General features: G+C 73.6%; 48 protein-coding genes and 2 pseudogenes (1 of these 50 only partly in view). 23 read left to right on the top strand and 27 right to left on the bottom strand.

Annotated features, from left to right (window positions below; all coding sequences use genetic code 11):
• Positions 1-356: the 3' portion of an NUDIX domain-containing protein gene (locus ACFC02_RS03415; protein WP_376351476.1), read on the top strand. 136 nt of this gene lie to the left of the window's left edge; only the last 356 of its 492 coding nucleotides appear in the window; its start codon lies off the left edge, out of view; its stop codon occupies positions 354-356.
• Between the two features lie 284 nt (positions 357-640).
• On the opposite strand, the gene crcB (ACFC02_RS03410) is transcribed toward ACFC02_RS03415, so the two are convergent.
• The 4 genes and pseudogenes from crcB (ACFC02_RS03410) to ACFC02_RS03395 all read right to left on the bottom strand — a co-directional run bounded on the left by crcB (ACFC02_RS03410) (position 641) and on the right by ACFC02_RS03395 (position 2,645).
• A complete protein-coding gene (gene crcB / locus ACFC02_RS03410; RefSeq protein WP_360974135.1) occupies positions 641-1,015 on the bottom strand; it encodes a fluoride efflux transporter CrcB in 375 nt (124 codons plus the stop codon).
• Entirely contained in the window at positions 1,012-1,407 is a 396-nt protein-coding gene (locus ACFC02_RS03405; protein WP_376351473.1) for a DUF190 domain-containing protein, read from the bottom strand. The genes crcB (ACFC02_RS03410) and ACFC02_RS03405 overlap by 4 nt, the downstream gene beginning before the upstream one ends.
• Positions 1,404-1,889, bottom strand: coding sequence for a fluoride efflux transporter CrcB (gene crcB / locus ACFC02_RS03400; protein ID WP_376351471.1), 486 nt, complete (start codon positions 1,887-1,889; stop codon positions 1,404-1,406). Before crcB (ACFC02_RS03400) ends, ACFC02_RS03405 begins: the two co-directional genes overlap by 4 nt.
• A gap of 202 nt (positions 1,890-2,091) precedes the next feature.
• Positions 2,092-2,645 (bottom strand): annotated as a pseudogene (locus ACFC02_RS03395) (GNAT family N-acetyltransferase).
• A gap of 135 nt (positions 2,646-2,780) precedes the next feature.
• Between ACFC02_RS03395 and ACFC02_RS03390 the strand changes: the two are divergent.
• A complete protein-coding gene (locus ACFC02_RS03390; RefSeq protein WP_376351468.1) occupies positions 2,781-3,359 on the top strand; it encodes a TetR/AcrR family transcriptional regulator in 579 nt (192 codons plus the stop codon).
• A 283-nt stretch (positions 3,360-3,642) separates the two neighbouring features.
• Here ACFC02_RS03390 and ACFC02_RS03385 read toward each other — a convergent pair whose 3' ends face one another.
• The 3 genes from ACFC02_RS03385 to ACFC02_RS03375 form a co-directional block, all read right to left on the bottom strand.
• Positions 3,643-4,866, bottom strand: coding sequence for an acyl-CoA dehydrogenase family protein (locus ACFC02_RS03385; RefSeq protein WP_376351466.1), 1,224 nt, complete (start codon positions 4,864-4,866; stop codon positions 3,643-3,645).
• 5 nt (positions 4,867-4,871) lie between these two features.
• Complete coding sequence (locus ACFC02_RS03380) at positions 4,872-5,906, bottom strand: phosphotransferase family protein (protein ID WP_376351463.1); 1,035 nt, start codon at positions 5,904-5,906, stop codon at positions 4,872-4,874.
• Positions 5,907-6,259: 353 nt separating this feature from the next.
• The gene (locus ACFC02_RS03375) at positions 6,260-8,518 is read right to left on the bottom strand and encodes an MMPL family transporter (protein WP_376351460.1); all 2,259 of its coding nucleotides are present in this window, start codon (positions 8,516-8,518) and stop codon (positions 6,260-6,262) included.
• Between the two features lie 266 nt (positions 8,519-8,784).
• On the opposite strand from ACFC02_RS03375, the gene ACFC02_RS03370 reads away from it, so the two are divergent.
• Both ACFC02_RS03370 and ACFC02_RS03365 read left to right on the top strand, forming a co-directional pair.
• Positions 8,785-10,203, top strand: a complete 1,419-nt coding sequence (locus ACFC02_RS03370) for a sensor histidine kinase (protein WP_376351457.1) — start codon at positions 8,785-8,787, stop codon at positions 10,201-10,203.
• The gene (locus tag ACFC02_RS03365) at positions 10,175-10,891 is read left to right on the top strand and encodes a response regulator (protein ID WP_376351454.1); all 717 of its coding nucleotides are present in this window, start codon (positions 10,175-10,177) and stop codon (positions 10,889-10,891) included. The genes ACFC02_RS03370 and ACFC02_RS03365 overlap by 29 nt, the downstream gene beginning before the upstream one ends.
• A 220-nt stretch (positions 10,892-11,111) precedes the next feature.
• On the opposite strand, the gene sbnA is transcribed toward ACFC02_RS03365, so the two are convergent.
• Genes sbnA through ACFC02_RS03340 form a run of 5 tightly spaced genes read right to left on the bottom strand, consistent with a single transcriptional unit; the run spans position 11,112 to position 20,120 of the window.
• Positions 11,112-12,137 (bottom strand): 2,3-diaminopropionate biosynthesis protein SbnA, encoded by a 1,026-nt coding sequence (gene sbnA, locus ACFC02_RS03360; RefSeq protein WP_376351452.1) that lies wholly within the window; start codon positions 12,135-12,137, stop codon positions 11,112-11,114.
• Positions 12,138-12,181: 44 nt separating this feature from the next.
• On the bottom strand, positions 12,182-13,267 hold the full coding sequence (gene sbnB, locus ACFC02_RS03355) for a 2,3-diaminopropionate biosynthesis protein SbnB (protein WP_376351449.1): 1,086 nt from the start codon (positions 13,265-13,267) through the stop codon (positions 12,182-12,184).
• Positions 13,264-14,268 (bottom strand): TauD/TfdA family dioxygenase, encoded by a 1,005-nt coding sequence (locus ACFC02_RS03350; RefSeq protein ID WP_376351447.1) that lies wholly within the window; start codon positions 14,266-14,268, stop codon positions 13,264-13,266. Before ACFC02_RS03350 ends, sbnB begins: the two co-directional genes overlap by 4 nt.
• A 45-nt stretch (positions 14,269-14,313) precedes the next feature.
• A complete protein-coding gene (locus tag ACFC02_RS03345; RefSeq protein WP_376351444.1) occupies positions 14,314-17,586 on the bottom strand; it encodes an amino acid adenylation domain-containing protein in 3,273 nt (1,090 codons plus the stop codon).
• A 14-nt stretch (positions 17,587-17,600) separates the two neighbouring features.
• A complete protein-coding gene (locus ACFC02_RS03340) occupies positions 17,601-20,120 on the bottom strand; it encodes a Pls/PosA family non-ribosomal peptide synthetase (protein WP_376351442.1) in 2,520 nt (839 codons plus the stop codon).
• Positions 20,121-20,530: 410 nt separating this feature from the next.
• Here ACFC02_RS03340 and ACFC02_RS03335 point away from each other — a divergent pair, with 410 nt between their 5' ends.
• The gene (locus ACFC02_RS03335) at positions 20,531-21,475 is read left to right on the top strand and encodes an MIP/aquaporin family protein (protein WP_376351438.1); all 945 of its coding nucleotides are present in this window, start codon (positions 20,531-20,533) and stop codon (positions 21,473-21,475) included.
• A 76-nt stretch (positions 21,476-21,551) separates the two neighbouring features.
• Here ACFC02_RS03335 and ACFC02_RS03330 read toward each other — a convergent pair whose 3' ends face one another.
• Positions 21,552-22,046 (bottom strand): lamin tail domain-containing protein, encoded by a 495-nt coding sequence (locus ACFC02_RS03330; protein WP_376351435.1) that lies wholly within the window; start codon positions 22,044-22,046, stop codon positions 21,552-21,554.
• 357 nt (positions 22,047-22,403) lie between these two features.
• Here ACFC02_RS03330 and ACFC02_RS03325 point away from each other — a divergent pair, with 357 nt between their 5' ends.
• On the top strand, positions 22,404-23,066 hold the full coding sequence (locus ACFC02_RS03325; protein ID WP_376351432.1) for a class I SAM-dependent methyltransferase: 663 nt from the start codon (positions 22,404-22,406) through the stop codon (positions 23,064-23,066).
• Between the two features lie 149 nt (positions 23,067-23,215).
• Here the strand turns inward: ACFC02_RS03325 and ACFC02_RS03320 are convergent, their stop codons facing one another.
• A complete protein-coding gene (locus tag ACFC02_RS03320) occupies positions 23,216-24,211 on the bottom strand; it encodes an epimerase (protein ID WP_376351429.1) in 996 nt (331 codons plus the stop codon).
• A gap of 182 nt (positions 24,212-24,393) precedes the next feature.
• Here ACFC02_RS03320 and ACFC02_RS03315 point away from each other — a divergent pair, with 182 nt between their 5' ends.
• The 4 genes from ACFC02_RS03315 (at position 24,394) to ACFC02_RS03300 (ending at position 29,615) form a co-directional block, all read left to right on the top strand.
• On the top strand, positions 24,394-25,446 hold the full coding sequence (locus ACFC02_RS03315) for a permease (RefSeq protein ID WP_376351426.1): 1,053 nt from the start codon (positions 24,394-24,396) through the stop codon (positions 25,444-25,446).
• Positions 25,443-26,327, top strand: coding sequence for a TIGR03943 family putative permease subunit (locus ACFC02_RS03310; protein ID WP_376351423.1), 885 nt, complete (start codon positions 25,443-25,445; stop codon positions 26,325-26,327). The genes ACFC02_RS03315 and ACFC02_RS03310 overlap by 4 nt, the downstream gene beginning before the upstream one ends.
• Positions 26,328-26,820: 493 nt before the next feature.
• Positions 26,821-28,167 carry a magnesium transporter MgtE N-terminal domain-containing protein gene (locus ACFC02_RS03305; protein WP_376351421.1) on the top strand — a complete coding sequence of 449 codons (1,347 nt, stop codon included), beginning with the start codon at positions 26,821-26,823 and terminating at the stop codon, positions 28,165-28,167.
• Entirely contained in the window at positions 28,164-29,615 is a 1,452-nt protein-coding gene (locus ACFC02_RS03300; RefSeq protein WP_376351418.1) for an NRAMP family divalent metal transporter, read from the top strand. Before ACFC02_RS03305 ends, ACFC02_RS03300 begins: the two co-directional genes overlap by 4 nt.
• 15 nt (positions 29,616-29,630) lie before the next feature.
• Here the strand turns inward: ACFC02_RS03300 and ACFC02_RS03295 are convergent, their stop codons facing one another.
• Positions 29,631-30,437: a thioesterase family protein gene (locus tag ACFC02_RS03295; protein ID WP_376351416.1), complete on the bottom strand. Its 807-nt coding sequence runs from the start codon at positions 30,435-30,437 to the stop codon at positions 29,631-29,633.
• Positions 30,438-30,560: 123 nt separating this feature from the next.
• Between ACFC02_RS03295 and ACFC02_RS03290 the strand changes: the two are divergent.
• Positions 30,561-30,855 (top strand): annotated as a pseudogene (locus ACFC02_RS03290) (N-acetyltransferase); the annotation flags it as partial.
• Here the strand turns inward: ACFC02_RS03290 and ACFC02_RS03285 are convergent.
• The 3 genes from ACFC02_RS03285 to ACFC02_RS03275 form a co-directional block, all read right to left on the bottom strand.
• On the bottom strand, positions 30,824-32,008 hold the full coding sequence (locus tag ACFC02_RS03285) for a Gfo/Idh/MocA family protein (protein ID WP_376351414.1): 1,185 nt from the start codon (positions 32,006-32,008) through the stop codon (positions 30,824-30,826). The pseudogene ACFC02_RS03290 and the gene ACFC02_RS03285 overlap by 32 nt on opposite strands.
• A gap of 178 nt (positions 32,009-32,186) precedes the next feature.
• Entirely contained in the window at positions 32,187-33,638 is a 1,452-nt protein-coding gene (locus ACFC02_RS03280) for a purine-cytosine permease family protein (RefSeq protein ID WP_376351412.1), read from the bottom strand.
• A gap of 197 nt (positions 33,639-33,835) precedes the next feature.
• The gene (locus ACFC02_RS03275) at positions 33,836-34,261 is read right to left on the bottom strand and encodes an ATP-binding protein (protein WP_376351410.1); all 426 of its coding nucleotides are present in this window, start codon (positions 34,259-34,261) and stop codon (positions 33,836-33,838) included.
• A 147-nt stretch (positions 34,262-34,408) separates the two neighbouring features.
• Here ACFC02_RS03275 and ACFC02_RS03270 point away from each other — a divergent pair, with 147 nt between their 5' ends.
• From ACFC02_RS03270 to ACFC02_RS03260, 3 genes are all read left to right on the top strand, one after another.
• Positions 34,409-35,176: an IclR family transcriptional regulator gene (locus tag ACFC02_RS03270; RefSeq protein WP_360974048.1), complete on the top strand. Its 768-nt coding sequence runs from the start codon at positions 34,409-34,411 to the stop codon at positions 35,174-35,176.
• An 89-nt stretch (positions 35,177-35,265) separates the two neighbouring features.
• A complete protein-coding gene (glpK, locus tag ACFC02_RS03265; protein ID WP_376351407.1) occupies positions 35,266-36,783 on the top strand; it encodes a glycerol kinase GlpK in 1,518 nt (505 codons plus the stop codon).
• A gap of 351 nt (positions 36,784-37,134) precedes the next feature.
• Positions 37,135-37,542 carry an SseB family protein gene (locus ACFC02_RS03260; RefSeq protein ID WP_360974042.1) on the top strand — a complete coding sequence of 136 codons (408 nt, stop codon included), beginning with the start codon at positions 37,135-37,137 and terminating at the stop codon, positions 37,540-37,542.
• A 23-nt stretch (positions 37,543-37,565) separates the two neighbouring features.
• Here ACFC02_RS03260 and ACFC02_RS03255 read toward each other — a convergent pair whose 3' ends face one another.
• Positions 37,566-37,910 (bottom strand): VOC family protein, encoded by a 345-nt coding sequence (locus tag ACFC02_RS03255; RefSeq protein WP_376351404.1) that lies wholly within the window; start codon positions 37,908-37,910, stop codon positions 37,566-37,568.
• A 254-nt stretch (positions 37,911-38,164) separates the two neighbouring features.
• On the opposite strand from ACFC02_RS03255, the gene ACFC02_RS03250 reads away from it, so the two are divergent.
• The 4 genes from ACFC02_RS03250 (at position 38,165) to ACFC02_RS03235 (ending at position 41,314) form a co-directional block, all read left to right on the top strand.
• Complete coding sequence (locus tag ACFC02_RS03250; protein ID WP_376351401.1) at positions 38,165-38,467, top strand: ArsR/SmtB family transcription factor; 303 nt, start codon at positions 38,165-38,167, stop codon at positions 38,465-38,467.
• A 124-nt stretch (positions 38,468-38,591) separates the two neighbouring features.
• Positions 38,592-39,428, top strand: coding sequence for an undecaprenyl-diphosphate phosphatase (locus ACFC02_RS03245; protein WP_376351398.1), 837 nt, complete (start codon positions 38,592-38,594; stop codon positions 39,426-39,428).
• Between the two features lie 73 nt (positions 39,429-39,501).
• The gene (locus ACFC02_RS03240; RefSeq protein ID WP_376351395.1) at positions 39,502-40,221 is read left to right on the top strand and encodes a FadR/GntR family transcriptional regulator; all 720 of its coding nucleotides are present in this window, start codon (positions 39,502-39,504) and stop codon (positions 40,219-40,221) included.
• Positions 40,222-40,267: 46 nt separating this feature from the next.
• Positions 40,268-41,314: an asparaginase gene (locus ACFC02_RS03235; RefSeq protein ID WP_376351393.1), complete on the top strand. Its 1,047-nt coding sequence runs from the start codon at positions 40,268-40,270 to the stop codon at positions 41,312-41,314.
• Between the two features lie 229 nt (positions 41,315-41,543).
• Here the strand turns inward: ACFC02_RS03235 and ACFC02_RS03230 are convergent, their stop codons facing one another.
• The gene (locus ACFC02_RS03230) at positions 41,544-42,722 is read right to left on the bottom strand and encodes a D-alanyl-D-alanine carboxypeptidase family protein (RefSeq protein WP_376351390.1); all 1,179 of its coding nucleotides are present in this window, start codon (positions 42,720-42,722) and stop codon (positions 41,544-41,546) included.
• Between the two features lie 137 nt (positions 42,723-42,859).
• On the bottom strand, positions 42,860-44,017 hold the full coding sequence (gene rho / locus ACFC02_RS03225; RefSeq protein ID WP_376351387.1) for a transcription termination factor Rho: 1,158 nt from the start codon (positions 44,015-44,017) through the stop codon (positions 42,860-42,862).
• 429 nt (positions 44,018-44,446) lie between these two features.
• Here rho and ACFC02_RS03220 point away from each other — a divergent pair, with 429 nt between their 5' ends.
• On the top strand, positions 44,447-45,205 hold the full coding sequence (locus tag ACFC02_RS03220; RefSeq protein ID WP_376351384.1) for a class I SAM-dependent methyltransferase: 759 nt from the start codon (positions 44,447-44,449) through the stop codon (positions 45,203-45,205).
• A gap of 64 nt (positions 45,206-45,269) precedes the next feature.
• Here ACFC02_RS03220 and ACFC02_RS03215 read toward each other — a convergent pair whose 3' ends face one another.
• The 4 genes from ACFC02_RS03215 to ACFC02_RS03200 form a co-directional block, all read right to left on the bottom strand.
• On the bottom strand, positions 45,270-46,025 hold the full coding sequence (locus ACFC02_RS03215) for a GntR family transcriptional regulator (protein ID WP_376351381.1): 756 nt from the start codon (positions 46,023-46,025) through the stop codon (positions 45,270-45,272).
• A 171-nt stretch (positions 46,026-46,196) separates the two neighbouring features.
• Positions 46,197-47,165, bottom strand: a complete 969-nt coding sequence (locus tag ACFC02_RS03210; RefSeq protein WP_376351378.1) for an acetylxylan esterase — start codon at positions 47,163-47,165, stop codon at positions 46,197-46,199.
• 404 nt (positions 47,166-47,569) lie between these two features.
• Positions 47,570-48,325, bottom strand: a complete 756-nt coding sequence (locus tag ACFC02_RS03205; RefSeq protein WP_376351507.1) for a ferredoxin reductase — start codon at positions 48,323-48,325, stop codon at positions 47,570-47,572.
• 67 nt (positions 48,326-48,392) lie between these two features.
• Positions 48,393-48,998, bottom strand: coding sequence for a sulfite oxidase-like oxidoreductase (locus tag ACFC02_RS03200; RefSeq protein WP_376351375.1), 606 nt, complete (start codon positions 48,996-48,998; stop codon positions 48,393-48,395).
• Between the two features lie 280 nt (positions 48,999-49,278).
• On the opposite strand from ACFC02_RS03200, the gene ACFC02_RS03195 reads away from it, so the two are divergent.
• Complete coding sequence (locus ACFC02_RS03195; protein WP_376351373.1) at positions 49,279-50,205, top strand: NADP-dependent oxidoreductase; 927 nt, start codon at positions 49,279-49,281, stop codon at positions 50,203-50,205.
• Positions 50,202-50,957, top strand: a complete 756-nt coding sequence (locus tag ACFC02_RS03190) for a GNAT family N-acetyltransferase (RefSeq protein WP_376351370.1) — start codon at positions 50,202-50,204, stop codon at positions 50,955-50,957. Before ACFC02_RS03195 ends, ACFC02_RS03190 begins: the two co-directional genes overlap by 4 nt.
• Before the next feature lie 23 nt (positions 50,958-50,980).
• On the opposite strand, the gene ACFC02_RS03185 is transcribed toward ACFC02_RS03190, so the two are convergent.
• On the bottom strand, positions 50,981-51,475 hold the full coding sequence (locus ACFC02_RS03185) for a MarR family winged helix-turn-helix transcriptional regulator (RefSeq protein ID WP_376351368.1): 495 nt from the start codon (positions 51,473-51,475) through the stop codon (positions 50,981-50,983).
• 82 nt (positions 51,476-51,557) lie between these two features.
• Between ACFC02_RS03185 and ACFC02_RS03180 the strand changes: the two genes are divergently transcribed.
• Both ACFC02_RS03180 and ACFC02_RS03175 read left to right on the top strand, forming a co-directional pair.
• Positions 51,558-52,724 (top strand): hypothetical protein, encoded by a 1,167-nt coding sequence (locus ACFC02_RS03180; RefSeq protein WP_376351365.1) that lies wholly within the window; start codon positions 51,558-51,560, stop codon positions 52,722-52,724.
• 172 nt (positions 52,725-52,896) lie between these two features.
• Positions 52,897-53,730 (top strand): putative protein N(5)-glutamine methyltransferase, encoded by an 834-nt coding sequence (locus tag ACFC02_RS03175; protein WP_376351362.1) that lies wholly within the window; start codon positions 52,897-52,899, stop codon positions 53,728-53,730.
• A gap of 121 nt (positions 53,731-53,851) precedes the next feature.
• Here the strand turns inward: ACFC02_RS03175 and ACFC02_RS03170 are convergent, their stop codons facing one another.
• Positions 53,852-55,930 carry a SpoIIE family protein phosphatase gene (locus ACFC02_RS03170; RefSeq protein WP_360973992.1) on the bottom strand — a complete coding sequence of 693 codons (2,079 nt, stop codon included), beginning with the start codon at positions 55,928-55,930 and terminating at the stop codon, positions 53,852-53,854.
• Positions 55,931-56,078 lie beyond the last annotated feature (148 nt).

Raw genomic sequence — 56,078 nt, 5'->3', positions numbered from 1 at the left:
GGTCGGTCATCGGGGGGATCCCCGAGCCCGGGGAACAGCCGGCCGCCTGCGCGGTGCGGGAGGTGTACGAGGAGACCGCGGTGCACTGCGTCACCGAGCGAGTGGTCCTGGTCCAGGCGCTGGAGCCCGTCACCTACACCAACGGCGACGTCTGCCAGTACATGGACATCACCTTCCGCTGCCGCGCCGTGGGCGGCGAGGCACGGGTCAACGACGACGAGTCGCTCGAAGTGGGATGGTTCGCGGTCGACGCGCTGCCCGCCCTGAACGAGTTCGCGCTGTTCCGGATCAAGCAGGCCCTGTCCGACGCCCCCACCTGGTTCGACCCTGCCGAGCCTGACGTAAGCATGGGTTGAGCCCAGGTGTGGCGGGGCGGGGGCGCTGCCTGAGGTCGAGTCATGATTTCGTCCGGTCCGCCCCCGCCCCCGAAAGCCCCCCGCTCGACCTCGGCGGCCGCACCGCGCTCGTCACGGCCGCCGCAGGCGCGGCCAGAGCCGTGGACCGGGACGATCGTCCGCCACGCGGCGGCTTCCCGGCCGGGGATGCCATGACCGTAGGACGGGCGGCACCACGTTCGGCGGCCTCCGGCAGGGACGATGGCGGGGGCGGGGCAGGCGGGTGGTTGTGGCAGGTCCGGCCGTCAGGCCCAGATCGACTGCGCGAGGGCAGCCCCGGTGAAGGCCGCGCCTAGACCGCCGACGATGCTGGCGACCGCGTTGGCCGCCGCGAAGAAGCGGGCGCCTTCCTCCGCCAGTCGCAGGGTCTCGTACGACAGCGTCGAGTAGGTGGTGAGCGCCCCGCACAGTCCGGTGCCGAGCAGCAGCTGGACGTCGGAGGAGGCGCCGCCCGCGAGGACCGCGCCGGTGATCAGACCGAGGGTGAGACAGCCGGCCATGTTGACGGTGAAGGTGCCCCAGGGGAAGACGGTGTCGTGCCTGGCCTGGACCGTGCGGTCGGTGAGGTAGCGCAGCGGGGCACCGATCATGGCACCGACGACGACGAGCAGCCAGTTCACGCCGTTCCTCCGTCCGATCCCCCGGCGGGGGCGCCCCCGGACCCGGCCGGTCCGGCAGGTGCGGGGCGGTGCAGGACGACCTCGCAGTCGTCGAGGACCACCAGGCCGTCGGTGACGAGCTCGTCGAGCTGGGGGAGGAAGGCGCGGACGCGCTCCTCGGTGTCCACGATCACGACGGCCACCGGCAGGTCCTCGCTCAGCGACAGCAGCCGCGTGGTGTGGATGAGCGAGGACGCGCCGAAGCCCTCGATGCCGCGGAAGACGGAGGCACCGGCGAGGCCGGCCCGGTGGGCCCGGTGCACGATCTCGGAGTAGAGGGGCCTGCGGTGCCAGGTGTCGTTCTCGCCGATGAGGATCGTCAGCCGCAGGGCGCTGCCGGTGAGCCGGGTCATCGCTTCCTCCGCCGGATCACGCGGCGGGTCAGGCCGGCCGTGGTCCACACGGCCGCGAGCGCCGCGAGCATGGTGGTGGCGAGGTAGGACAGCCCCGTGGCGGCGCGGCCCTGGTCGAGGAGGCGCTGGATGTCCACGGCGTAGGTGGAGAACGTGGTGAAGCCGCCCAGCACGCCGGTGCCGAAGAACGGGCGGACGAGCCGGTGGGCGGCCCACACGTCCGTGATGACCACCATGAAGACACCGATGACGCCGCAACCGATCACGTTCACGAGGAACGTCGTCAGGGGGAACGTGCCGGTGGCGGTGGGCCACAGCAGCGAGGCCCCGTAGCGGGCCGTCGCTCCGACGGCGCCGCCCGCCGAGACGGCAGCCACGACCGGCCACTGCCCGGCCGACGGCTCACGCCGCCGCGCGGGCCCGCGCAGCTCGACGTCGGGGTCGACGGGTTCGCCCAGCACCCGGGGTCGCGCCTCTTCCATACGGCAGTACTCCTACTCGGACGGCGCCCGGTACGTCTTCGGGCGCACGCGCGTCGCAAGCAGGGACCGTTGGCGGCGTCGTCGCCGCGGTTGGGTGCGGCGGGCCCCACCGCCGCGCGGCGCAACAGGACGTCGCCGCCCGGCCAGCCTACCGTGCGCGCGGGCCCCTTTCACGGCCCGGGACCCCGGCGCGCGGGGCGGGTCACGAGCGCGCCGCCGTCACCGAATGCCCCGGGGGCACCGGCCGGCGGGCGAGATCGAGAGTCCAGTTCTGGCCCACCAGGTCGTGACCGAAGCTGTGGTGCGGTTCCTCGTCGGTGAGGCGAAGCCGAACGCGCGGTAGATCCGGCGCGCGGAGACCAGTACGTCGTTGGTCCACAGCGTCACCTGCTCGTAGTCGGCCCCGCGGGCGAAGTCCAGGCAGGTCTCGACGAGGCGGCTGCCGACGCCCAGCCCCCGGGCGGCCGGGGTGACGAGCAGGATGCGCAGCCGGGCCACCGCGGGGGTGTCGCCGGACACGAGGAAGACGCAGCCGACGCGTTCGCCGTCGGCCTCGGCGATCCAGCCGGCCTCACGGGCCGGGTCGTGTTCCGCCGCGTACTGCGCGACGATCGCGGCGACCAGGGCCTCGAAGTCGGTGTTCCAGCCGAACTGCCGGTCGTACACCTCGCCGTGCGCCATCACCACCCAGCCGAGGTCGCCGGGGCGGCCCGCGCGGCGCACGGTGACCTGCGGCCGGTGTTCCCGCTGTGCCATGGCTCGTCCTCCTCCCGGTGACCGGGCTGCCGGTCCGTCCGGTGACCGGGTTGCCCGTCCGTCCGGTGACCGGGCTGCCGGTCCGTCCGACGGCTCGTACTGACACGACTGTTTCAGTAACGCTAGGCTAGCCGCATGTCCCCGCGAGTGGCAGCCCCCTCCGCACGGCAGACCGAGCTACTCGAAGCCGCCTACCGGTACGTGCTCGCCCACGGCCTGGCCGGTCTGTCCCTGCGTCCGCTGGCCACGGCCGTCGGCTCCAGCCCCCGCGTCCTGCTGTTCCTCTTCGGCACCAAGGACGGGCTGGTGCGGGCGCTGCTGGCCCGGGCCCGCGCCGATGAGCTGGCGCTCCTGGACGACCTCAGGCGGGCCGGCCGGCCCGTCGGACTGGCTCCGGCCGTCGAGCGGGTCTGGACCTGGCTGGCCGCCGCCGAGCACCGACCGCTGCTGCGGCTGTGGGGTGAGGCGTACGGCCGTTCCCTCGTCGAGCCCGGCGGAGCGTGGGCCGGGTTCGCCCGGGCCACCGTGGACGACTGGCTCGACGTGCTGGCGGCCTGCCAGCCCCGGCCGGAGCGTGACGGCGAGGACGGCGCCGCCCGCCGCACCCTGGCACTCGCGGTGCTCCGGGGGGCGTTGCTCGACCTCCTCGCCACCGACGACGAGCAGCGGGTCACCGCGGCCGTCCGGCATCAGCTGGTCCTGCTGGGCGGCTGAGGCCCGGGCGGCCGTCGCGCCGTCGCGTCGTAGCGCCGACGCGACGGCCGGATGCGGGCCCCGCCTCACCTCGACGCCCGCGTGCCGTACGGCCTGCGGGCGGTCACCGGCGGCCTGCGCCTGCGCTTGCGGCTGCGCCCGTGGTGGCGGTCCGCGCCGACCACCTGCGCCTGCTGCTGTCGGGTGTCGTCCCAGCGCTGCCCCGGGTCAGGACCGATACGGGCCGGTAGGGCAGCAAGGGCCTCGGCGGGGCGAGGCCGCCCCCGCCCCGCCGCCCCGGCACTCACGAGTACTTCTTCAACTCCCGCCGTGCCAGCGACCGCTGGTGCACCTCGTCCGGGCCGTCCGCGAGCATCAGCGTGCGCGCGCCGGCGTACAGCTCGGCCAGTGGGAAGTCCTGGCTGACACCGCCGGCGCCGTAGAGCTGGATCGCCCGGTCCAGGATGCCGACCACCGCGCGCGGAGTGGCGATCTTGATGGCCTGGATCTCGGTGTGGGCGCCCCTGTTGCCGACGGTGTCCATCAGCCAGGCCGTCTTCAGCACCAGCAGCCGCAACTGCTCGACCTGGACGCGGGCGTCCGCGATCCAGTTCTGGACCACGCCCTGCTGGGCCAGCGGCTTGCCGAACGCCGTCCGGGACACCGCCCGCCGGCACATCAGCTCGACCGCCCGCTCGGCCATGCCGATCAGCCGCATGCAGTGGTGGATGCGGCCCGGACCGAGGCGGGCCTGGGCGATGGCGAAACCGCCGCCCTCCTCGCCGATGAGGTTCGACACCGGGACGCGCACGTGGTCGAAGACGACCTCGGCGTGGCCGCCGTGGTAGTGGTCCTCGTACCCGAAGACCTGCATCGCCCGCTTCACCGTGACGCCCGGCGTGTCGCGCGGCACGAGCACCATGGACTGCTGGCGCCGGATGTCCGCCCCGTCCGGGTCGGTCTTGCCCATCACGATGAAGATCCTGCAGTCCGGGTGCATCGCCCCGGAGATGTACCACTTGCGGCCGGTGACCACGTACTCGTCCGAGCCGTCGGCGGCCCGCTCGATGTGCGTGGTGATGTTGGTGGCGTCCGAGGAGGCCACCTCCGGCTCGGTCATCGCGAACGCCGAGCGGATCTCACCCGCGAGCAGCGGCTGGAGCCACTGCTTCTTCTGCCCCTCGTTGCCGAACTGGGCCAGCACCTCCATGTTGCCGGTGTCCGGGGCCGCGCAGTTGGTCGCCGTGGGTGCCAACTGCGGGGAGCGGCCCATGATCTCGGCGAGCGGCGCGTACTGGAGGTTGGTCAGACCGGCGCCGTGTTCGGCGTCAGGAAGGAACAGGTTCCACAGGCCCTGCCGGCGTGCCTCGGCCTTGAGTTCCTCCACCACCGGGGGGTTCTCCCACGGCGAGGCGAGGCGGGCGCGCTGCTCGTGGGCGGTCTTCTCGGCGGGGTGGACGTACTCGTCCATGAACGCGAGAAGCTTGGCGCGCAGTTCCTCGGTGCGTGCGTCGAACGCGAAGTCCATGACGATCAGCCCTCCCGGAGGCCTTCGTGGAAAGTGGTCAGGCCGTGCTGGACGAAGACGGGGACCAGGTCACCGATGCGGTCGAAACCGCGGCCGACCGTCTGGCCGAGCGTGTACCGGTAGTGGATGCCCTCCAGGATCACGGCGAGCTTGAACCAGGCGAACGCCGTGTACCAGGAGACCGCGGACACGTCGCGCCCCGAGCGCGCGGCGTACCGCTCGATCAGTTCGGCGGGCGAGGGGTGCCCGGGGGCCTCCGCGGTGGTGGACACCGGCGAGTCGGGCATGCCCAGCGGGCTGCAGTACATGACGAGCAGGCCCAGGTCGGTGAGCGGGTCGCCGAGCGTGGACATCTCCCAGTCGAGGACGGCACTGATCCGGTCGTCCGGCCCGATCAGCACGTTGTCGAGCCGGTAGTCGCCGTGCACCACGGCGGGGGCGGGGGAGGCGGGGAGCGCGTGTCCGAGGGCGGCGTGCAACTCGTCGACGCCGGCCAGGTCGCGGTTGCGGGAGGCGTCCAGTTGCTTGCCCCAGCGGCGCAGCTGCCGGTCCAGGAAGCCCTCGGGACGGCCGAAGTCCGCGAGGCCCACCTCGCCGGGATCGACCCCGTGCAGGTCGACGAGGGTGTCGACGAGGGAGAGCACCGCGGCGCGGGTGCGTGCCGCGCCGAGCGGCGCGAGCTGGCCCGCGGAGCGGTACGGGGTGCCCTCGACGAACTCCATGACGTAGAACGGCGCGCCCAGCACCTCCTCGTCCTCGCACAGCAGCACGGTGCGGGGCACCGGCACGCGCGTCGGGCGCAGTGCGCTGATCACGCGGTGCTCGCGCCGCATGTCGTGCGCGGTCGCCAGTACGTGCCCCAGCGGAGGCCGCCGTACGACCCAGCGGCTGGTGTCGTCCGAGACGGCGTACGTCAGGTTCGACCGGCCGCCCTCGATCAGCCGGCCGGTCAGGGCGCCCTGGACCAGACCGGGCCGCTCGCGGTCGAGCAGGCCGCGGAGCCGGTCGAGGTCGAGTCCGGGCGGGTGGTCGGGGCTCATCCGGCGCTCCTGGGGCGGGTCGGGGCAGGTCCCGACCATCATGCCGACTAGTCGGTATGTCGTCCAGGGTGCGTGACGGGAAAGTGATCCGCGTCTCGGGCGGCACGTCCGCGAACCACGCGCATCCCCTCGGGGGCCGCCCCTGCAACCGTAGGCCGCGGTGATCGGGAGGGCCGCAGAAGCTGTGCACCGCAGCTCCCCCCTCCGGGGCCACCCCAGCCGTGGTCCGCAGCACCCCCGAGGCCGCGCAGCCGTGGTCCGCAGCATCCCGAGGCCGCGCAGCCGGGGGCCGCGACGGCGCCGGGAGCGCCGCAGGCCGCAGGGCCGCGGTGCCCCCGGCGCACCGGTGACGCTCAGTCCGTGCCGATCCGGTCGTACGGGGCGGGAGCGCGCCCCGGGTCCGCCGCGTCCTGCCGCCCGGGGCCGTACGACGTCTGGGGTGTCCGGGGCGTCTGAGGCAGGGCGGGCCGGCGCGGGCGGACGGGCCACCACAGGGCGCGGCCGAGCAGCGCCGCCAGCGCCGGAACCAGCGCGGTCGACAGGACGAACGCCGACAGCAGGATGCCGAGCGCCGTCGCGAAACCGATCTGCTGGGTGGCGGGTGAGGGGTTCACGGAGAGGCTGCCGAAGGAACCGGCCAGCACCAGACCGGCGGTGGCCACCGCCGGCGCCGTGTGCCGTACGGCACGGGCGACGGCCGAGCGGGCGGGCCCCGGGCGCCCCATCTCCTCCCTGATGCGGTCGCTCATGAGGATGTTGTAGTCCGTGCCCAGCGCGACCACGAACAGGAAGAGCACCAGGGGCAGGGTGAAGTTGACGCCGGGTTCGCCGCGCAGGTGTTGGAAGACCAGGGTGGAGGCGCCGAGCGTGGCGGCGAAGCCGAGACCGACGGCGAGCATCAGCACGGCGGGCGCCAGGACGCTGCGCAGCAGGACGAGCAGGATCAGCGCGATCAGCGCGGCGGCCACGGGGAAGACGAGTTGCAGGTCCTCGGAGACGGCGGTGGCGATGTCCGCGAAGATCGCCGCCGTGCCGCCCACGTGCGCCTCGCCGCCCGGGGGCGTGTGCCGCGCGACGGTCGTCCGCACCGGCCCGGAGACCAGGTCGCGTGCCTTCCGGCTCTGCGGGTCCGCGGTCAGGTAGAGGTCGATCCGGGCGGCGTCGCCCGCCTTGTCGAAGACGGCCGGGGCCACCTGGCCGACGCCCGGTGTGCGGCCGAGCGCCCGGGCCAGTCCGTCGACGCCCTGCCGGTCGAGGGGGCGGCCGTCCTTGCTGGTGACGTAGACACCGGTCGGGTCGGAGACGCCGGCCGGCAGGGCCCGGGAGATCTCCGCGGCCGTGGCGGCGGCCGGGGTGCCGGTGGCGCCGCTGCCCGTGCCGTAGTCCATCTTCATGCCGACGGTGCCGGCGGCCATCGCGCCCAGCAGTGCGACGGCACCGACGGTCACGGCCACCGGCCGCCGGGCGACCGCGGCGGCGAAGCGCCCGGCCGTACCCTCGCGCGGCTTGCGCCGCAGCGCCCGGGAGGGCCAGAACATCCTGCGCCCGGCCACCGCCAGCAGGGCGGGCATGAAGGTGAGACTGGCCAGCAGCATCACGAGGACGGAGATCGCGATGGCGGGGCCGAGCACGCGGAACTGCCCGAAGCTCGCCACGCCGAGGGTCGCGAAGGCGGCGACGATGGTGAGGGCCGCCGAGGTGATCGCGGAGCCCACGCGCCCGGCCACCTCACCGGCGACCCCGCGGGCGTCGCGGTCGGGGTGCGCGCGCAGCCGCTCACGGAAGCGGAACAGCAGGAACAGGAAGTAGTCGATCCCGATGCCGAGCAGCACCACGCTGATCAGCGACGGCGTGGACGGGTCCAGCCTGACCCCGGTGAGCAGCGCCGTGCCGACCACGGCCCCCGCGGCGGCCCCGCCGACGAGGCTGACCGCCAGCAGCGGCAGCAGTGCCGCCATGACGCTGCGGAACACCAGGACGTTCAGCAGTACGATCAGGCCGACGGTGAGCAGGCTCGCCACGGTGCTGACGGTCTTCTCCGCCTCGTCGCCGTCGACGGTGTCGGCCAGGCCGCCGGTGAATCCGGTGCGCAGCCCGTCGTGCGCGTACGTTCCCGTCGCCGCCTTGCGGAACTCCTTGAAGACGTTCTGCAGACCGGGATCGGTGGAATTCCCGGAGAGTCCGACGGGGAACAGGATGAAATCGCGGTGAGGGGCGACCGTTCCCGGGCCTATCTTCGGTGTCTGGGAATGGTCCTCGGTGAGGAAGTCCGGCTGGTCGGCGGTCTTCGGCATGACCACCCGCTGCCGGCCCAGGGCCGCCGCGGCGGCCTGGGCCCGTCGCTGGTCGGCCGCGTCGAGCGGCTTGCCGTCGGTCCGCTTCACCAGCATCGTCACCGAGTTGGCGTCCGGCTTGATCCCGAACTTGTCCTCGGCGACCTTCAGCGCCGCCGCGGAATCGTACTTGTCAGGCAGGAAATCACCGAGCTGGCTTTCCGTCGCACGGAACATCAGCGCCTGACCCACCAGGGTGAGTCCGATTCCCAGCAGTACCCAAAGGGTGATGACCTTCCACGGATTTCGCGTGGAGTATCCGGTCAGGGCGCGTATCACGAGACTCCCGTTCGATGTGATCTCTGACAGTGCCCCTCCAGGGAATCAGCGGAATGCGCGGAGATCGTCCGAGCGCGGGATGAAAAGCCGCAGGGGGCCGTGGGGCCGGAGGTGCGGCGGACCGGGACCGTGGTCCTGGTCCGGTCTCGGCCCTGGGGCGGAGACCGGGCGCGCCTTCCGCTGCGACAATCGACGGGAGCAGAGCAGGGAGCAGAGCATCGGGGCCCGGCGGGCCGCCCGGGACCGCAGCGGCGGGGAGGAACACCATGGCGACGCGCCGCAGCACCACGGCACAGACCCGCCGTAACACCAGGGCACAGACGCCCCCCGGCACCGAGCCGCCGCCCCCCGACGCCCGGACCACGCGCCCCCGCACCGAGCCGCCGCGCCTCGGCCCCGACCGGGCGCGTCCCGGTGCGGAGGTCCCGCGCCTCGGCCCCGCCGTCCGGCGCGCCCTGCCGGACGCCGACGCGCTGCCCTGGACCCGCAACGACGCCCTGGTGGCCGTCGGCGCGGCCGTCGTGGACCTCGTCGGCTACACCGCGTTCCCGCAGATCACCGGCGTACCCGTGTCCAGCGTCGGCGTCCTGCTGCTGGTGGTGTCCGCGCTGCCCCTGCTCTTCCGGCGGCGCCGTCCGCTGACTGTCATGGCCGTCGTCCTGGCGCTCGGCGCGCTGCTGAACCTGACGGCGCCGATGGACCAGCACTTCGGCGCCGTCCTGGCCGTCGCCCTGTACTCGGCCGTCCGGGCAGGCCGCCCGTGGGCGACGGCCGCAGCAGCGCTCGGAGCTGTCGGCACCAGCTTGCTCACCCCGGACCTCTCCTCCGCGCCGGGATGGCTGAACGTGAGCAGCGCCTGCCTCGCCGCGGGCCTCATCGTGGCCGCCGCCCTGGTGATCAACCGCTGGCAGCAGGAGACGGAGGCCAACCGCCGGCTCCTCGCCGACCGGGCCGTGGCCGAGGAACGCAGGCGGATCGCCCGGGAGCTGCACGACATCGTCGCCCACCGCATCACCACGATGCAGCTGATGGCGGGCGGCGCCCGCGCCAACCTCGACCACGACCCCGGCGTCGTCCGCGACGCCCTGGTCACCCTGGAGGAGTCGGGACGGCTGGCGCTGCGCGAGATGCGGCAGCTCCTCGACGTCCTGCGCGCCGACGACGACACGGCGGCCGCCCGCGACGGCGCCCCGGAGGCCCCGCAGCCCGGCCTGGCCGATCTCGACCGCCTGGTCAAGGAGTCCCGGCAGGCCGGGCAGCCCGCCGGCCTCGTCGTCGACGGCGAGCCCCGGCGGCTGCCCCCGGTGGTCGGGCTCACGCTGTACCGGATCGCCCAGGAGGCGCTGACCAACGCCCGCAGGCACGCCGGGCCGACCGTCCCGGTGGAGGTCCGTCTGGCCTGGCTGCCGGAGCGGGTGTCGGTCTCCGTCACCGACCGGGGCGCGGAGGACGCGGAGGCGCCCGCCCCGGCGGGCGGCGGCAGCGGATACGGTCTGATCGGAATGCGGGAACGTGTCGCCCTGCACGGCGGCACGCTGGAGGCCGGTCCGCTGCCCGGGGGCGGTTTCCGGGTCCTGGCGAGCCTGCCGCGGGAACCAGGGACCACGGAGGAGCGGGGACCGGGCAAGGACCGGGCGAGGACAGGGAGGGACGACGGTGACCGAAGCCGCGACCGGGGCGACTGACACCATCCGCGTGCTGATCGCTGACGACCAGCCGCTCGTCAGGCGTGGTCTGGCGCTGATCCTCGGCCCCGCCCCGTCCGTCACCGTGGTCGCCGAGGCGGAGAACGGGGAGCAGGCCGTCGCGCTCGCCGCCGAACACCGCCCCGACGTCGTGGTGATGGACATCCGCATGCCGGTCCTCGACGGCGTCGCCGCCACCGAGCGGCTCGCCCGCGAGCTGCCCGAGTGCCGGGTGCTCGCGCTGAGCACCTTCGACATGGACGAGTACGTGGTCGCCGCTCTGCGCGCCGGTGCCTGCGGCTTCCTGCCCAAGGACAGCTCGCCCGAGGAACTGGTCGCCGCGATCCGCACCGTCCGATCCGGTGAGGCAGCCGTCGCGCCGCGCCTGCTGACCCGGCTGATCTCCGCCTACGTCAGGTCCGGGTCGGCGGCGCCCCGCGACCGCCGGCAGGCCGCCCCCGAGACCGTCGCCGGCCTCACCCCGCGCGAGGTGGAGGTCTGGCGGCTGCTGGCCACCGGCCTGGACAACAACGAGATCGCCCGCGCCATGGAGATCAGCGTGTCCACCGTCAAGAACTACATCACCAGCGTCTTCGACAAGCTAGCCGTCCGTGACCGGGCACAGGCGGTCATCGCGGCGTACGAGTCGGGTCTGGTGGAGGTCCGGCAGCCGGCCGACGCGGACTGACACCGCGGCCGACCGGCGGAACTCCACGGAAGGCCGGAAGGCCGGAAGGCCGGAAGGCCGAGAGGACGGACAGCCGGAAGGCAGGAGGCCAGAAGGACGCAAGGCGAGGAGGACGGAAGGCCGAGGCCCGGGAGAAGCGGGACCACGCGGTCCGAGCCCCGGTCGGGACCGCGCGGTCCGCACGCCGCCCACCCTCCGCGGTCCCGTCCCCGCTCCTGCCCTACGGCTCGGGGGGCCCGTCCGGCGTCCGGGTCACCGGGCCGGTGTTCCGGGCGGCGGCCGTCAGCCCTTGCGGGTCGAGCACCTGATCGCCGTACAGGTCCGCCAGCCAGGTCGACTGGTAGATCGTGTCGAGATAGCGCTCGCCGAGGTCCGGGGCGATGGCCACCGCGGTCAGGTCCCGCTCGTCGTGTTCGGCCAGCCACGCCATGGCACCGCTGACCACCGTGCCCGTCGAGCCGCCGAAGAGGAAACCCCGCCGGGCCAGCCGGTGGCAGGCGCGGATCGTGTCCGCCTCCTCCACCTGGATCACCTCGTCGACGTAGGACTCGTCGAGCAGCGGCGGTCGCATGCTCATGCCCAGGCCGGGGATCATCCGGCGGCCCGGCTTGCCGCCGAAGGCCACCGAACCGACGGTGTCCACCGCGACGATCCGCACCGGCCGGTGCCACTCGCGGAAGTACCGCGCGCACCCCATCAGGGTGCCCGTGGTGCCCGCGCCGACGAACAGCACGTCCAGGCGCGGGAACTGGCCGGCGATCTCCGGTGCCGTACGGCGGTAGTGCGCCCCCCAGTTGCCCGGGTTGGTGTACTGGCTGAGCCACACGTACCGCTCGTCGGAGGCGCACAGGGCGCGCACGTAGTCGATCCGGGCGCCCAGGAACCCGCCGTTGGCGTCCAGGTCGGCGATGACGTGGACCTCGCTGCCCAGCGCCTCCATCAGCAGTCTGGTGGACAGGTTGCAGCGGGAGTCCGTGACGCACAGGAACCGGTAGCCCTTGCTGGCCGCGATCATGCTGAGCGCGACGCCGAGGTTGCCGGACGAGGACTCGATCAGCACCGAGTCCTCGCTCAGCAGCCCGTCCCGCTCCGCGGCCTCCACCATCTCGATGGCGGCCTTCAGCTTGATCGAGCCCGCGAAGTTGAAGCCCTCGCACTTCAGGTAGAGCGAGCGTCCGAAGATCGGCCGGAGGTCGACGTAGAGCTGGCCTTCGTTGAAGGCGTGGGGAGCGGAGATGACGGGCACGCTAACCTCCTGATGCCGGGGCCGAGGACCGGGGGGACGGACGTTCAGCCGTACCGGCGCAGCTCGTGGAAGAAGTCGTCGACGACGTGGAGGTTGCCGGCCCGGGCAACCTCGCCGTGGACGTAACCGCCGACGGCGAGGTCGAGGACCCCGAGGCCGAACGGGGAGAAGATCACGGTCCGGTCGCCGGGCGGTTCCACCCGCCCGGTCAGCACGTCGTCGAGCGTGCCGTCCAGGAAGTCCCGCCCGCCGGTGAGCTGTTCGGCCAGGTGCGGCGAGGTGTTCGCCTTCAGGCAGTGCTCGACGTCGTCGACGAAGTTGGCCGACTCCAGCAGGATCCGCGGGTCGAGGTCGCGCAGCGACACGTGCAGCACCACCGGACGGTGGTCGAACCAGGCCGGGTCGGTGACGTGCGGTTCGCCCGCGACGGTTGCGAAGACGACGAGGTCACTGGAGCGGATCAGCTCCTCCGGGCTGTCGTGCACGGTGACCTGGGGGCGCTGTCCGGCGGCTTCGGCCGCCTGGCGCAGATAGCCGCAGAAGCCGGCCGCGCTGTCGGCGGAGACGTCGTGCACGCCGACCGAGTCGAAGTTCCAGCCGGTGCCGGCGAGGAACGTGTGGATGTACCGGGCGATCAGGCCGGTACCGAAGAAGCCGATCCGGGCCGGGCGCGGCCGGGTCCGGGTGAGCCGGTCCGCGGCCAGCGCGGCGGACGCCGCCGTCCGGGTGGCGCTGATGATGGAACTCTCCAGGCAGGCGAACGGATAGCCGGTGTCGTGGTCGTTGAGGATCAGCACCGCCGAGGCCCTGGGCACCCCGGCCCGCACGTTCTCCGGGAAGCTGGAGATCCACTTCAGCCCGTCCACCCCCACCGGCCCGCCGACGGACGCGGGCAGCGCGATGATCCGGGAGGTGGGCCGGTCGGGGAAGCGCAGGAAGTACGACGGCGGGTTGACCGTCTGCCCGGCGCCGTGCAGCCGGTAGGTGGCCTCGACGAGTTCGACGATCTCCTTCTCGCGGCCCTCGAGCGCCTGCTGCACCTGGCCGCCGGAGATCACGGCGAAGGACGGCACGCGCGCCGGGGCGCCGGCGGGGGACCCGGTGGCCGCGGGGGACGTCACGGAGGTCATCGCCGCTCTCCCTCCTGGTTCGGGGCGCCGTCGGCCAGCAACCGCGGCTCGGCCATGGCCACCAGCACCCGCCGCTCGCCGGTGAAGGCCTCGCGGCTGTGCGCGGTACGGATGTTGTCGACGAGCATGAGGTCACCCGCCTGCCAGGGCTCGCGCCGGGTGTGCTCTTCGTAGGTGGCGTTGAGCTGCTGGACGACGTCCTCGCCGATCGGGGTGCCGTCGCCGTAACGGGTGTTGAACGGCAGGCCGTCCTCGCCGTACTCGTCCACCAGGTACTCGCGCACCTCCGGTGCCAGCGTCCACTCGTTGAGGAACGCGACCTGGTTGAACCAGCAGCGGCGGCCGGTGACGGGGTGCCGTACGACGGCGCTGCGGCGCTGGCGGGTGCGCAGCGATCCGTCCTCGCGCCAGTCGAACTCGATGCCGTGCGCGCGGCAGTAGTTCTCGACGGTCTCACGGTCCTCCGTGCCGAACGACTCGGCCAGCGAGGCTCCGATCTCGTCGTTGTAGCTGCGGGTGAGCAGCCAGCCCTCGCGCTCGAAACGCTGCGTCAGCGCGGCCGGCAGCGCCTGGAGCACCTGCTCCGCGTCCGCCACCGCGGTGGCGCCGCCCTGGGCGGGCGCGGTGAGGCAGGCGAACAGCATCAGGGAGGGCACCCGCAGCGCGTAGCTCAGCTCGTGGTGCATGCACATCGGCTGGTTGTCCGGCCAGGCGGTCGAGGAGTACAGCCCCAAGCCGTAGGACTGCCGGACGGCGAACGCCTCGCGCTCCGCCATCGGTTCACCGGCCAGCGCGGTGAAGACGGCCCGGACCTGCTCCTGCTCCCTGAGCCCGAGGCCGCGCACCAGGATCGCGCCGTGCTCGGTGACCTGAGCGCGCACCGCCTCGCGGTACTGGGCCGCCCACCCGGCCGCGTCGGCCTGCGGCTCGACGTGCAGGACCGGCGGCCGGTCCGGTCGCAGCTCCACCTCCAGCAGTGACGCCGGGGACGAGAACGACATCTCGGTGTTCCTTTCGTCGGGTGGTGTGGTCGTGGGCCGGCGCGGTCAGGAGGACGCCAGCAGTTCGGTGGCGCCCAGGACGGCCCGTGCCGCCCCGTTAGGCCGGGTGCGCGGGAAGTAGTGGCCGCCGTCGGGGAGTTCGTGCAGGTCCACCTGGTCGGCCAGGAACCGCCAGGCCTGGTGGTGTTCGCCGTACCCGGCGGTGTGCGGATCGTCGGCGGCGACGACCACGGTCACCGGTGCGGCGAGCCGCACCGCGGGCCGGTCCTCCAGGGCGGCGGCGAAGTAGCGGTGCGCCGAGACGCAGTCGTGCCGGTAGGCCGCGCCGATGTGCTCGGCATGGGCCGTGTTCAGTTCGCCCAGCTCGGTGTAGCCGCTGTCCGCGCTCAGCCGCACGGCGATCTCCGCGTTGCCACGCCCGGTCAGCTCCGCGACGGCGGCCTCGCGTTCGGCGGCCGTCCCCGGCAGCTGGGCCCCCAGGAACACCCGCACCACCCGCACCCCGCGCTCCTCCAGCCGCCGTGCCGTCTCCACGGCCAGGGCGGCCCCGGAGGAGTGGCCCCACAGCATGACCTTCGCCAGGCCGCGCCCCTGGATCTCGGCCACGACCCGCTCGGCCACCTGCTCCAGCGGGGCGAAGGGCTCGTCGGCGGCGGCCAGGTCGTGGCCCGGCAGCTCGGCGGCGTACACCGCGAGGCCGCTGCCGGCCAGGGCGCTCGCCATCGGCCGGAAGTTGACCGCGTTGCCGCCCGCGTACGGGAAGCACACCAGGGCGCAGGCGCCGGCCTCCGCCCGCGCCGACAGCGGCTGCAGCAGCTCCGAACGGTTCGGGGAGGCACCGTCGAGGAGCGCGGCGAGGTCGGCGAGCACCGGATGACGGGTGATGTCCTTCAGGGAGACTGCCCGGTCCAGGGCGATGGTCAGTCTCACCGCCGACAGCGAGGTGCCGCCGGAGTCGAAGAAGTGGTCGCCGCGGCCGATACGGTCCCGGGGCACCGCCAGCAGTTCGGCCCAGGCGTCCGCCAGCCGCCGCTCGGTCGCGGTGCGCGGAGCCTCCTTCGTGCCGCCGCCGGCGGTGTCGTCCTCGGCGGTCCGCTCGGCCAGCGCGGTCAGGGCCTTGCGGTCGGTCTTGCCGTTGGCCGTCAGCGGCAGCCCCTCCTGCCAGTGGAAGGCGCTGGGCACCATGTACGCGGGCAGCACGGTCCCCAAGGCCTGCCGCAGCTCCTCGGCCTCCAGCCGCCGCCCGGTGTAGAAGGCGACCAGGTGGGCGCTGCGCCCGGCGAGTTCGGCGACGACGACCGCGCCGTCCCGCACCCCCTCCACCCGCAGCAGCGCGTTCTCGATCTCCCCGATCTCGATCCGGAACCCGCGGATCTTGACCTGGCTGTCCCGCCGGCCGAGGAACTCCAGTTTGCCGTCGGGGTGCCAGCGTCCCCAGTCGCCGGCGAGGTAGAGCCGTTCGTCCGGCCGGTACGGGTCCTGCCGGTACGCCTCCCGGGTGCGCTCGGGGTCGTTGACATAGCCGCGGCCCACGCACACCCCCGAGAAGGCGATCAGGCCGGGCGCGCCCAGCGGCACCAGGGACAGGTGTTCGTCGACGACGAGGACCCGCACGTTGCCGACGGGACGGCCCAGCAGCACCCGGTCCGGCACCGCGCGCATGACCTCGTGGTTGGTGTCGTCCGAGGTCTCGGTCAGGCCGTAGGCGTTGACCAGGGCGATGCCCGGTTTCAGCGCGAACCAGCGCTGCACCAGTTCACGTTTGAGCGCCTCACCGGTCACCGACACACAGGCCAGGTCGGGCAGGTCGCGCGGGTGCCGTTCCAGGTAGGCCGCCACCACCTCCAGGTAGGAGGGCACGACCTGCGCCACCCCGACCCGGCCACGCTCCAGGGTGTCCACGAACCGCTCGACGTCCACGACCGCGTCCTGCTCCACCAGCAGCGTCCGCCCGCCCACCAGCAGCGCGGCCAGCAGCTGCCACAGCGAGATGTCGAAGCACTGCGGCGCCGTCTGCGCCACCACCGTCCGCGGGCCGATGCCCAGGTCGTCGATCTTGGCGTGCAGGTGGTTGAGCATCCCCGCGTGCTCGCACATGGCGCCCTTCGGCTCGCCCGTGGAACCCGAGGTGAAGTAGATGTACGCCAGCCGGCCCGGTCCCACGTCGAGACCGAGGTCGCCGTCGGCGTGGTCCTCGGCGTACGCGGTGTGGACCAGCAGCTTCTCGATGCCCGGGGCCCGCGTGGCCAGCGCCTCGTCCAGGGTGGCGGTGCTGTCCGGCTCGGTGAGCACGATGCGGCAGTCCGCCCGGGTGAGGGTCGCGGCGATCCGCCCGGCCGGGAAGTGCGGCTCGATCGGCAGGTAGACACCGCCGGCCTTGAACACCGCGAGCACCGACGCCAGCCAGTCCAGGTCGCGTTCGGTGACCACCGCCACGACGTCCTCGGGGCCCAGCCCCCGCGCCAGCAGCGCCCGCGCCAGCCGGTTCGCGCGGGCGTTCAGCTCCCCGTACGTCCACGAGCGCTCCCCGTGCACCGCGGCCACGGCATCGGGACGGTTGCGAACCTGTTGCTCGAACAGCTCGTGCGCCCGCGCGTCGGGCAGCACGCGCTCGGCTCCGGCCAGTGCTTCGAGCTGCTCGCGCACCTCCTCGGCGGACAGCAGGCTCTGCCGGGCGTGCTCGGCGTCCGCGTCGGCGGCCATCAGTTTGAGCGCGGTCAGGTGGTAGCCGCAGATCCGGGCGGCCGCCGAGGCGTCCAGCACGTCGGTGCGGTACCGCAGCCGCAGCGCCATCCGCGCGTCCCGGTCGGACCAGGTCACGGCCAGCACGGTGTCCGGGGGCAGGGTGCCGCCCGCCCCGCCCTCCCGGCTGCCCTCGGGATCGCAGACCACTTCGTACGCCGGTTCGGTCAGCCCCAGCTCCCGGCGCAGCCCGCCCACGGGAAAGTCGCGGTGCGTCAGCAGGTCCGCCTCGACGCGGCGGGCGGCGCGCACCACCCCGCGCCACGTCGGGGGCGCGACCGTCAGCCGGCAGGGGAGCGGGTCGCCCGCGCCCGCCGCGTGACCGGTCACCACGTCGGGCTCGCCGCAGAGCGCGGCCAGCACCTTGGCGTGGGCCGCCAGCAGTACCGCGCTCACCGGCACTCCCAGTTCGGCCGCCAGGGCGCGCACCGCCCCGGCCACCTGGTCCGGCACCGTCTCCTCGTGCCCGGCCACGCCGGGCACCGGCCGCGGCGCCCACCGGGGGACGGGGGTGAGCCCACCGGCGGTCAGCACATCGGTCCAGTAGTCCCTGTCCGCTGCCACGAGCGCTCCCATCGAATGACCCTTCCTCAGTTCTCCGTCGGGGCGGCGGGATTTCCTCCCCATTCCGCGTTCGGTGGGACTTCCTCGCCCTTCATCAGGAAGGAGTCGGGTGCGATCACGGCCGAGTCGCCCAGCGTCACGCCGTAGTGCACGTGCGCGCCGACGCCCAGCGTCACGCCCGCGCCGAGCGTGGTGCGGTCGGACTTGAAGGTGCCGTCCTCCTGCGAATGGCACTGGATCTTGCTGCCCGCGTTGAGGGTGCAGCCGTCCCCGATGGCGGCCAGCGTCCGCTCCGTGATGAAGCAGCCGTCGTCGAAGACCCGGCGGCCGATGCGCACCCCGGCCAGCCGCCAGACCAGGCTCTTGAACGGTGTGCCGTTGAAGATGGCCAGGTAGTGGTCCGGCACCTTCCACACCCGCTCGTGCCACCAGAAGTACGGGTCGTAGATGGAGCACAGCTTCGGGCGCAGCGCGCGGAAACCGGTCAGGCAGCGCTCCAGCAGGACGTAGAACGCGGTGGTGAAGACCAGGGTGAGGGCCAGGTAAGCGCCGATCACGATGTGCCCGAGCGTGCCGTACAGGCCGGCCGAGGCGAGGCCGAAGGCGGTGAGCAGCGCCGTGTGCAGCCAGCGCATCAGGAGGTGCAGGGCCATGGAGCGCAGGTTGTAACGGTTCTTCGCGGCGAGGCTGCGGTGCAGTTCGTCACCGGTGCGCAGGTGGTCGAAGCGGGAGTCCCGCTCGACGGACCGGGGGATCTCGAAGCACGGTGAGCCGAGCAGTCCGACGCCCTCGCGGATCTCGCCGTCGAGGGGGACCATCACCTTCGTCGCCAGCAGGCAGTTGTCCCCGGTGCGCGCCCCGGCCGGGTAGGCGATGTTGTTGCCGAGGAAGTTGCGGGCGCCGATCGAGGCCCGGCTCATCCGGAAGGAGGTGGAGGAGTAGTCGGCGTTCAGGATCGACAGGCCGTCGGCCACCATCGTGCCGCTGCCGACGGAGACCAGGAACGGCGAATCGTGCTGCACCTCGGTGCCGAAGTTCGAACCGGTCTGCTCCACCCGAGACAGGTCGTACCCGATGCCGCGCAGGTAGGGGACGATGTACGAGCTGTCCCCGAACAGCCAGGTGAAGAACCTGACGTTGGTCAGGCCCGCGATCACCCGGTGCGCGGCGTAGTGGAAGCCGTAGAGCGGGTAGACCCGGTCGGGCCTGACCAGCAGGCGCAGCACCCGCGGCACGGTGCACAGGGTGAGGAGGCCGAGCAGGACGGCCCCGAAGAACAGCACCGTGGAAACGAGCAGGGTGTCGGTGAGGAACTCCCCGGCCGAGGTGCCCCGGGTCTCGGCGGCCATGCGTTCGCTGAGCACCGGGACTTCCGCGAAGAGCATGTACACACCGCCCACGGCCAGCGGCAGGTAGAGGAGGAAGAGCTGGAGCAGGGTGGTGAGCGCGAAGCCGGCCCGGCGCAGCGTGCCGCACCTGGCCGGCGGGACCCGCACGTGATCGACGCGGGTCGGCTGGGCCGGGGACCCGTGCCGGCGCTCCCCGGCCGGGATCTCCTGGCCCCGGTACAGGGCCGAGGCATGGCCGAGCTGGGCGCCGTCGCCGAGGGCGGTGTCGATGTCGAGCACCGTCTTCTCGCCGACGAAGGCGTCCCGGCCCAGGGTGATCCGCCCGGTCTGGATGGTGCCCGCGTACGCCCGGTAGCCCAGGAACGTGGCGTCCTTGCGGATGACGGTGCCGGCTCCGACGGTGAGCAGGTCGGTGCAGACCGGCACGGACCGGGAGAGGATCGTGACGTCCTTCCCGATCCGCGCGCCCAGCGCCCGCAGGTACATCACGTACAGCGGGTTGCCGACGAACAGCACCATGGGATTGGCGTGGAGCAGCGACTTGACGATCCAGAAACGCAGGTACGCCATGCTCCACACGGGGAACTCCCGCGGTTTCCAGCGGCCTACGAGAACCCATTTCACCAGTACGGGGAAGGCGCACAGGGCGACGAACCCGATCGCGCCGCACAGGAAGGAGCGGGCGTAGATGTGGAGGAGGCCCGAACCCGCGGCGACCCAGTCGTAGGCCTGGGCGGTGGCCACTCCGATGACGAAGGAATAGCCGAGGAAGACCAGTGCCTGCAGCGCTCCGCACACCACGTGGCTCCCGGGGTCCGGCGGTGCGGTGCGGGCCGGAGCCGGTGCCGGGGTGGCGGCCGCGGGGGCCGGTGCGGCGGGGGGCGGGGGAGCGGTGGCCGCGAGCGCGGTCGCCAGCTCGCGGAGGGTGGGGTGCCGGTAGATGTCCTTCATGGACACCGACGGCAGGTCCGGGTGTTTCCGCACCCGGGCGCAGAACTGGGCCATGACCAGGGAGTTGGCGCCGAGGTCGGTGAAGAAGTGGCTGTCGGCCGGTACCTGGTCGGCGTGCACGAGGTCCGCCAGGATGCCGGCGAGTTCACGCTCGGTGTCCACCGCCGTCGGGTCGGCGTTCACGCGCCGGGCGACGGCGGATTCGTCCGGCCCGGGCATCAGGATGTCGGCAGACTTCTCCACCATGCGAGCTCCCTGAGGAAAGGTCGAAAACCGTCGGCCAGGGGTGGCCGGTCCCCGAGACCGTGCGTTTTCGCCTGATCACGAAACCATGGATCAGTCTTGTGCCGTGTGCGCGGGGTTGCCACTCGGGTCGGGCGTGCCGATTCACCGGCAAGCCCCTGCCATAGTGCTGTTTTGGCGGCCCCTGGCGGGGCGGAAAGCGGGCAGGTATCACCCGTATGGAGTTCACTCGCGGCAGGTGTGCGACCCTTCGGAGTGGTTTGCGCGGGGCCGGGAACCGGCCGAGTGGCCCACGGCGGCCTCGGCGCGCAGACTGAGCTGAGACGCGGGGCCGCGACTGGGCAGTGACGCGGGGCCGCCCGGAGCAGGACCGTACCGGCCCACGGGCCGGACCGTTCGTCGAGGGGGCCGCTATGGCCGTAGAGATTCCGCCTTTGATCGCACCCTCGCGGCTGAGGCGCCGTGGGGGGCTGTGGGGCGAATGCCTGGCCGAGTTCCTGGGGACCCTCGTCCTCATCGCCTTCGGCTGCGGCTCGGTCGCCATGACGGTCGCGGCGCTGCCGGGTTCGGGCCGGACCGAGGGACCCACGACCTTCTTCCTGGGCGCCGGCGACTGGCTGCTGATCGCCTGGGGCTGGGCGTTCGCCGTGGCCTTCGGCGTGTACGTGGCCGGCGGTGTCAGCGGCGCGCACCTCAACCCGGCGGTGACCCTCGCGTTCGCGGTGCGGCGCAGGTTCCCCTGGGCGAAGGTGGTGCCGTACTGGGTCTCACAGGTGGTCGGCGCCTTCGTCGGCGCGGCCCTGGTGTACGGGGTCTACCACGACGCGATCAACACGTTCGACCATGCGATGAAGGGACCGAAGACGCACGGGCACACCGTCGCGTCCTTCTCCATCTTCGCCACGTTCCCGGCGCCGTACTTCCACGGGGGCTACTGGGGGCCGCTGGTGGACCAGATCGTCGGCACGGCCCTGCTGGTCATGCTGATCGTGGCCGTCGTCGACCTGCGCAACACCGCGGTGAAGGCGAACCTCGGTCCGCTCGTGATCGGCTTCGTCGTGGCGGCCATCGGCATCTCCTACGGCGCGAACGCCGGGTACGCCATCAACCCCGCCCGTGACTTCGGCCCGCGGCTGTTGACCTTCTTCGCGGGCTGGGGCGACCTGGCGCTGCCGGGCAGCGAGCCCGGGTCGTTCAGCGCCTACTGGTGGGTTCCCGTCGTCGGGCCGCTCGTCGGCGGCGTGGTCGGGGTCCTGGTCTACGACCTGTTCGTCGGCGACGTGCTGCACATGCGCGCGCAGGAGGCCGAACCGCCCGAGCCGGGACGCACCCGGGGCACCACGTCGGACGAGGAGTGAGCCGGGGAGTGGCACGGGCGGTGACACGGCGCGGCGCCCGCGTCGGTCCGGGGACCGCCCGCGGGCGCCGGGCCGTTCAGCCGTGGAAGGTGATGTACCCGTTGCCGTCGCGGTCGTTGCGCGCCTTGGTGTACCCGTGCACGTCGGCGCGGGCGCCGGAGGGCTTGTACAGGTAGATGGTGTCCTTGTCGTTGTTCCAGAGGAAATTGCAGTTCTGGCGGTAGGCGACGTTCTTCGCGTCGGACTCCTTGCCCTTGCCGCCGCGCAGTTTCACGTAGTCGCCGGGCTCCAGGTAGTGGTCGGCCGAGAACCGGAAGCGGTGGCCGGCGGCGTCCTTGACGACATAGCCCTTGAGGTCGACCCGCGCGGTGCGCGAGTAGTTCTTGACGGTCAGGTACTCGTCCTTGGTGTTGCCCTTGGTACAGCTGTTGGAGTCCCGCCCGGGGGCGTCGTACTGGACGCCTCCGATCTTCAGGGCGGAGGAGTACTCGGCGGCCTGGGCCGGGGCCGCGGCGACGGCGGCGACCGCCCCCGCCGCGGCGGCGGCGGCCAGCACGGAACGTATGCGCATGAGGTTCCCCCCTCGGCGATGCGGATGGAGCGCCAGGAGCATACACAACACGTGAGGGATGAGTGCTGGAAGAGTGCAGGAAACGTGAAGGCGGGTGGCCCTGCCCCGCCCGCGTTCCGCTAGTGCTGTGACCGGAAAGGTTTGCCGGGAAGCTCGCGGCGTCCGGTGCTGGGGGCAGCTCCCACGCCCTTCGGGCGGTGGGGGAGCATCGCAAGGCGGAGCACTACCCGCGTACTGGATGTACTCGGGTGATGCGACAACGCGGCTGGGGGTCCCCCCTGCTCGAAGAGCTTGGGGGAGCCGTGCCGGGCGTCGCGAGCCGGTGAACCTTCCGGCCGCAGCACTAGTGTGACCCGCGTGACCGAGCCCTCCTACCTCACAGCCGTCCGGACCTCCTACGACACCGTTGCCGCCGCCTATGCCGAACGGGTCCCGGAACCGGCCCGGATGGACCCCCTCTCGCGCGCGATGCTCGCGGCGTTCGCCGAGTCGGTGCGGCTCGCCGGGCGGGGTCCGGTCGCGGACGTGGGCTGCGGGCCGGGCAAGGTGACGGCCCACCTCGCCGAGGCGGGCGTCGACGCCTTCGGCGTCGACCTCTCCTTCGCGATGGTGTCACTGGCCCGGCGTGCCCACCCGCACCTGCGGTTCGTCCAGGGTTCGATGACCGCCCTCGGGCTGGGCGAGGGCACCCTCGGCGGCGTCCTGGCCTGGTACTCCACCCACCACACGCCTCCCGCCCTGCTGCCCTCGGTCTTCACCGAGTTCCACCGGGTGCTCGCGCCCGGCGGCCAGTTGCTGTGGGGCTGCCATGTCGGCGAGGAACACCGCAGGCCCACCGAGGGCTACGGCGGCCACCCCGTCTCCTACGAGTGGCACCTGCTGCCCGAGGAACGGGTGGCCGAACTGCTGGAGCAGGCAGGGCTGGAGGTCACGGCCCGGCTGGTGCAGGAGCCCGAACCGCCCCTGACCCGCCGGTACGCCTGCCTGCTGGCCCGCAGACCCTCCCGGCCACAGCACTAGGGCGTGTTTCCCGCCTGCCCCGCGACGCCTGGCACGCGCGCTCGCCGCGTTGCCGGGGTCGTCCACGCACGCCCGGTACGAGGACGACCCTCCGCCTTGCGATCGCACGCACCGAAGGCCGCGGGGCCCGCCCCTCCGGACGGACGGCGCTACTTTCGAAACACGCCCCAGCCGGCACCGGCCGGGCGCGGCCCGCGGACCGCGCGCGCGGCGCGCACGCGGCGCACGAGGTCGACGGCCGCCTCCGGCCACTGCGGGTGGTCGAAGGCGAAACCGGCGTCGAGCAGACGGCCGGGGATCACGCGGCGGCTCTTCAGGAGCAGTTCGGTGTCCGACCGCAGGACGAAGGCGCCGGCCTCGGCCATCCACCTCGTCGCCGGCAGACCCACCGGGACGCCCCACGCGGTGCGCAGCACCCGCATCAGGGTGCGCTGCGGTACGGGCGCGGGCGCGGCGATGTTCACCGGCCCCTCGATGTCCTTGCGCCCGGCCAGGAACAGCACGGCGCGCACGAAGTCGTGGTCGTGGACCCAGGAGACGTACTGCGCGCCGCCCGCGACCGGCCCGCCCAGACCGAGCCGGGCCAGCCGCAGCAGCACGTCGAGGACGCCGCCCCGGTCGGGGCTCATCACCATGGCCGACCGGAGCGCGACCTTGCGGGTGTGCGGGGTCGCGGCCCGCTCCTGTTCCCGCTCCCAGGCGCGGGCGATGGCGACGCTGCGGGCCCAGTAACCGGGGACGCCGGGTTCCGAACCGCCGATCACCCCGGTCGCCTCGTCGTGGGGCGCGTCGAAACGGTGGGCGTAGACGGTGGCCGTGCTCATCTGCAGCCACAGGCGCGGCGGCTGTTCGGCGGCGGCGACGGCCTCGCCCACGACCCGGGCGGAGTCCACCCGCGAGTCCATCATGGCCCGTAGGTTCTCCTGCGTGTAACGGCAGTTGACGCTGCGTCCGGCCAGGTTCACCACCACGTCGCAGCCGTCGATCACCTCCGCCCACGGCCCCAGGGTCCTCCCGTCCCACCGGACCTGCCCCGCGCGCCGCGGGCGCCGGGTCAGTACGACGACGTCGTGCCCGGCCGCGGTCAGCGCCCGCTCCAGCACGGTCCCCACCTGACCGGTTCCGCCCGGCAGTACGACCTTCATCGAAGCTCCCCCCTTCGTCGGCGGGGCCGATCCTACGCTTGCCTTGAACGTGTTCAAAAGTGGGGCGGGCCGGTCGCCCGGCCGACCTTCCCGCGCGCCCGGCCAGGCCCGCGCCCTCCCCCGTGCGGGAGCCCGGCCGACGCCCGCTATCTTCGTGCCGAGACCGGGAGTCGGGGGGCGGGATGCACACGGCAGAGGCGGCGGCAGATGCAGAGGCAGCGGCAAAGGACGCGCAGGCACCCCCGGGGCCACCGGCCGCCGAGGAGGCCCCGGCGCGTGACTGGCCCCGCTCCTGGCCGCTGGTGCTGCTGGGCGCGGCCGTCCTCCCCGGCACGGTGGTCTTCGTCCTGGGGCGGTGGTCGGACGGCCAGGCCCTCCAGGCGTGGCGGACCGTCTGCATCGCCGTCACCATGCAGGCCCTGCCCTTCCTGCTGCTCGGCACGGCCCTGTCCGGCGCGATCAACGCCTTCGTCCCGGACCGTATGTTCAGCCGCGTGCTGCCCCGGCGCCCTGCCCTGGCCGTCCCGGTGGCCACGGTCGCCGGGGTCGTCCTGCCGGGCTGCGAATGCGCCTCGGTGCCCGTCGCGGGCAGCCTCGTCAACCGGGGAGTGACGCCGGCCGCCGCGTTCGCGTTCCTGCTCTCGGCCCCGGCCGTCAACCCGGTCGTGCTGACCGCCACCGCGATCGCCTTCCCCGCCGACCCGGCCATGGTGGTGGCCCGGCTGCTCGCCTCCCTCGCCACCGCCGCCGGGATGGGCTGGCTCTGGCTCCTGCTGGGACGCGGGGAGTGGCTGCGGCCGACGGTGCGGCACACCGGCCACCGGCCGGGGCACAGCCGCCTGCGAGAGTTCCGGCGCGGCTTCCAGCACGACTTCCTGCACGCCGGCGGGTTCCTCGTCCTCGGCGCCATGGCCGCGGCCACCTTCAACGTCGCGGTGCCGCGCACCGTGCTCGACGCGTTCTCCGGCTCGCCCTGGCTGTCGGTGCTGTTCCTGGCGGGGCTCGCGGTGCTGCTCGCCGTCTGCTCGGAGGCCGACGCGTTCGTCGCCGCCTCGCTCACCGGTTTCCCGCCCCTGGCACGGCTGGCGTTCATGGTGGTCGGGCCGATGGTCGACCTCAAGCTGATCGCCCTTCAGGCGGGCACCTTCGGCAGGGCGTTCGCGGTGCGCTTCTCCGCGGCCACCGCCGTCGTCGCCGTCCTGTGCAGCACGCTCGTCGGAGGGTTCCTGCTGTGAAACGTCCGCTGCAGGTGGCCCTGCTCGTCCTCAGCGGCCTCGGCCTGCTGCGCGCCGCGCTCTTCACCGACCTCTACCTGCGCTACGTGAAGGAGGGGATGCGCCCGCTGCTGATCGCCTCCGGGGTGCTCCTGCTCCTGCTGGGAGCGGCCGAGGCGTGGCCGGTGAAACCGGACGCCGAACACGGCGACACAGACCGCGGCGACACAGACCGCGGCGACGCGGACCACCGAGACGCAGACCGCGGCGACGCAGACCGCGGCGACGCCGAACACGGCGACGAGAGTCCCACCGATCACACCGGACAGGCCGGCCCGGGGGACCGGGCCGACGCAGGCCCGCACACCGGCCACGGCCACAGCCACGCCGCGGTACCCCGCGTCGCCTGGCTGCTGTTCCTTCCCGCGCTGAGCCTGCTCTGCTACGCCCCGCCGGCCCTCGGCGCGTACACCGCCGCGCGTGAGGCACCCAAGGCCGTCGACCGGCAGAGCCGCTTCGACCCGCTGCCCGTCACCTCCCCGCTCCCGCTCACCCTCAGCGACTTCACCCGCCGCGTGCAGCAGGACCGCGAACAGGCCGTCCGCGGGCGTACCGTCGTGCTGACCGGGTTCGTCACCCCCGGCAAGGGGCGCGACACCTGGGACCTCACCCGGATCATCCTCTCCTGCTGCGCGGCGGACGCCCAGTCCGTGAAGGTACGCATCCACGGAGCGCCGTCCCTGCCCCCCGACACCTGGGTCTCCGTCACGGGCACCTGGCACCCCGGCGGCACCCTGGGCACCGCCTCCGCCCCGGTGGCCCTGGACGCCCGTACCGTCCGGCGGATCAGCCGGCCCGCCAACGCCTACCGGGACGACCTCCCGCTCGTACCACCCCGCTGACCGCCCACCGGCGGCCGCGGACGGCCTCGGACGAACGGCCCCGGACCCCGCGCCGACATCCGGTCAAGGGCTGGTCATGACGGGGGGTTCCGTCAAGAAGTGGGCGTACGCTGGAAGCGGCATGAACAGACACCTCGGTGTGTCGCAGCTCTGACGAATCGGGGTGTGCCGGGCCCTGCTCCCGGCGCCCCTTGCCGTGCGGTCGCGCCGATACGCGCCCGGGAACCGGAAGGAGGCGCGATGGACAGTAGTCCGGGCCACAGTCGGCCCCGTCCCGTGTTGTTCCCGCCGTCCTTCCGCGGCCCCGAACAGCTCCTCCTCCCGCTTCGCTGACCGGCCTCGACCTCCCCCTCGGGCGTGTGGAGGGCGTGCGGCCGTGCCCCGGCACGTGCCACGCGGCCGGCCCGGCGGGAGCAGGGCTGCCGTGCGCCGCCCGCCACCCGGACCTGCCGGGGAGAGGGTGTGTCCAGCTGTGTCCGCGACCACGTTGCTCATGTCGACCACCGCCCGCCTGCGCGGCCGCCGCGTGCACCTGGAGCGCCGGGCCACCGCCACGAGGTCCGTCCGCTCCTCCCTGGTGTCGCTGGCCGGACTGATCGGCGGACCGGTCGTCCACCAGGCGGGCCAGGAGGTCGGCCGCGTCGCCGACGTCGTCGCCCGGCTGTCCGGACCGGAACCGTACCCGCCGGTGACCGGACTGATCCTGCGTATCGGACGGCGGCGCGCCTTCCTGCCCGCGGACGCCCTCGACACGGTGCACGCCGACCACGTACGCCTGCGCACGGCCCGCGTGGACCTGCGCGACTTCGCCCGCCGCCCCGGCGAGGTGCTGCTCGCCCGGGACGTACTCGACCACCAACTCGTCGACGTCGACGGCGTGCAGGTCACCCGGGCCGCCGACCTCTACCTCGCGCCCCTGGTGGGCCGGGTGGTGCTGGTCGGCGTGGACGTCTCGCTGCCGACACTGCTGCGGCGCATCGGGCCGCGCCGGTGGCAGGCCCGGCCCACTCCCGAACGGGTGCTGGACTGGCAGGCCGTGGCGCCCTTCGCCGAACAGGCCGTCGACGGGCCGCCCGAGGTACGGCTGCGCGACTCCCGCGCGGCCCTGCACCGGATGCGGCCCGCCGACCTGGCCGACATCCTGGAGGACCTCGGCCGGGCCGAACGGCAGCAACTGCTGGGCTGGCTGGAGCCGGGGCAGGCGGCCGACGCGCTGGAGGAGATGGAACCGGCCGAGCTGGAGAACCTGCTGCGCGAGGCGCAGCCCGAGCACGCCGCACGCCTGGTCGACGAGATGGAACCCGACGAGGCCACCGACGCACTGCGCGACCTGACCGCCGACGAACGCGAGAACCTGCTCGCCCGCATGCCCGCAGGCGAGGCGGCCGAGCTGCGCCGCCTGCTGACCCATCAGGAGGGCACCGCGGGCGGCGCGATGACGACGCTGCCGCTGACCGCGCGGCCGGGGCAGACCATCGCCCGGGTCCGCGCGGAACTGGCCACGCTGGCCGAGCACCGTACCGAGATCGACGCCGTGGCCGTCGTCGAGGACACCGGCCGGCTCGCCGGCGACCTTCCTCTGTTCGACCTCGCGGTCGCCGAGGAGACCACCCTCGTCGCGGACCTGCTGGCCTGGCGTACCCAGTTCGGGCCGCCCTGCACCGTGGGCCCGGACACCCCTCTGGACGAGGCGGCGGACCGGCTGGTCGCCGCCCGCGCCTCCTCGCTCCTCGTGGTCGACGACGAGGGCCGGCCGCTGGGCAGGGTGCTCGCCGACGACCTGCTCGACGCCCTGCTGCCCGAGCGCGGGCGCCTGCACTTCCGGAGGTTCCTGCAGTGACCCGCGATCCCGGCACGGCGAGCACGGACCCGGCGGACGGACCCGGCCCGACGGACGACACGGGCCCCACGGCCGCCCCACCGAAGACGGCGTCCGCGGGGCCCGCCGGGCACACGGCGACCGGAGGAGGCCCCACGAGCGGGGACGGTACGGCGATCGGGGACGGCGCGGTGGCGACCGTCCCGGAGCGCGCGGTACCGACCGCCCCGCGGCGCACCGGCCTGCGCCGGATCGCCGTGGTCGCCGCCGTCGCCGGCCCCGGGCTGGTGGCCGCGAACGCCGGCAACGACGCCGCCGGCATCGCCACCTACGCCTCGGCCGGCGCCCAGTACACGTACGGCACGCTGTTCTTCATGGTGCTGGTCACCTGCGCCCTGGTGATGGTGCAGGAGATGGCCGTGCGCCTGGGAGCCCACACCGGCAAGGGCCTGGGCGCCCTGATCCGCGAGCAGTTCAGCCTGCGCCTGACCGCGCTCGCCGTGTTCTGCCTGCTGCTCGCCAACACCGGTCTGGTCGTCAGCGAGTTCGCCGGGATCGGCGCCGCCTTCGAACTCCTGGGTGTGCCCAAGTGGGCGGTGATCCCACCGGCCGCCGTGCTGCTCTGGGCGCTGGTGCTGTTCGGCTCCTACCACTGGGCCGAGCGGATCTTCCTGATCATGTCGCTCGCGTTCTTCGCCTACCCGGTCGCCATGATCCTCGGCCACCCGGACTGGGGAGCGGTCGGCCACCACCTGGTCGTGCCGCACATCGAGCCGAACAAGGATTTCGTCCTGCTCGCCGTCGCCCTCATCGGCACCACCGTCAGCCCGTACATGCAGTTCTACGCGGCGGCGGGCGTCGTGGACCGCGGGGCGCGGCCCGCCGACTACCGGCTGATCCGTGCCGACGCGGTCCTGGGCGCCGTGTTCGCCTGTGTCGTCAGCCTGACGATCATCGTCGCCACGGCGTCCGCGATCGGCGGCAGCGGGCCGCTGCGGTCGGCCGCGCAGGCCGCGCGGGCCCTCGAACCGGTCGCGGGCAAGCAGGCCGAACTCCTCTTCGCGCTCGGCCTGCTCGGCGCCTCCGCACTGGCCGGAGCGGTGGTCCCGCTCTCCGCCTCCTACGCCGTGGGGGAGGCCGTAGGTGTGGAACGCTCCGTCTCGCGCAGCTTCCGCGACGCCCCGCTCTTCCTGGGCCTGTTCACCGCACAGATCCTGCTGGGCGCGGCGGTCGCCCTCACGCCCGTCGACGTCATCCAGCTGCTCATCGGCACCCAGGTCCTCCAGGGCCTGATCAGCCCCGTGATCCTGGTCTACCTCCTGGTGCTGACCAACCGGCGCTCCCTGCTCGGCGACGCCGTCAACGGTCCGCGTCACCGCGTGGCGGCGACCGTCGTGGTCGTGGGCGTCGCCGGCATGTCCACCGTCCTGCTGGTGCAGACCGTCCTGAGCTGGTTCGGCCTGGCCTGACCGCCCCGGCAGGGGCTATTCGCCCGATATGGGCCGCACGGTGAGGACCTGCTGCGCGTGGCCGACGGGGCCGTGCACGTCGTGCAGCACGGTGCTGGTGATCCCCTGACCGCTCGGGCCGAAGACGACGGTGGTGTCCAGGCCGGTCCAGCGGCCCTCCGGCTGGCGGTGCAGGTGGACGGTCAGGTCGACGTTGGGGAAGATCCACGCCTTGGGCGACTCGCGTACGGCGATGCCGTTGGCGGTGTCGACCAGGGCGACGTAGGAGGCGAGGGGGCTGCACGGCTCACCGGCCACCAGGTCCAGCGGGGTGGAGACCCAGGCGGTGGCGCGGCCGGGCCGCGGCGTGCCGACCGGGCGGACGTCGAGGGAGGCGACGTAGCCGCCGGGCCACCGGTCGGCCATCCGCCACGGGGCGAGCCGCTCCGGCGGGGTGAGCGGGTCGGCCCCTCCCCCGGCGACGGCGGCCGTGTCCTGCGCGGACAGCAGCCAGGCCCGGGCCCGCACCACCGGACGCCCGGCGATGCTCACGACCGCCTCCAGCAACTCGATGGTGCGCCCCGGACGTACCGTCTCCACCTGGATCTCGCACTCGTCAAGGGCCAGCCGGCCCAGGATGTCGTAGCTGATCCGCGACAGCAGCAGTCCGCCCGGCGGGCGCGTGGCCAGATGCTGGTCGATCGCGTGCACGACGAGTCCGCCGAGCGGGCTGAAGTGCAGCTCGGTCTCGTCCCACGCCCCGCTCGCACGGGCGGTGGGCTTGAAACGATGGGTGTCGGTGCGGACGTAGTAACTGTCGGGAGCCGGAGTGCCGGTGTTCAACGGGCGCCTTTCCTCGCTGCGTACGCGGACCCGTACGCCGCGGACGAGTTCCGCACCGGGCGCCGGATTCCCGCAGGACCTCGGGCAGGATGACACGAGCGGCAGCGTCCGGACGCGGGCAGGGGGGCGCTGCCCGTGGACGGCATGGCGGACGAGGTGCGCCGGGACGCGGCGCGGGCGGCGGCCGACACCGCCTGGATCAAGATGATCGTCACCGACCCCGGCTGCGCAGGCGCGGGACGCGGGGCGGTGGGGGGTCGGCCACGCGTTCCCGGCGACGGACAACCCGCCCTCGAACGGGATCTGCCGCTCGCTCGGTTTCCGGCTGCTCGGGGAACGCGGTGTGCCGTTCGCGGGCCGCGTGTTGCGGAGCGACCACTGGGTGATCAACCCGCGTGTCGATCTGCCGGGGGACTGACGCCGGGCAGTGGCACCCACCGGCGCTCCTGCGCGGAGCGGGCCATCGCGTCCAGGGCCGTAGCGGCGGCCACCGCGTCCGCGAGGCAGGCGCCGTGCGCGGTGCCCTCCGTCAGGGAACGCAGGAAGTGGTGGGCCTCGATGACCTTGAGGTCGTCGTAGCCCATGGCGTTGGCCGCGCCGGGCTGGAAGGCGCCGTACGCGCCGTGGCCCGGGCCGACGTGGACGGTGCTGACGGGCTGGTCCTGGTAGCCCGTACCGCGGCAGACGCCCAGTTCGCCCATGCGGCGGAAGTCCCAGAAGAGGGCGCCCGTGGTGCCGTGGATCTCGAAGCCGTAGCTGTTCTGCTCGCCGACCGAGACCCGGCACGCCTCCAGGACACCCCGGGCCCCCGAGGCGAAGCGCAGCAGGCAGCTGACGTAGTCGTCGTTCTCCACGGCGCCGGTTCCACCGCCGGCCGCCCGCGCATGTCCGGCGGTCGCCCCCGCCGGACGGGCCCGTTCACGCAGGAAAACGGCGGTGTCGGCGGCCAGCGAGTCGATCTCGCCGAGCAGGTGGCGGGCCAGGTCGACGCCGTGGGAGGCGAGGTCGCCGAGCACTCCGCTGCCCCCGCGTGCGCGCTCGTAACGCCAGGTGAGCGCCGACTCCGGGTGCGCCGCGTAGTCGCTGAACAGCCTGATGCGCACGTGCGTGACGCGGCCGATCTCCCCGGTGGCGATCAGTTCGCGGGCGGCGGCCACGGCCGGCGCGTTGCGGTAGTTGAAGCCGACGGTGCCCCACACGCCGGCCGCCGCGGCGGCGGCCGCGACGGCGCGCGCGTCATCGGCGCCGAGGCCGACGGGCTTCTCGATCCACAGGTGCTTGCCCGCCTCGGCCATGGCCACCCCGATCTCGCGGTGCAGGAAGTTGGGCGCCGTGACGCTGACGGCCCCTACCCGGGGATCGGCGGCCACCTCCCGCCAGTCGCGGGTCGCCGTCTCGAATCCGTACCGTTCGGCCGCCTCCTCGGCCCGGCCGGGCACGTCGTCGGCGACCACGACGAGAAGGGGTCTGACCGGCGGATCCGGGAAGTGGTGGAGCACCCTCGTGTACGCCTGGGTGTGCACGCGGCCCATCCAGCCGAACCCCACGACGGCGACGCCCAGCGTGCGCACCCGACCTCCTCGGCTCTCCGCAGTGGTGCGGACCGCTCCGCGCCCGGCCTCGGCCTCACGATGCGGGCTGGTTTCGGCGGGTGTCAAGCGGTGCCGCGCGTCTCCGCGGGCCGCCGCACGCGCCGCGCGGCGGTGCCCGGGCCTGGTCAGGGCGGGGCCGGGGCGGGGCAAGGCGGTGTCACGGCTCCCGGTGCTCGTGGGCCGCGCGGTCGAGTTCCGCCGCCTCCGCCTCGGCCAGCCGCTGCTCGGCGGCCACGTCGAGCGAGCGGGTCAGCCACCAGTAGAGCAGCGCGGAGACGGGCAGCCCGACGAACAAGGAGATGTCCGCACCGCCCAGGGCCCTCGCGGCGGGCCCGACGAAGAGGGCGCCGACGGAGAAGAACGGCACCATGGCGGCGAACCCGGCCAGGTAGGAGAGGATGCCCTGCCAGCCCCAGCGCCCGTAGATGCCATGGGGGTTGAAGATCTCGGCGATCGCGTAGTGGCCGCGGCGCACGATGTAGTAGTCCATGAGGTTCACCGCGGTCCACGGGATGAACAGGTAGAGGACCAGCAGCAGGAAGTCGTTGAAGTTCCGCAGGAAGTGCGAGGTCGCGGCGAGCGCGCCGACGAGGGAGAGCGCCGCGGTCAGGCCGAGGGTCACCAGGCGTACGGCGAGGGTCGGGCGCACCTTGCGGAACGAGTCGATGGCGCTGATCAGCGTCAGGGAGCCGCCGTACATGTTCAGCGCGGTCACGGAGATCAGGCCGAGCGCGGCGAACAGCAGCACGACGGTGCCGAAGCCCGTGAACACCGTGTCTCCCGCCGCGTCGATCGACCGGATCGTGTCGAAGCCCCGGCCCGCCCAGGCGGCGAGCAGCGTGCCCAGCACCATCAGCCAGATACCGCCGAGCGCGGAGCCGAAGTAGGTCCAGTAGAAGGTCTTGCGGACGGTGACGTCGGGCGGGAGGTAGCGGGAGTAGTCGGACACGTAGATGGCCCAGCTGATCTGGTAGCCGGCGACCACGCCGAACTGGGCCAGGAACGGCGTCCACCGGAAACCGCCCACGTCGAACGAGCCCGCCGGATAGTGCAGGTCGACCAGGACGCCCACGGTGAAGATCCCGAAGACGACCAGGAACGTGTACGTCAGGACGCGCTCGGCCTTGTGGATGACGTCGTAGCCGACCAGGGCGACCACCAGCCCGATCACGGTGACCACGAGCACCCACAGCTTGACGCCGCCGTGCAGGGTGGCGTGCAGGGCCTGCCCGGCGAGGATCGTGTTGAAGACGTTGAAGCCGGCGTACTGCACATAGGCGAAGAGCCACACCAGCAGAGCGCCGACGTAGCCGAACTGCGGCCGGGACTGGATCATCTGGGGGAGCCCCAGCTGCGGGCCCTGGGCCGAGTGGAACGCCATGAAGAAGGTGCCGACGACGGTGCCCACGACGATGGCGAGCAGCGACCAGAGGAGGTTGCCGCCTCCGGTGATGCTGATCAGACCCACCGCCAGGGTGGCGATCTGCGCGTTCGACATGAACCACAGGGGCCCCAGGTGCCACAGCTTGCCGTGCCGCTCGTCCAGGGGCACGTAGTCGATGGACCGGGTCTCCAGGCCCGTCACCCGTGGCTCAGCCGCTGCGCTCACGACACCTCCCGAGTCCCTCCGGCCCCTGTGGCCACGGTCGGCCCCGGGAGGGCACCGGTCAAGCGGGAGTGGGCGGGCGGCGGGGTGAGCGGGGAGGGGAGAGGCGGCCGGCCGAGAGGGAATCCGCGAGGGGGTTGAAAGGGTTCGAAAGGGTGCGAAAGGGAAAGGGGGAAGGCGGCCGGTCGAGTGGGCCGGGGTCAGCCCGCCAGGACCTCCGCCCAGCGGCTGGTGCCCGCCTGGTCCGCTCTGACGCCGCAGCGGGCCGACAGCGCGGTGACGATGCCCAGGCCGCGGCCGTGCTCGTCCGGGTCGGGGACCGAGCCGGGCGGGGGCGGGGCCGCCGGGCCGAGGTCGCTCACCTCCACGTGGACGGCGCCGTGGCCGTCGACCGGGACCCGCCACAGCCGCAGGGTCGCGGGCGGCCGGGCGTGCACGAGCGCGTTGGTGACCAGCTCCGAGACCACGAGGAGCACGTCGTCGGCGGCGTCGGCGGGCAGGTCCCAGCCGCCCAGCAGGCGGCGTACGCGACTGCGTACGGTCGACACGGCCCCGGGCGTGTGCGGCAGGGGGAAGGCGTGGTCGACTTCCCCGTGGGGCGCGGCGTCGAGCTGCGCTACGGTCATGTGCCTTCCTCCTCCGACGGGCGTCGCGGCCCTCCGTACAGGCGCGACAAGTCACGCTAAGGAACAAATGCCCCGCAGGTCAATGAACGGCGGTCGGCATTACCGAACAACAGTCCTGAACGGGACAAACGAGGCTAATATCGCCCCATGGCCGGACCCGTCCAGTCCATCGAACGAGCCGCGGCGATCCTGCGCCTCCTCGCCGGCGGCCCCCGCAGGCTGGGACTCGGCGAGGTGGCGTCGTCCCTCGGACTGGCCAAGGGAACCGCTCACGGCATCCTGCGCACCTTGCAGCACGTGGACTTCGTCGAGCAGGACGAGACCACAGGAAAGTACCAGCTCGGAGCGGCACTGCTGCACCTGGGCACCAGTTACCTCGACGTCAACGAACTGCGCTCGCGCGCCATCAACTGGGCCGACGCGCTGGCCGCCCGCAGCGGCGAGGCGGTGCGCATCGGCACACCGCTGGAAGGCCGGGTCCTCGTCATCCACCACGTCTTCCGGCCCGACGACACCCTGCAGACCCTGGACGTCGGCGCGCTGCTGCCGCTGCACGCCTCCTCGCTCGGCAAGGTCCTGCTGGCCTTCGGCACGGCCACCCTCGGCCCGCTGCCCGAGGACGGTCTAGAGGCGTACACGCGGCACACCCTCGTCGTCCGCGAGGATCTGGAACGGGCGCTCGCCGAGATACGCGAGGCCGGCTGGGGCGCCGAGGTACAGGAGATGACCATGGGCGACGCCGGGGTCGCCGCGCCGATCCGCGGGCACGGCGGCCTCGTGGTGGGCGCCATCTGCCTGTCCGGCCCCCTCGAACGGATCTGCGACCCCAGAGGCAGGCCGCTGCCCGCACTGATCGCCCTGCTCCGGGAGGCCGCACGGGCGATCTCCCGGGACCTGGGAGCGGGCCGCTGGTAGACCCCGGTAAGCCTCACCCGTCAAGCCCGTCAAGCCCCCGCAGGACAGGTTGCCGCACCCGCGCGACGCACCGGAAGGCAGGCCCGCTCATGGTTGACCGGTATGTGATGTCCATCGACCAGGGCACCACGTCCACGCGCTGCATCCTGTTCGACCACCGCGGACGGCTGAGCGCGGTCGCCCAGCGCGAGCACCAGCAGTACTTCCCGAGGCCCGGCTGGGTCGAGCACGACGCCGTGGAGATCTGGCGCAACGTCCAGCGCGTCGTCCCCGAGGCCCTGCGGAACGCGGGTGTGGACGCCGGGGCCGTCGCCGCCGTCGGGATCGCCAACCAGCGGGAGACGACCGTCCTGTGGGACCGGCGGACCGGGGTGCCGGTGGGCCGTGCCGTCGTCTGGCAGGACACCCGCACCGCACCCCTCGTCGACGCCCTCAGGGACCGGCCCGGCGACGAGTTCTTCCTCGACCGCTGCGGCCTGCCCGCCTCCACCTACTTCTCCGCGCCCAAGATCCGCTGGCTCTTCGAGCACACCGAGGGCCTGGAGCGCCGCGCCCAGGACGGCGACGTGCTCTTCGGCACGATGGAGAGCTGGCTGATCTGGAACCTCACCGGCGGCACCGACGGCGGCCTGCACATCACCGACCCCACCAACGCCGGCCGCACCATGCTCGTCAACATCCGCACCCTGACCTGGGACCCGGAGCTGCTGGACTTCTTCGGCGTGCCGCGAGCCATGCTGCCCGAGATCCGCTCCTCGGCCGAGAGCTACGGCGAGGCGCGCGCCCTGCTCCCGGGCGTCCGTATCACCGCCGCCCTCGGCGACCAGCAGGCGGCCCTGTTCGGGCAGACCTGCTTCTCGCCGGGCGAGGCCAAATGCACGTACGGCACCGGCAGCTTCCTGCTCATGAACACCGGCACCGAACTGGTCCGCTCCCGCAACGGGCTGCTCACCACCGTCGCCTACAAGATCGCGGGCGAGCCCACGGTCTACGCCCTCGAAGGCCCCATGGCCGTCACCGGCTCCCTGGTGCAGTGGTTCCGCGACCGTCTCGGCATGATCAGCACGGCGCCGGAGATCGAGACCCTGGCCCGCACGGTGGACGACAACGGCGGCTGCTACATCGTCCCCGCCTTCTCCGGCCTCTTCGCCCCCCACTGGCGCAGCGACGCCCGGGGAGTCGTCGTCGGCCTCACGTCGTACATCACCAAGGGCCACCTGGCCCGCGCGGTCCTGGAGGCCACGGCCTGGCAGACCCGGGAAGTCGTCGACGCCATGAACGCCGACTCCGGTCTCGCCCTCAGGCAGCTCAAGGCGGACGGGGGCATGACCTCCGACCACCTGCTCATGCAAATGCTCGCCGACGTGCTCGACGTCCCGGTCGTACGGCCCCTGGTGTCCGAGACGGTCTCGCTCGGCGCGGCCTACGCCGCCGGGCTCGCCGTCGGCTACTGGCCCGACCTGGAGGTGCTGCGCCGCAACTGGCACCGGGCCGGGCAGTGGCTCCCGGAGATGGAGCCCGAGCGGCGGGCCCGGGAGTACGAGAGCTGGCAGCGGGCCGTGCAACGGTCCCTCGACTGGGTCCGCCCGCGCGGTGACGGAGGCTGACGGGGTCTGACGTTCGCGAACCCCGGCGAATCTCCCCCGCCGTCCTGGTTACCCGGACGGCCAGGGGTTCGGCAGTGAGCCCCTCCGGGCTCTCCGCGCCGTGTGCCGCGGAGGGCCCCCACGCACCTTCGGGCGGGCCCCGCGCCGTGCCGGAACGGATGCGCGGGGGCCGGGCAGGGCCCGTGCCGGTTCGCGGACGCTGTCGGCGGTTCGCGGCAGGGGCCGCCGGCCGGGCGCCGGGATTTCCGCGGCCGGGACGATTGCGCGATGCGGGGCCGGGTACGCGAGCAGGACCGTGCCCGGGCGCAGTGCCCGGACGGGCCCCACGACCGCCGCGACCAGGGACCTGCCATGGAGACACCCTCGAACGACAACACCGCCACGCCCGCCCAGCAGGCGCTGGACGTGCTCGCCGAGAACGCGGAGGACACCGGGGCGCTGGACACGCTGGCCGGCAGCGACGTACTGGTGCCCGTGCCGGACGACGTCAGCGACGAGGACGCCACCGACCCGTCGGCGGTGGCGCTGCCCGTCCTGGAACAGCCGGGCGGGGTCCCGGTGGTGCCCGTGTTCACCTCGGAGCTGGAGATGTCCGAGCTGCTGCCCTTCATCTCCCGGTACCGCCTGGTGCCGCTCGGCGCCCTCGCGTCCCAGTGGCCGGCCGACGACCTGTCGCTCACCATCGACGCCAGCTCGCCGCACGGCCTGACGCTCACCTCGGAGGGTGTGCGGACCCTGCTGGGCCGCACGCGGGGCTGAGGGTCCCGGCCCGACCCCGGTTCTCACGCGTCCTGGACGAGGCCGACGAGGTTGCCGTCCGCGTCCTTCACCGAGGCGATCATCCGGCCGCCCCCGACGTCCTGCGCGTCCTGGAGCAGTTCGCCGCCCGCCTCCAGCAGTGCGGCCAGGCGGGCGCGGATGTCGTCGACGTGCCAGTACGGCACCGGTCCGGTCATGCCCTTGGCGTGCCCGTTGGGGTCCAGGCCGACGTCCTGGCCGGCCGCCTTGTAGCCGACGTAGTACGGCTCGTCGGCGTAGGGCTCGACCTGGAGCAGAGCGCTGAACAGGGCCTTCGCGCGGGCGATGTCCTTGACGGGGTAGATGATCGTGTTGACTCCGGCGGTCATGGCGGTACTCCTCGGTGGTGGCGGGATCCGACGGGTGCGTCGGTGGTTCCACCGTAGGGCGGGGGAGTGCGGGGTGGCTTCTCCGATCCTGACCGGTCCGCGTTCGCCGTCCCGTCGTGCCTGAGCAGGGCCCGTGCGCACGCCCCGGCCGACCGGTACCGGCCAACGGCCGTCGAGTCCCGGTCACGACGGGTCGGCCCGCCCCGCCGCGGGAAACGTCCCCAGCGGGACGGGCGCGAGGACAGGGGGCACAGATGCCGCGGACTCCCGCCGGGCGGACACGTCTGGTCATCCTGGAGCTGCTGAAGGACCCCGCCCCGCCCCCTCGGCGGCGCGGGCCGAGGGGGCGGGGCGCCGAGGGGACCGGGGAGCGGGGGACGACCGCGCGGGCCGTCGCCGTGGGCCTCGGCATCCCGCTCCGGCTCGCCGAGAGGCACCTCGCCCTCCTCACCGACCTCGGCCTGGTGCGGGCCCGGCGCGTCGGTCGCCGTACGTACTACCGCCGTGCGGAGTTCCGTATCGCCGAGGTGGCCCGGCTGTTCGAGAAGGGCTGGTGACGAGGGCGAGTTCAGACGGACAGGGGATGCACGTCACCGGGGCTTCATCTTGGCGCAGTAAGAGTGACTGCGACGCGAGTGCGTCCACGACACTGTCGGCCAAACATCCCCAGAACTGGATCCCATGAGCGCCATCTCCGTCGGTCAGGCCGTCGTTCTCGGAGTCGTCGAGGGGGTGACCGAGTTCCTTCCCGTGTCCTCCACCGGCCACCTCAAGATCGCCGAGGGGCTCATGGACATCCCGGTCGACGACAGCTCCGTCGTCGGGTTCTCCGCCGTCATCCAGGTCGGCGCCATCGCCGCCGTGCTCGTGTACTTCTTCAAGGACATCGTGCGGATCGTCTCCGCCTGGTTCCGCGGCCTGACCGACCGCGAGCAGCGTCATCACCACGACTACAAGTTCGCCTGGTGGGTGATCTACGCGACGATCCCGATCGTCGTGGTCGGGCTGGCCGCCAAGCCCCTGATCGACGGGCCGCTCGGCTCGCTGTGGGTGGTGGCGGGATCGCTGATCGCCGGCAGCGTCGTGATGTGGTGCGCCGACCAGATGGGACGGCACAAGCGCGGTGAGGACGACACGTCCTTCAAGGACGCCATGCTGGTCGGCACCTCGCAGATCCTCGCCCTGCTCTTCCCCGGCTTCTCCCGCTCCGGCGCCACCATGTCCACGGCGCTGATCCTGGACCTGGACCGCGTCGCCGCCACCCGCCTCTCCTTCTTCCTCGGCATCCCGGCCCTGACGGGCGCCGGCCTGTACGAACTCAAGGACGCCCTGGGGGCGGGCGTGGGTGCCGCGCCGCTGGCCGTCGGCACCGTGGTGTCCTTCGTGGTCGCCTACGCCTCCATCGCCTGGCTGCTGAAGTTCGTCGCCAAACACTCCTTCAACGCCTTCGTCGTCTACCGCATCGCCGTCGGCGTGCTGCTCTTCGGGCTGCTGGGCGCGGGCGTCCTGAACGCCTGAGCCGGCCGGCGGGCGCGGCGAGCACCCGGGGGCGGGACTTGACACCCCGCCCCGCACGCCGGACCATCGCTCCGTGAACCTGTCAGACAGCCAGACAGGTGGGCCGGTACCCCGGCGCGTCAGCGCCATGGAGGCGGTGCTCACCCACCTGCGCGGCGCCATCGAGCGCGGCGCGTACGCGATCGGCGACAAACTGCCGTCCGAGGCGGAGCTGTGCCGCACCCTGGGAGTCTCCCGGCCGGTGCTGCGCGAGGCGCTGCGCGCCCTGCAGACGATGGGGCTGACCGCCTCGAAGACCGGCAAGGGCACCTTCGTCGTCGCCCTCTCGGTGGAAGACCCCACCTTCGGTGACTACACGGCCGGCGACCTCATGGAGGTGCGCCGGCACATCGAGATCCCCGTGGCGGGGTATGCCGCGCAGCGGCGCACGCCCGAGGACCTCGACCGCCTGACCCACCTGCTGGAGCGCATGGAGCAGGAGACCGACACGACCTCGTGGGTCGCGCTGGACACCCTCTTCCACCTGTCCGTCGCCCAGGCCGCCCGCAACCCCGTCTTCCGCCGTGTCATCGAGGAGATCCGGGACGCCCTGGCCCGCCAGTCGGCGTTCCTCAACGAGCTGGGCGGCCGGCGCGAACAGTCGGACCGCGAGCACCGGGCCCTCCTCGACGCGCTGGTCGCCGGCAGCGAGCACGACGCGGTGCGGGCCATGTCCCACCACCTCGACCGCGTCGGGACGACCCTCACCGACATCGTGCGCTCCGCGCACACCCCCACCGCGGCCGACGCGTGAACCCCGCGCAGGCCGAGCCACCCACCCACCAGTGATCCAGGCAGTGATGTACAGCAGCTTTCCCGCCGAGGCACCCCTCGTCCGCGCACCCCGCCACGTCCCCGTCGCCCACCTCGTACGCGGCGGACTGATCGAGGGCGTCCACCACGGCTCCGTCGTCGTCCTCGGCGCCGACGGCCGGGTCTCCTTCGGCCTCGGTGACACCGAGGCCGCCTTCTACCCGCGCTCCGCCCTCAAACCCGTCCAGGCCGTCGCCATGGTGCGCGCCGGGCTCCCGCTGGAGGGCGACCTGCTCTCCCTGGCCGCCGCCAGCCACTCGGGCGAGGAGCGCCACCTCGCCGGCACCCGGCGGATCCTGGAGCTGGCCGGCCTGACCGAGGACGACCTGCGCAACGTCCCCGACCTGCCCTTCGACCCGGTCGTGCGGGACGCCTGGGTGCGCGAGGGCCGACTGCCCTCCCGGCTCGCCCAGAACTGTTCCGGCAAGCACGCGGCCATGCTCTACACGTGCCGGCTCAACGGCTGGTCCCTCGACGACTACCTCGACCCGGCCCATCCCCTCCAGCAGGCCATCGCCGAGATCGTCGAGGACCTGACCGGACAGCGCGTCGCGCGGGTCACCGTCGACGGCTGCGGCGCGCCGCTGTTCGCGGTCTCCCTGCACGGCCTGGCGCGCGCCGCCGCCCGGATCACCACCGCCGTGCCCGGCACGCCCGAGGCCCGCGTGGCCGACGCGATGCGCGAGCACGCCGAGATGGCGTCCGGCTCCGGCCGGGACGTGGCGGCGCTGATGCGGGCCGTGCCCGGACTGCTCGCCAAGGACGGCTTCGAAGGGGTCCAGGTCGCGGCGCTGCCGGACGGCCGGGCCATCGCCGTGAAGATCGCCGACGGGGCGAACCGGGCGCGGATACCGGTCGCCGCGGCGGCCCTCGTCCGGGCGGGCGTCGACGCGTCCCGGCTCACCGAGTTCTCGGGCGAGGTACTGTTCGGCGGCGGCCGTCCGGTCGGCAGCGTCCGCCCGGTCCACGTCCTGGACCCGGACCCGTGCCCGGACTCGGACGCGGAGCGGCCTTCGGTCACCGCCCGCGTCTGACGGCCGGGCCGCGCCATGCGGCACACCCGGCGGCGGCCGTCCCGCAGTCGACATGCCGGCGGCTGCGGGCCCCGTGGCCGCCGGCCCGGTTGTTCCGGCTCCCGGGTCGCGGTCGGCGGTCGCCGGCTCCCGGTTCGGCGGCCCGCGACCCGCATGTCTTTGCCGTGACTGTCGCGGGGCGGGGCGGCGCGGCGCAGTGTCGGCGTCGCCGGGCTGGGTGCGGCGGCGGTCAGCCGCGCGCGAGCCGCCGGGACCGGCGTCGCAGGCCCACCAGCACCGCTCCCGCGCCCAGCCCGGCGACGCCGGCGATGGCGCCGGTCTGCGACCAGTCGTCGGACGGCGGCGCCGGGGTGCGGGGTGCCGCCGCCGGGACGGCGATCTGCGCGCCGTGCGCGACCGGACGCAGCCCGTCGAGCGAACCGACCGGGTCGACGCGTCCGGCAGCGTCGAACCCCCAGTCGAGCAGGGCACGCGCCTCCTCGTACACCTCGAAGCCCGCGCCCTCCTGAGGGTTCATCACGGTCACGATGAGGGTGCGCGCGCCCCGGTGGGCCGCGGCGACCAGGGTGTTGCCCGCGTTGGTGGTGTATCCGTTCTTGATGCCGACCAGCCCCGGGTACGGCGTCACGCCGTCGGCGCCGGTCAGCAGCCGGTTGGTGTTGGCGATCTCGAACGTCCCGCCGCCGGTGCCGGGGAAGGCGGTCTCCACCGTGGAGCAGTAGCGGGCGAAGTCCGGGTTGCGCAGTCCGGCGCGGCCGAACACCGCCAGGTCGTAGGCGGAGGACACCTGCCCGTCGGCGTCGTAGCCGTCGGGTGAGACGACGTACGTGTCCATGGCGCCCAGGGCGCGGGCCTTGGTCTGCATCTGGCGGGCGGTGTGGTCCCAGCCGCCGTTGAGTGCGGCGAGCACGTGCACGGCGTCGTTGCCCGAGTTGAGGAACACGCCGTGCCAGAGGTCGGACACCCGGTAGGTGTGTCCTTCGACCACCCCGACCAGGCTGCTGCCCTCGCCGATCCCGGCCAGCTCCTTCGCGCTGACGGTGTGCTGGACGCCGCCGGGGAAGGCGGGCAGTACGGTCAGCGCGAACAGTGTCTTCAGGGTGCTGGCGGGCGGAAGTTTCTCGTGCGCGTTGTGGGCGGCCAGCACCTCGCCGGTGCCCGCGTCGGCCACCACCCACGACAGGGCGGAGACTTTTGGCGCCTCGGGAGCCCCGGCCCGCAGACGGACCTGTGTGCCCTCGTGCTGCAGGAGGGCCGGCTGCGGCACCGACGCGTTCGGCCGCCCCCGCGCGCCCGGGTCCGTGCCGGTGCGGCCCGCCGCGGCCACCGGCGAGGTCACTATGAGCACGCCCGCGGCACAGAGGGCGCAGGTCGACACGGCAGCTCGAAAGGAGAATCCGATCGTCATATCGCAAACGTAGGGACGGATCGGTCGAGGCGTGACCTTGCCGGGGGCCGAACGGGGGCGACCGGCACCCGGATGTCCCAGCCCGCGCGGCCGTTCGGGTCGTCGCGGACGCCGTACGGGGCTCCGGCCGCCTCCGCTCAGTCGTTCGGCAGGGTCGGCAGGGTCGGCTGGATCCGGCGCAGGAACGTGGCGTTGTCCGGTGTGCCCCGCAGCCGCTCCAGGAGGATCTCCACAGCCGTCCGGCCGTCCCGGGACCGCAGGACCCGGCGCAGCCCCCGCGTCGCCGTCAACTCGGCGGGTGTCAGGAGCAGTTCCTCGCGGCGGGTACCGGAGGCGGAGAGGTCCACGGCCGGATGGACCCGGCGGGCGGCGAGTTCGCGGTCCAGCCGCAGTTCCATGTTGCCGGTGCTCTTCAGCTCCTCGAAGAAGAAGTCGTCGGCGCGGGAGCCGGTCTCCACGAGCGCGGTGGCGAGGACGGTGAGCGAGCCGCCCTCCTCCGCGAGGCGCGCCGCGCCGAAGAGCCGTTTGGGCCCGTGCAGCGCCGCCGCGTCGACGCCGCCGCTGAGGGTGCGGCCGCCCGAGGCGGCGGCGTTGTTGTGGGCGCGGCACAGCCGGGTCAGGGAGTCGAGGAGGATCACGACGTCCTCGCCCGCCTCCACCAGCCGCTTGGCCCGCTCCACGACGAGTTCGGCGAGCGCGATGTGCTGCCTGGGCGTCCGGTCGAACGTGGAGGCGTAGACCTCGCCGCGCACGGAGCGCCGCATGTCGGTGACTTCCTCGGGACGCTCGTCCAGCAGCAGGACCATCAGCCGGCACTCGGGATGGTTGCCGGCCACGGCGGCGGCGATCTGCTGGAGCAGCACGGTCTTGCCGGTCCTCGGCGGGGCAACGACGAGTCCGCGCTGCCCCTTGCCCACGGGCGCGATCAGGTCCGTCACCCGCCCGGCGAGACCGGCGGCCGGGTGTTCGAGGCGGAGCCGTTCGCGGGGGTGCAGGGGCGTCAGGTCGTGGAAGCGGCGACGGCCGCCCGGATCGCCGGGAGCGCGCCCGTCCACGCGGGCGATGCCGGTGACGGAGCGCCGGTCGCCCAGCACGGCATCGAGCAGGTCGCCCTTGCGCAGGCCGTGGCGGCGGATCAGGGCGGCGGGGACCCGGGGGTCGGCGGGGGAGGGGAGGAGGTCCGGGCCGCGCAGGTGGCCCGTCCCGCCGGCATCGGTGTCAAGGACGCCGGTGACGAGCCGGGCGGACGGGGCGGACTGCGCGCCCACCGGGGGATGGTCGAGGGTGACGGTCATGATCGACGGACCTTTCACGGACGGAGACACACGGCACGGGAGCCGTGCGGGAGGAAGAAGCGAGGGAGAAGCGAGGGAGAAGGGAGGGAGAGGGGCCACGCGGCACGCGTCGGGCAGGGCCCGGACGCCGCGGGCGCGGTCACCGTCCCGGTGCGGCGGCTCGGACGGCGTGCGGCGCACGCGGCCCGGGGCCCACGGGAGGGTGGTGGGAAGCTGCTGTGCCGGACGCGCCGACCGGATCGGCGGTCACGTCGGTGGATCAGCTCGGAAGGAGAGAGAGAATCACATCGCACCGGCGCCCATAGGAAAGAGGGCGTGACACAAGTGCTCCAGGCAATGTAGCACGCCCCTGCCTGGAGGGCCACCCCACGGACCGGGCCGCCGCCACCGGGTCAGGTGCCGGGCCGCGCGCGGTACTAGGCTGACGTGGTGTTCAGCCCGCAAGGACCCACGGTCCGTGAACTCGCCGCGCAGGCACTCTCCTCCGTCGAGCACGGCTACGACCTGCTCGCACCCAAGTTCGATCACACCCCTTTCCGCACCCCGGACCCGGTGCTGGAGGCCGTGGGGTCCGTGCTGGAGCGGACGGGGCCGTACGACGACGGGCTCGACCTGTGCTGCGGAACCGGCGCCGGTCTCGACGTGCTCACGCGGGTGTGCCGCGGAACGGTCACCGGGGTCGACTTCAGCGCGGGCATGCTCGCCGTCGCGCGGCACCGCGCCGGCCGGGCCGCCCTGGTCCGCGGAGACGCGCGTGCCCTGCCGTTCACCGAAGCCTTCGACCTGGTCGTCAGCCTGGGTGCGCTCGGTCACTTCCTCCCGGCCGAACTGCCCGCGCTCTTCGGGCAGGTACGCACGGTCCTGCGGCCCGGCGGCGTCTTCGCGCTGCCGGTGTTCGCGCCGCCGTCGCCCCGGTCGCGGGCGTTCTGGACGCTGCTCGGGTTCGACGCGGTGATGCGGGTGCGCAACGTCGTGTGGCGACCGCCGTTCGTCATGTACTACCGCGCGTTCCGCTTCGGCGGTGTGCTGCGGGAACTGGAGCGTGCCGGTCTGCGGACAGAGCTGTACGCGCTGCCCGGGTTCGGCCGGCGAGCCGACGGCAGCCCACGGGCCCGGCTGGTCGTGGCCCGTCGGCTGCCTCGGGACCGCCCACAGATCAGGCCGATCGCGGCGCGTCGGCTGCCCTGAGACCGCGGCCGGTCGGCCCGACGGGGGCGAGCGCGCTGCCGGAGGCCGGTCCGGTGCCGGTGGCTCAGCCCGCCGCCGGCAGCGTGAACTCGTAGACGAGCGCGTCCTGCCGGGCGTCCACCACGAGGTCGGTGATCTCCAGCAGTCGGGCGTACTGGTCGTGGACGCGCCGGGTCACGCGCACCGAGGGGCCGTCCGTGAGCCGGGTGATCGAGTCCCGGTGGTGCAGGGCCAGGCCCGCCCGCCGCATCCAGTCGTAGGCCCGCCGCAACTGTGCGGCGCACGAGCCGTCGGCGCGGTCCCGGTAGCGGGCCAGCTCGTCCACCTCCGCGAGGGCCACCGCGGAAAACGATGTCACCGCGGTGCGCAGTCCGGTGCCGTCGGCCGTCGCCGAGCGGTAGCGGTGCACCAGGGTCGGCCGCCGGGGGGCGAGGCCCAGCTCCGCCGCGTGCTCCGGCGGCGGCGTCTCCCAGGCCACCGTGGCCCGGTCGAAGGCGTCCGGGACGGCGGAGCGGGCGCCCACGGGGAAGTCCAGGAACGTGGACGGCTCGACGGGCAGCCCGGTCAGCGTCGCGTGGGTGCCGCGCCGGTCGGTGGCGACGAGCCCGTCGCGGCGCAGCACCTCCAGCGCCTGCCGCACGGTCTCCCGGCTCACCTGGAAGTGCGCGGCCAAGTGCCGCTCGCTCGGCAGGCGTTCACCGGGCGGGATGGTGCCGGCGCGCAGTTCGCCGAGCAGTTGGGTGGCGATTCTCCAGTACAGCGGCTGTGCTTCGGCCGCTCCTGGGGTCGTCGGACGGTGGTGGGGGGTGGTGCGGGCCATGCCGCGCCTCCTGTTGATGACGTACGGTAGCCGCGTGGGCTCGGTGCGCCACCAGATCTACCATTGGTCTAAACCAGTCGGAAGATGGTTGGTGCGGTTCGACCGAAATCCGCTCATGCCCCACTCCTCAACACGTCGCCGGGCCGCCGCCGGTTCCCTCGGCCGGCTCGCTCAGGCGCGCGAGCGCAGCCAGCGCAGCTGGGTGGCCTCCTGGTAGGGGCCGCCTCCCTCGTGGTCGTTGAAGTCGTACACCTCGATCGTCTTGTCCTCGTGCGCCCACGCGTTGAACGCGGCGAACACCGTGGACGGCGGACAGGTCTCGTCCTCCAGGGCCGCCGAGAAGAGGGCCGGCGACCGGCCGCGGGCCGCGAAGTGGACCCCGTCGAAGTACGCCAGCGTGCGCAGCACGTCCGCGGTGCGGCGGCGGTGCGTCTTGAGGTAGAGCCCGATCTCCCGGTAGGGGTGCCGGTCGGTCAGGGTCGCGGCGCGCGGGTAGTCGCACAGGAACGGCACGTCCGGCGCGATCGCGACGAGGTCCGGCACCAGGCCGCCCACCGCGATCGTGATGCCGCCGCCCTGGCTCGCGCCGAGCGCGACGGTGCGGGCGGAGTCGGTCAGCGGGTGCGAGCGCGCCGCCTCGACCGCGCGGACCGCGTCCGTGAACACCCGGCGGTAGTAGTAGTTCTCGGGCGCGTCGATGCCGCGGGTCATGAACCCGGGGTACGCCGGAGCGCCGCCCACCGGGTCGGCGGTGCCGCCTCCGCCGCCCCAGGCGCTGCCCTGGCCCCGCGTGTCCATCACGAAGTGCGCCCGGCCCGTCGACGCCCACAGCAGGTGCTCGTGCGGCAGCCCGCGTCCGCCGCCGTAGCCGATGAACTCCACGACCAGCGGCAGCGGCGCGTCGACGCGGGCGGGCAGTGTCAGCCAGCCCTTGACCGGGTGGCCGCCGAACCCGGCGAAGGTGACGTCGTAGACCTTGACCGTGCTCAGCCCGGTGTCGACCAGCTCGAAGCGGGCGTCGAGATCGTGCTCGCGGGCCTCCAGGAGGGTCTTGGACCAGAAGGCGTCGAAGTCCGCCGGCTCGGTGGACGCGCTGCGGTACTCGCTGAGTTCGTCGAGGGAGAGGTCGAACAGAGCCATCGGCAACCGCCTTGCTGGAACGCGTGGTGAGGATGATCACACCGTACGGCGGTGGTCGGATGGTTCGCCAGACCCGGTCCGTGGCCGGACGGACGGCAGGGGGCATCGCCGTTCCCCTGTCGTGCCGGCGGGGGTGGTCGTGCCTGACGGCTCGTCCGGCGGGTCGGACAGCGCGCGGCGGCGCCGTACACGGGCAGGTGATCGGGTCACCCGGACACGGGGGTGCCGGGCGGGCCCCTGACCGGCGCCGCGCGGGCACGGGACCGGCGCCGCACAGGCACGGGATCGCACCCTGCCGGCCCGTGGCGTGACGCGCACCGCCCAGGCGCGCTACCGGCACCCGGCACCCGGCGCGCGACCGCATCCCGCGCGCGGCCGGGGGCGGCGCGCGGGCGGCCCCGCCGTCAGCCGAAGCGCTCCACGCGGACTCGGTCCACGGGCAGGCCCGCCGCGACGAGCAGCCGGCAGGCGTGTTCCGCGAAGGAGTTGGACCCGCACACGTACGCCTCCCAGCCGCCCTCGGGCGCCTCGGCGACGAGCGGTGCCAGATGTGCGGCGGACAGCCGTCCCGCCGGCTCGCCCGCCGGGGCCTCGCGGGTGAAGACGGGTGTGGTCTCCGCGCCGAACTCGCGGGCGTAGATGAGTTGTTCGGGGCTGCGCGCGGACACCAGAAGGCGCAGCGGCACGGTCAGGCGCCGAGCCCGGTGGTGCCGCACCATCGACATCAGCGGTACGACCCCGCTGCCCGCGCCGAGCAGCAGCGCCGGCCGGTCGCCGGGCCAGGCGAAGAAACCGCTCAGCGGCCCGCGCACCTCCACCTGGTCGCCCGGCCGGGCCACCGTGTGGAACCAGCCGGAGACCTCGCCGCCCTCGACGTGGTCCAGGGTCAGCTCGACGTGCCCCGAGTCGTCGGGCGCGGAGGCGAGGGAGTAGTGGCGCTGGGCCACGTAGCCGTCGGGCGCGGTCAGCCGCAGCATCAGGTGCTGCCCGGGCAGGTGCCCCGCCCAGTGCGGGACCGCGAGGCGGAAGGTGGCCGCGCGCGGGGTCTCCCGGCGGATCTCGGTCAGGGTTGCCGTCCGCCAGGTCGCGGCCGCCTGCTCGCCCACCGCGATACGTCCGGGCACGGCGAACCGGCTCGGCGGCACGAACGTCCCGGGCACGGCGGTCCCGGACGTCGGCGTGCCGCTCGTCGGCGTCCCGGGCATCGGCGTCCTGGTCACCAGCGTCTCAGTCACCGGAGTACCGCTGCTCCTCCCAGGGGTTGCCGCGCGCGTGGTAGCCGTTCTGCTCCCAGAAACCCGGCTCGTCGTGGTCGAGGATCCGCAGGCCCGCGATCCACTTGGCGCTCTTCCAGAAGTACAGGTGCGGCACCAGGAGCCGCGCCGGGCCGCCGTGCTCGGCCGCGAGCGGCTCGCCGTCGTGGGTGAACGCGATCCAGGCGCGCCCGCCGCGCAGGTCGGCCAGCGGCAGGTTGCTGGTGTACCCGGTGTGGGAGTAGGCCACCGCGTGCGTGGCCCCCGCGTGCGGCACCGCCGCGTCGAGGAAGACGTCCAGCGACACCCCGCCGAAGCGCACCCCGAACCTCGACCAGCCCGTCACGCAGTGGATGTCGCCCTCGTAGGCGGATTGGGGGAGCTGCCGCACCTGGGCCAGGTCCCAGGTACGGGCCTCGGCGACCAGGCCGTCGACGCGGAAGGTCCACTCCTCGGGCGCGAGGTCGGGTGTGACCTCCGCGGACAGGACGGGCCAGTCGTCGCCCGCGTCGTACTGTCCGGGCGGCAGGCCCGGGTTGTGGACGCGCGGGCGCCCGGTGAAGCCTCGGGTGACGTGCATGCGGGTGGTGCCTTCCGGGCCGCCGTGCGGCGGCCCCGCCGGTCGGACGGGACGGACCTCCCGCCGGCCGGGCGGGACGGTTGCTGACCCGTCCACCGTACGTGCTCGCCGGACCTGCTCCCGCCCCGGGCCGGGCCCGCCGTCGTGACAGCCGTGTGAACTCTCCCGGCGGCCCGCCGCGAGCGGGAATAGCCGCCGGGTGATCTCCCTTGCAGGTGGCGTGCCGGCCGCGGTGGGCCCGCGGCCGGTGACACGGCGACAGCGAAGGAGAGTGGGAGCGATGCCGAAGGCGTACGTCTTCACCCGGTACGGCGGCCCGGACACCGAGGCGTTCGTGGACGTCGACCGGCCCCGTCCCGGCCCCGGGCAGATCCTGATCGCGGTGCGCGCGGCGGGGGTGAACCCGGTCGACTGGAAGCTGCGCACGGGTTTCCGGCGGCCCGGCGAGAGCGGGGAGCCGGTCTTCCCGCTCGTCTTCGGCAGCGAGGCGTCCGGCGTCGTCGAGGAGGTCGGCGAGGGCGTCACCGGCTTCGCCGCCGGGGACGAGGTCTTCGGGAACACGGCGGCGGGCGGCTACGCGCAGTACGCGCTGCTGCCGGCCGAGGCCGCCGCCCACAAGCCCGCCGCGGTGCCGTTCACCGACGCGGCCACGCTGCCCGTCGCCGCGGCCACCGCCTACGACGGTCTGCGCCAGCTGGACCTGCCGACGGGGGCGACCGTGCTCGTCACGGGCGCGGGCGGCGGGGTCGGCGCGGCGGCCCTGCAGATCGCCCGCTCCTTCGGGCTGCGGGTCCTCGGCGTGGCGAGCGGGGGCAAGAAGGACTTCGTGGAGTCGCTCGGCGCGGTGCACGTGCCCTCCGGGCCCGGGTGGGCCGAGCGCGCGCGGGCCGCCGTGCCCGACGGTGCCGACGGCGTCTACGACCTGGTCGGCGGCGAGGTCCTGCGGGAGGCGGCGGGCCTGGCGGCCGACCGCGCGAAACTGATCACCGCCGGGGCGCCGGAGCCGGACGTCGAGGCGCTGGGCGGGTCGCGGGTGCGGCGTGCCCGCACGGCCGCCGTCCTGGAGGCGGTCGCGGAGCTGGTCGTCCGCGGCGCCCTGGACCCGCACGTCACGCAGACGTTCCCGCTGGAACGGGCCGCCGAGGCGTTGCGCACCGTGGAGGACGGCCACGCCCGCGGCAAGGTCGTCATCGAGGTCGCCGCGTGAGCGTGCACACGGGCGGCGCCGCCGCCGGGCCGGGGCGGGGACACGTCCTGGACAACCCGGCCCTGGCCTCGCTGACCGGCCCGCACGCCCGCTTCGCCGAGCGGCGCGGACGGGTGCTGCGCTACCCCGTGGACATGTCGCCGTGGCTGGCGCTGCCCGAGGAGCCCGACGCCCGGGACTGGGCCGATCTCGCCGCCCTCGCCGGACCCGGCACCGAGGTCCCCCTGCCGGGGTTCGCGGGCCGGGTGCCCGCGGACTGGGAGATCACCTTCCACGTCGAGGGCGTGCAGCTCGTCGACGACGGCCTGGCCGCGGCCCCCGACCCGGAGGCGGTCCGCCTCGGCCCCGCCGACGTGCCGGAGATGCTCGACCTGATCGCCCGGACGGAGCCCGGTCCGTTCCTGCCGCGCACCATCGAACTCGGTACGTACCTGGGCATACGCCATCACGGAGCGCTCGTCGCGATGGCGGGGGAGCGGCTGCATCCGCCCGGTCACACCGAGATCAGCGCGGTGTGCACGGACCCCGCCTTCCGCGGCCGGGGTCTGGCGAGCCGGCTGGTCCTGGCCGTCGCCCACGGCATCCGCGCGCGCGGCGAGACCCCGTTCCTGCACACGGGCGCGCGCAACACGGACGCCATACGGCTGTACGAGTCCCTCGGCTTCCGGCTGCGCCGCCGCACCGCGTTCCTCGCGGCCCGCGTCCCCGAGAGGCTGGACGACGGTCTCGCGGCCGCGGTGCCGGTGGTGTAGCGCGGCGTGCGCCCGGGGGCGGGTCAGCCGCCGCCGGGCGGTGTCCAGGCGTTGTAGCGGGTCAGGTAGCCCGCGAACCGCTTCAGGTCCTCCTCGGGCCAGCCCGCGAGCCGCTCGTGGAAGGCCGCCCGGCGGCTCTCGGTGACCTGGACGAGGAGCTGCCGGCCGGCGTCCGTCAGGTGCAGTACCTGGACCCGGTGGTCCTCCGGGTCCAGGCGCCGCTCGATGAGGCCGGTCCGCTCCAGCGCGGCGACCTGCCGGCTGACGGTGGACTTGTCCAGGGCGTAGTGCGCGGCCAGGTCGGTGGCGCGGCAGCCGCCGCGCTCCTCCAGGTGCCCGAGCAGCGTGTACGAGACCAGGGACAGCTCCGGGTGCATGCGGCCCGCCGAGGCCCTGGCACGGCGGGCGAACACCGTCATCTCGCGCTGGATGGTCTCGACGGCCGCCTCCCCGGCCGGCCCGCTCGCGGGCGCGCCCTGGGTGGCGGCGCTCTCGTCCGGCGCCTCGGCTGCTGTCACTGAATACCTCCCCGGTTCCTTCTGGTTGTATAGTACAACTGAAACAGGAGTTGTATATGCCAACCTTTGGAGGTCGTGAGCGATGAGGTCGCCTGCGCTGCGCCATGTGCTCACCCACCTGATCACCCCGCTGCTGATGTGCCTGGGCATGGGGCTCGCGTACATGGGCGCGTTCGTGACCCCGCAGCCGCACCACCTGCCCGTCGCGGTGGTGGGCGCCGGACCGCAGGCCAAGGTGTTCGCCCAGACGGTCAAGGACGCGGCGGGCGACCAGCTCGACGTCCGCACGGTGGGCACCCGCAAGGCCGCAGTCGACCTGCTCGAGTCCCGTGACATCGACGGGGCCTATGTGCCCGCCGGGGCGCCGGAACTGATCGTGGCCGGCGCCGGGTCGGACATGAGCGCCACTGCCGTCGAGAAGGTCTTCACGCCCGTCGCCGCGCGCCAGGGCCTTCCGCTGAAGGTGACCGACGTGGTCCCGCCCACCTCCGACGACCCCACCGGACAGGGCCTGTTCTTCCTGCTGGTCGCGCTGAGCATCGGCTCGTACGCCTCCGTCGCGGCCATCGGCGCCGCCGGCGCGGCCCTGTCGATGCGGATCCGCGCCCTGCTCACGCTCGGCGTGTCCGCCGTGGTCGGCGGCATCGGCGCGCTGCTCGCAGGCCCGGTCTTCCATCTCGCCCCACACAGCCTGCCGGGCATCTGGGGCATGGCGTGGCTCTACTCCGCCGGCATCCTCTTCATCGGCGTCGGTCTGCACACCTTCCTCAAGCGCTGGACGACGCTCACCATGATGGTGCTGTTCGTGATGCTCAACTTCACCACCTCCGGCGGGTTGTTCCGGCCCGAACTGCAGAACGGCTTCTTCGGCACCCTGCACGCCTTCTGGAACGGCGCCGGGTTCGTCGAGGGCGCCCGCAGTCTGCTCTACTTCGGCGGCGACGGCCTGGGCCGCGACCTGTGGACGCTGGTGGCCTGGCTGCTGGCCGGCCTGGCGGTCACCGCGATCGCGGGGGCCTGCGAGGGCTTCAGGACGCCCGCCTCCCACGGCGCCCACGCGGCCGGGGCAGGCCATGCGGCAGGCGGGGCCCCCGCCGCCGGTGCGCCGCGCACGGCGCCCGCGCTCCCCGTGCGGGACACCAAGGAGGCGACCGGTTCCCGGCCGGCCGGCGCGAGCGCTGCCGAAACGCCCGAGCAGGCCGCCGAGGGGGAGGCCGAGGAGGAACTCGAAGAGACCGTCGGCGTCTGAGGGTTGGGGTAAGGTGATCTGCGGCCGTGGACGGTCCCGGCCGTGGGAGACCGAGGAGGTGAGACCCATCAACGCTGTGTCGGCTCGGGTGCTCTCCTCCCTCCGAGGCGCGGATCACCGTCGGTAGGTGACCGCGGGAGCACTCTTCGGCTCCCGAAAGGTCTCGGCCTCCATGCCTGAACTCCCCCCTCCGTCCGCCCGCCCCTCTCCCGCTCCCGCTCCGCCGGCCGTACGCGCCGAGGCCGTCACGGCACTGCGCGCCGCCGGCTGCGTGTTCGCCGAGGACGAGGCGGAGCTGATCCTCGCCACCGCCGGCACGCCGCACGAGGTCACCGTCCTCGTGGAGCGGCGTGCCGCCGGTCTGCCCCTCGAACAGGTCCTCGGCTGGGCCGCGTTCCACGGCCTGCGCATCGCCGTGGAACCGGGCGTGTTCGTACCCCGTCGCCGTACCGAGTTCCTCGTGGACCAGGCCCTGGCCCAAGTGCCGGACGCCTCCGTGGTGGTCGACCTGTGCTGCGGCACGGGCGCGGTGGGCACCGCGCTGGCCACCGCGCTCGGCCCCGTCGAACTGCACGCCGCCGACATCGACCCGGCGGCGGTGTGCTGCGCCCGCCGCAACGTGGGCGCGGTCGGCGGCCGGGTCCACGAGGGTGACCTGTTCGAGGCGCTGCCCGCCGCGCTGCGCGGACGCGTGGACATCCTCGCGGCCAACGTGCCCTACGTCCCCACCGACGAGGTCGCCCTCCTGCCGTCCGAGGCCCGCGACCACGAACCGTCCACCGCGCTCGACGGCGGCGCCGACGGCCTCGACGTGCTGCGCCGGGTCGCCGCCGGGGCCCCCGACTGGCTCACCCCCGGCGGCTGCCTCCTCGTCGAGACGAGCGCCCGCCAGGCACCGGCGGCCCTGGCCGCCTTCGCCGCGGCCGGACTCGCCGCGCGCCTGGCGGCCTCCGAGGAGCTGTACGCGCACGTCGTCCTCGGCACGCGCCGGCCGGGCGCGCGGTGACGGCGGCTCCCGGGCCCGGCCCGATCCGAACGAGAGGCCGAAGGCCCTGTCGACGAGAGGCCCCGAGCCCCTGTCGACGAGAGGCCCGAGGCCTCCTCGTCGCCCTGCCGTCCGCCAGGTCCTACGCCGGAGTCTGCGCGCGGGCGACGAGCAGCGCCACGTCGTCGTGGTTGTCCGGCTGCCGCAGCCTGCGCAGCAGCAGGTCGCACAGCTCCTCCAGCGGAAGCAGCGGATCGTCCAGCAGTGACAGCAGCAGGTCCAGGCGCTCGTCCAGGGCGTGCCGGCGGGTCTCCACCAGACCGTCGGTGTACAGCACCAGCTGGTCGCCCGGCTCCAGGCCGAAGCTGGTGGTGGAGAACGCGACACCGCCGACGCCCAGCGGCACCCCGGTGGGCAGGTCGAGCAGCTCGGGAGGGCGGCCGGGCCGCACCCGGGCCGGCGGCAGGTGCCCGGCGTTGGCGATCCGGCACTGGCGCAGGCGCGGGTCGTGGACCGCGTACAGGCAGGTGGCGATGGAGTGGTCCAGGCCGTCGGTGATCCGGTCCAGGTGTTCGAGCAGCCGCGCGGGGTCGAGGTCGAGCGAGGCCAGGGCCTTCGTCGCGGTGCGCAAGCGCCCCATGGTGGCCGCGGCGCCGATGCCGCTGCCCATGACGTCGCCGACGACCAGTGCCGTCTTGTCGTCCTCCAAGGGGATCACGTCGAACCAGTCGCCGCCCACCTCGGTGGTGGCCCCGGCCGGCTGGTAGCGGGAGGCGACCTCCAGACCCCCCGTGACCGACGGATGGTGGGGCAGCAGGCTGCGCTGGAGGGTCAGGGCGGTGTCGCGGGCGTTCTGGTACCAGCGCGCGTTGTCGATCTGCACGGCCGCGCGGGCGGCCAGCTCCCGGGCCAGCAGGACGTCGTCGTCGCTGAAGGGGTGCGGGTTGCGGGTGCGTTTGAGGTCCAGCGCGCCCAGCACCTCGCCGCGCGCGATGAGCGGCACGGCCAGGTAGGAGTGCACGCCGGCGCGGCCGAGCAGGACGGCGGCCTCCGGGGACCGGGCGATGCAGGCCAGGTCCTCGTCCTTCACCTGCGCCACCAGGACCGGCTCTCCCGTGCGCACGCACCGGGTGACCAGGCGGTCGGGGCCGTAGCGGGCGATCTGGCCGGGTGTGTCGGCGGCCTCCAGGGCGTCCGAGGCGTGGTCGGCGCGCACCGCCAGCGCCCTGATCACCGCGGGTTCGGCGGGCCCCAGCTTGCTGCGGCGGCCCCCGACGACCGCTTCCAGCAGGTCCACGGCCGCCACGTCGGCCAGTTCCGGCACGGCGACGTCGGCCAGTTCGCGTGCCGTGCGGTCCAGGTCCAGGGTGGTGCCGATGCGGGCCGAGGCGTCGGCGATCAGCGCCAGGCGCCGCCGGGCGGCCTCCGCCTCGATGCCCGCCCGGTACTGCTCGGTGACGTCCACCACCGACACCGCCACGCCCAGCGGGGTGCCCACCGCGTCCTCCAGCCGGTACATCGACACCGACCAGGCGTGGTCGGTGTCGGGGTCGGCCGGTGTCCTGCCGACCGCGAAGACGTCGACGAGGGACTGCCCCGTCGCGAGGACCTGCCGCGCCGCCGACTCCACGGCGTCGGCGTCCACCTGCGCCAGCACCTCGGGAACGGTCCGGCCGATGTGCTCCTCGGCGCAGACGCCGTCGATCCGCTCCAGGGCCGGGTTGACCGAGACGTAGCGCAGCCGGGTGTCCAGGACGGCCAGCCCGATCGGGGACTGCGAGACGATCCGGGCGGACAGGGCCACGTCCCGCTCCAGCCGGCGCACGGTCGACTGGTCCGCGGCGAGCCCGAGCGCGTAGACGTCCCCGCGGTCGTCCAGCAACCGCATGTTGCGGAACTCGACCAGGCGGGTGCTGCCGTCCTTGTGCCGGATGGGGAAGGCGCCCGCCCAGCTCCGGCCTGTCCGCAGGACCTCGGTGAACAGCTCGATCACGACGTCGAGGTGCTCCTCGTGGACCATGATCCGGGCCGCGTACTGGCCCAGCGCCTCCCGCGCCGAGTAGCCGAACAGCTCCTCGGCCTGCGGGCTCCACAGCACGATGCGTCCCTGGGCGTCCAGCACGACCGAGGCCACGCGCAGCACGTCGAGCAGGCCGCTCGGCTGCACCGGGCCGGACACCGGCTCGTCGCCCTCGGCCAGGGGAGCCCCGGCTGCAGTCATCCCACGCACCGCCTTCACCCGTCCACGCGGCCCGCCGTCCCCCGGGCCGGCACGCCCCGTCGTACCGCGCCCCCGCTCACGTCCGAGAGGGTCCGTCGCTCCTCTCCACCATCTCTCAACACCCGGGTGGCCGTCCCGCCGAATCCGC

Origin of the sequence: Streptomyces sp. NPDC056160 (assembly GCF_042268205.1) — a bacterium.
Lineage (GTDB): Bacteria > Actinomycetota > Actinomycetes > Streptomycetales > Streptomycetaceae > Streptomyces.
This window is presented reverse-complemented; position numbering and strand designations above follow the sequence as displayed.

What these genes read in the sequence shown, in the direction of transcription:
- ACFC02_RS03405 (WP_376351473.1), bottom strand. Translation starts at nt 1,407, where the DNA reads ATGACCCGGCTCACCGGCAGCGCCCTGCGGCTGACGATCCTCATCGGC.
- crcB (WP_376351471.1), bottom strand. Translation starts at nt 1,889, where the DNA reads ATGGAAGAGGCGCGACCCCGGGTGCTGGGCGAACCCGTCGACCCCGAC.
- ACFC02_RS03390 (WP_376351468.1), top strand. Translation starts at nt 2,781, where the DNA reads ATGTCCCCGCGAGTGGCAGCCCCCTCCGCACGGCAGACCGAGCTACTC.
- ACFC02_RS03385 (WP_376351466.1), bottom strand. Translation starts at nt 4,866, where the DNA reads ATGGACTTCGCGTTCGACGCACGCACCGAGGAACTGCGCGCCAAGCTT.
- ACFC02_RS03380 (WP_376351463.1), bottom strand. Translation starts at nt 5,906, where the DNA reads ATGAGCCCCGACCACCCGCCCGGACTCGACCTCGACCGGCTCCGCGGC.
- ACFC02_RS03370 (WP_376351457.1), top strand. Translation starts at nt 8,785, where the DNA reads ATGGCGACGCGCCGCAGCACCACGGCACAGACCCGCCGTAACACCAGG.
- sbnB (WP_376351449.1), bottom strand. Translation starts at nt 13,267, where the DNA reads ATGACCTCCGTGACGTCCCCCGCGGCCACCGGGTCCCCCGCCGGCGCC.
- ACFC02_RS03350 (WP_376351447.1), bottom strand. Translation starts at nt 14,268, where the DNA reads ATGTCGTTCTCGTCCCCGGCGTCACTGCTGGAGGTGGAGCTGCGACCG.
- ACFC02_RS03345 (WP_376351444.1), bottom strand. Translation starts at nt 17,586, where the DNA reads ATGGGAGCGCTCGTGGCAGCGGACAGGGACTACTGGACCGATGTGCTG.
- ACFC02_RS03340 (WP_376351442.1), bottom strand. Translation starts at nt 20,120, where the DNA reads ATGGTGGAGAAGTCTGCCGACATCCTGATGCCCGGGCCGGACGAATCC.
- ACFC02_RS03335 (WP_376351438.1), top strand. Translation starts at nt 20,531, where the DNA reads ATGGCCGTAGAGATTCCGCCTTTGATCGCACCCTCGCGGCTGAGGCGC.
- ACFC02_RS03330 (WP_376351435.1), bottom strand. Translation starts at nt 22,046, where the DNA reads ATGCGCATACGTTCCGTGCTGGCCGCCGCCGCCGCGGCGGGGGCGGTC.
- ACFC02_RS03320 (WP_376351429.1), bottom strand. Translation starts at nt 24,211, where the DNA reads ATGAAGGTCGTACTGCCGGGCGGAACCGGTCAGGTGGGGACCGTGCTG.
- ACFC02_RS03315 (WP_376351426.1), top strand. Translation starts at nt 24,394, where the DNA reads ATGCACACGGCAGAGGCGGCGGCAGATGCAGAGGCAGCGGCAAAGGAC.
- ACFC02_RS03305 (WP_376351421.1), top strand. Translation starts at nt 26,821, where the DNA reads ATGTCGACCACCGCCCGCCTGCGCGGCCGCCGCGTGCACCTGGAGCGC.
- ACFC02_RS03275 (WP_376351410.1), bottom strand. Translation starts at nt 34,261, where the DNA reads ATGACCGTAGCGCAGCTCGACGCCGCGCCCCACGGGGAAGTCGACCAC.
- ACFC02_RS03270 (WP_360974048.1), top strand. Translation starts at nt 34,409, where the DNA reads ATGGCCGGACCCGTCCAGTCCATCGAACGAGCCGCGGCGATCCTGCGC.
- glpK (WP_376351407.1), top strand. Translation starts at nt 35,266, where the DNA reads ATGGTTGACCGGTATGTGATGTCCATCGACCAGGGCACCACGTCCACG.
- ACFC02_RS03260 (WP_360974042.1), top strand. Translation starts at nt 37,135, where the DNA reads ATGGAGACACCCTCGAACGACAACACCGCCACGCCCGCCCAGCAGGCG.
- ACFC02_RS03255 (WP_376351404.1), bottom strand. Translation starts at nt 37,910, where the DNA reads ATGACCGCCGGAGTCAACACGATCATCTACCCCGTCAAGGACATCGCC.
- ACFC02_RS03250 (WP_376351401.1), top strand. Translation starts at nt 38,165, where the DNA reads ATGCCGCGGACTCCCGCCGGGCGGACACGTCTGGTCATCCTGGAGCTG.
- ACFC02_RS03245 (WP_376351398.1), top strand. Translation starts at nt 38,592, where the DNA reads ATGAGCGCCATCTCCGTCGGTCAGGCCGTCGTTCTCGGAGTCGTCGAG.
- ACFC02_RS03235 (WP_376351393.1), top strand. Translation starts at nt 40,268, where the DNA reads ATGTACAGCAGCTTTCCCGCCGAGGCACCCCTCGTCCGCGCACCCCGC.
- ACFC02_RS03230 (WP_376351390.1), bottom strand. Translation starts at nt 42,722, where the DNA reads ATGACGATCGGATTCTCCTTTCGAGCTGCCGTGTCGACCTGCGCCCTC.
- rho (WP_376351387.1), bottom strand. Translation starts at nt 44,017, where the DNA reads ATGACCGTCACCCTCGACCATCCCCCGGTGGGCGCGCAGTCCGCCCCG.
- ACFC02_RS03215 (WP_376351381.1), bottom strand. Translation starts at nt 46,025, where the DNA reads ATGGCCCGCACCACCCCCCACCACCGTCCGACGACCCCAGGAGCGGCC.
- ACFC02_RS03210 (WP_376351378.1), bottom strand. Translation starts at nt 47,165, where the DNA reads ATGGCTCTGTTCGACCTCTCCCTCGACGAACTCAGCGAGTACCGCAGC.
- ACFC02_RS03200 (WP_376351375.1), bottom strand. Translation starts at nt 48,998, where the DNA reads ATGCACGTCACCCGAGGCTTCACCGGGCGCCCGCGCGTCCACAACCCG.
- ACFC02_RS03195 (WP_376351373.1), top strand. Translation starts at nt 49,279, where the DNA reads ATGCCGAAGGCGTACGTCTTCACCCGGTACGGCGGCCCGGACACCGAG.
- ACFC02_RS03180 (WP_376351365.1), top strand. Translation starts at nt 51,558, where the DNA reads ATGAGGTCGCCTGCGCTGCGCCATGTGCTCACCCACCTGATCACCCCG.
- ACFC02_RS03175 (WP_376351362.1), top strand. Translation starts at nt 52,897, where the DNA reads ATGCCTGAACTCCCCCCTCCGTCCGCCCGCCCCTCTCCCGCTCCCGCT.
- ACFC02_RS03170 (WP_360973992.1), bottom strand. Translation starts at nt 55,930, where the DNA reads ATGACTGCAGCCGGGGCTCCCCTGGCCGAGGGCGACGAGCCGGTGTCC.